Annotated in this window: 48 protein-coding genes, 1 tRNA gene, 3 pseudogenes and 1 riboswitch (1 of these 53 only partly in view); of the genes and pseudogenes, 34 read left to right on the plus strand and 18 right to left on the minus strand. The window is 41.3% G+C overall.

All coding sequences use genetic code 11. The features are described 5' to 3' along the window. Positions 1-21: the 3' end of a LysR family transcriptional regulator gene (locus ACQXR1_RS07990; protein ID WP_430771953.1), read on the plus strand. 852 nt of this gene lie to the left of the window's left edge; only the last 21 of its 873 coding nucleotides appear in the window; its start codon lies beyond the left edge, outside the window; the stop codon is at positions 19-21. A gap of 132 nt (positions 22-153) precedes the next feature. On the opposite strand, the gene ACQXR1_RS07995 is transcribed toward ACQXR1_RS07990, so the two are convergent. From ACQXR1_RS07995 to ACQXR1_RS08005, 3 genes and pseudogenes are all read right to left on the minus strand, one after another. Then, positions 154-945, minus strand: a complete 792-nt coding sequence (locus ACQXR1_RS07995) for a DUF817 domain-containing protein (RefSeq protein ID WP_069839333.1) — start codon at positions 943-945, stop codon at positions 154-156. 105 nt (positions 946-1050) lie between these two features. Further along, a pseudogene (locus ACQXR1_RS08000) lies at positions 1051-1307 on the minus strand (helix-turn-helix domain-containing protein). A 10-nt stretch (positions 1308-1317) separates the two neighbouring features. After that, a complete protein-coding gene (locus tag ACQXR1_RS08005) occupies positions 1318-1800 on the minus strand; it encodes a DUF2975 domain-containing protein (RefSeq protein WP_071582038.1) in 483 nt (160 codons plus the stop codon). A 336-nt stretch (positions 1801-2136) separates the two neighbouring features. On the opposite strand from ACQXR1_RS08005, the gene ACQXR1_RS08010 reads away from it, so the two are divergent. Both ACQXR1_RS08010 and ACQXR1_RS08015 read left to right on the plus strand, forming a co-directional pair. After that, positions 2137-3048: a VanW family protein gene (locus ACQXR1_RS08010; RefSeq protein ID WP_306644771.1), complete on the plus strand. Its 912-nt coding sequence runs from the start codon at positions 2137-2139 to the stop codon at positions 3046-3048. Positions 3049-3133: 85 nt separating this feature from the next. Beyond that, on the plus strand, positions 3134-3628 hold the full coding sequence (locus ACQXR1_RS08015; protein ID WP_069839334.1) for a hypothetical protein: 495 nt from the start codon (positions 3134-3136) through the stop codon (positions 3626-3628). Between the two features lie 388 nt (positions 3629-4016). Here the strand turns inward: ACQXR1_RS08015 and ACQXR1_RS08020 are convergent, their stop codons facing one another. Next, positions 4017-4376, minus strand: coding sequence for a hypothetical protein (locus tag ACQXR1_RS08020; protein ID WP_040082964.1), 360 nt, complete (start codon positions 4374-4376; stop codon positions 4017-4019). Between the two features lie 336 nt (positions 4377-4712). Here ACQXR1_RS08020 and ACQXR1_RS08025 point away from each other — a divergent pair, with 336 nt between their 5' ends. From ACQXR1_RS08025 to oxdD, 3 genes are all read left to right on the plus strand, one after another. Then, positions 4713-5474, plus strand: a complete 762-nt coding sequence (locus tag ACQXR1_RS08025; RefSeq protein ID WP_306644769.1) for an N-acetyltransferase — start codon at positions 4713-4715, stop codon at positions 5472-5474. Between the two features lie 162 nt (positions 5475-5636). Continuing rightward, positions 5637-6125 (plus strand): DUF4944 domain-containing protein, encoded by a 489-nt coding sequence (locus tag ACQXR1_RS08030; protein WP_103032158.1) that lies wholly within the window; start codon positions 5637-5639, stop codon positions 6123-6125. A gap of 122 nt (positions 6126-6247) precedes the next feature. Beyond that, positions 6248-7426: an oxalate decarboxylase gene (oxdD, locus tag ACQXR1_RS08035; RefSeq protein WP_430771954.1), complete on the plus strand. Its 1179-nt coding sequence runs from the start codon at positions 6248-6250 to the stop codon at positions 7424-7426. 499 nt (positions 7427-7925) lie between these two features. On the opposite strand, the gene ACQXR1_RS08040 is transcribed toward oxdD, so the two are convergent. Then, positions 7926-8606 carry an SOS response-associated peptidase gene (locus ACQXR1_RS08040; protein WP_430771955.1) on the minus strand — a complete coding sequence of 227 codons (681 nt, stop codon included), beginning with the start codon at positions 8604-8606 and terminating at the stop codon, positions 7926-7928. Between the two features lie 231 nt (positions 8607-8837). Further along, on the minus strand, positions 8838-9875 hold the full coding sequence (locus ACQXR1_RS08045; protein WP_306289728.1) for a polysaccharide lyase family 1 protein: 1038 nt from the start codon (positions 9873-9875) through the stop codon (positions 8838-8840). Positions 9876-10047: 172 nt separating this feature from the next. On the opposite strand from ACQXR1_RS08045, the gene ACQXR1_RS08050 reads away from it, so the two are divergent. Both ACQXR1_RS08050 and exlX read left to right on the plus strand, forming a co-directional pair. Continuing rightward, positions 10048-10725, plus strand: coding sequence for a YoaK family protein (locus tag ACQXR1_RS08050; protein ID WP_069839340.1), 678 nt, complete (start codon positions 10048-10050; stop codon positions 10723-10725). 270 nt (positions 10726-10995) lie between these two features. Next, positions 10996-11694 carry an expansin ExlX gene (gene exlX / locus ACQXR1_RS08055; RefSeq protein ID WP_306644764.1) on the plus strand — a complete coding sequence of 233 codons (699 nt, stop codon included), beginning with the start codon at positions 10996-10998 and terminating at the stop codon, positions 11692-11694. Positions 11695-11731: 37 nt separating this feature from the next. Here exlX and hpaB read toward each other — a convergent pair whose 3' ends face one another. Then, complete coding sequence (gene hpaB / locus ACQXR1_RS08060; protein ID WP_430771956.1) at positions 11732-13183, minus strand: 4-hydroxyphenylacetate 3-monooxygenase, oxygenase component; 1452 nt, start codon at positions 13181-13183, stop codon at positions 11732-11734. Between the two features lie 306 nt (positions 13184-13489). On the opposite strand from hpaB, the gene ACQXR1_RS08065 reads away from it, so the two are divergent. Next, positions 13490-15175 (plus strand): methyl-accepting chemotaxis protein, encoded by a 1686-nt coding sequence (locus ACQXR1_RS08065; protein ID WP_430771957.1) that lies wholly within the window; start codon positions 13490-13492, stop codon positions 15173-15175. A gap of 114 nt (positions 15176-15289) precedes the next feature. Here ACQXR1_RS08065 and ACQXR1_RS08070 read toward each other — a convergent pair whose 3' ends face one another. Further along, positions 15290-15577: a YozQ family protein gene (locus tag ACQXR1_RS08070; protein WP_040082979.1), complete on the minus strand. Its 288-nt coding sequence runs from the start codon at positions 15575-15577 to the stop codon at positions 15290-15292. A gap of 43 nt (positions 15578-15620) precedes the next feature. Further along, positions 15621-15746 carry a biofilm-forming protein gene (locus ACQXR1_RS08075; protein ID WP_430771958.1) on the minus strand — a complete coding sequence of 42 codons (126 nt, stop codon included), beginning with the start codon at positions 15744-15746 and terminating at the stop codon, positions 15621-15623. 275 nt (positions 15747-16021) lie between these two features. Here ACQXR1_RS08075 and ACQXR1_RS08080 point away from each other — a divergent pair, with 275 nt between their 5' ends. After that, positions 16022-16426: a UPF0715 family protein gene (locus tag ACQXR1_RS08080; protein ID WP_168780982.1), complete on the plus strand. Its 405-nt coding sequence runs from the start codon at positions 16022-16024 to the stop codon at positions 16424-16426. Between the two features lie 400 nt (positions 16427-16826). Here the strand turns inward: ACQXR1_RS08080 and ACQXR1_RS08085 are convergent, their stop codons facing one another. Together ACQXR1_RS08085 and ACQXR1_RS08090 are read right to left on the minus strand one after the other, a co-directional pair. Then, positions 16827-17117: a hypothetical protein gene (locus ACQXR1_RS08085; protein WP_095431623.1), complete on the minus strand. Its 291-nt coding sequence runs from the start codon at positions 17115-17117 to the stop codon at positions 16827-16829. A gap of 103 nt (positions 17118-17220) precedes the next feature. Further along, on the minus strand, positions 17221-19263 hold the full coding sequence (locus ACQXR1_RS08090; protein WP_430771959.1) for a molybdopterin oxidoreductase family protein: 2043 nt from the start codon (positions 19261-19263) through the stop codon (positions 17221-17223). A 146-nt stretch (positions 19264-19409) separates the two neighbouring features. Next, a riboswitch (SAM riboswitch) is annotated at positions 19410-19501 on the plus strand. A 95-nt stretch (positions 19502-19596) separates the two neighbouring features. On the opposite strand from ACQXR1_RS08090, the gene ACQXR1_RS08095 reads away from it, so the two are divergent. The 10 genes and pseudogenes from ACQXR1_RS08095 (at position 19597) to ACQXR1_RS08140 (ending at position 30547) form a co-directional block, all read left to right on the plus strand. Further along, complete coding sequence (locus ACQXR1_RS08095) at positions 19597-20652, plus strand: 2-hydroxyacid dehydrogenase (protein WP_430771960.1); 1056 nt, start codon at positions 19597-19599, stop codon at positions 20650-20652. Next, entirely contained in the window at positions 20649-22112 is a 1464-nt protein-coding gene (locus ACQXR1_RS08100) for an FGGY-family carbohydrate kinase (RefSeq protein WP_430771961.1), read from the plus strand. Before ACQXR1_RS08095 ends, ACQXR1_RS08100 begins: the two co-directional genes overlap by 4 nt. A 94-nt stretch (positions 22113-22206) precedes the next feature. Next, a complete protein-coding gene (locus tag ACQXR1_RS08105; protein ID WP_071580939.1) occupies positions 22207-23451 on the plus strand; it encodes an MFS transporter in 1245 nt (414 codons plus the stop codon). A gap of 158 nt (positions 23452-23609) precedes the next feature. Then, entirely contained in the window at positions 23610-24161 is a 552-nt protein-coding gene (locus tag ACQXR1_RS08110) for a MarR family winged helix-turn-helix transcriptional regulator (protein ID WP_227098634.1), read from the plus strand. 13 nt (positions 24162-24174) lie between these two features. Then, positions 24175-25113 (plus strand): ABC transporter ATP-binding protein, encoded by a 939-nt coding sequence (locus tag ACQXR1_RS08115; protein ID WP_430771962.1) that lies wholly within the window; start codon positions 24175-24177, stop codon positions 25111-25113. A gap of 14 nt (positions 25114-25127) precedes the next feature. Further along, positions 25128-25868: an ABC transporter permease gene (locus ACQXR1_RS08120; protein ID WP_430771963.1), complete on the plus strand. Its 741-nt coding sequence runs from the start codon at positions 25128-25130 to the stop codon at positions 25866-25868. Then, positions 25862-26854 carry an ABC transporter permease gene (locus ACQXR1_RS08125; protein WP_430771964.1) on the plus strand — a complete coding sequence of 331 codons (993 nt, stop codon included), beginning with the start codon at positions 25862-25864 and terminating at the stop codon, positions 26852-26854. The genes ACQXR1_RS08120 and ACQXR1_RS08125 overlap by 7 nt, the downstream gene beginning before the upstream one ends. A 516-nt stretch (positions 26855-27370) precedes the next feature. Then, the gene (locus tag ACQXR1_RS08130) at positions 27371-28201 is read left to right on the plus strand and encodes a lipase family protein (protein ID WP_040082987.1); all 831 of its coding nucleotides are present in this window, start codon (positions 27371-27373) and stop codon (positions 28199-28201) included. Between the two features lie 24 nt (positions 28202-28225). Further along, positions 28226-29053, plus strand: a pseudogene (locus tag ACQXR1_RS08135) (lipase family protein); the annotation flags it as partial. Beyond that, positions 29033-30547, plus strand: coding sequence for an arylsulfotransferase family protein (locus tag ACQXR1_RS08140; protein ID WP_341532923.1), 1515 nt, complete (start codon positions 29033-29035; stop codon positions 30545-30547). The pseudogene ACQXR1_RS08135 and the gene ACQXR1_RS08140, both read left to right, overlap by 21 nt. A 156-nt stretch (positions 30548-30703) precedes the next feature. Here ACQXR1_RS08140 and ACQXR1_RS08145 read toward each other — a convergent pair whose 3' ends face one another. The 3 genes and pseudogenes from ACQXR1_RS08145 to ACQXR1_RS08155 all read right to left on the minus strand — a co-directional run bounded on the left by ACQXR1_RS08145 (position 30704) and on the right by ACQXR1_RS08155 (position 32426). Further along, on the minus strand, positions 30704-31237 hold the full coding sequence (locus ACQXR1_RS08145; protein ID WP_069839355.1) for a GNAT family N-acetyltransferase: 534 nt from the start codon (positions 31235-31237) through the stop codon (positions 30704-30706). A 44-nt stretch (positions 31238-31281) separates the two neighbouring features. Beyond that, a pseudogene (locus tag ACQXR1_RS08150) lies at positions 31282-32051 on the minus strand (hypothetical protein); the annotation flags it as partial. 69 nt (positions 32052-32120) lie between these two features. Beyond that, entirely contained in the window at positions 32121-32426 is a 306-nt protein-coding gene (locus tag ACQXR1_RS08155) for a DUF948 domain-containing protein (RefSeq protein WP_014664180.1), read from the minus strand. Between the two features lie 152 nt (positions 32427-32578). Between ACQXR1_RS08155 and ACQXR1_RS08160 the strand changes: the two genes are divergently transcribed. From ACQXR1_RS08160 to proB, 4 genes are all read left to right on the plus strand, one after another. After that, positions 32579-33295, plus strand: coding sequence for a 3-ketoacyl-ACP reductase (locus ACQXR1_RS08160; protein ID WP_040082991.1), 717 nt, complete (start codon positions 32579-32581; stop codon positions 33293-33295). Positions 33296-33584: 289 nt separating this feature from the next. Continuing rightward, positions 33585-33953 carry a replication termination protein gene (gene rtp / locus ACQXR1_RS08165; RefSeq protein ID WP_003220337.1) on the plus strand — a complete coding sequence of 123 codons (369 nt, stop codon included), beginning with the start codon at positions 33585-33587 and terminating at the stop codon, positions 33951-33953. Between the two features lie 147 nt (positions 33954-34100). Beyond that, entirely contained in the window at positions 34101-34994 is an 894-nt protein-coding gene (gene proC, locus ACQXR1_RS08170; RefSeq protein WP_010886524.1) for a pyrroline-5-carboxylate reductase, read from the plus strand. Then, the gene (gene proB / locus ACQXR1_RS08175; protein ID WP_095431631.1) at positions 34991-36106 is read left to right on the plus strand and encodes a glutamate 5-kinase; all 1116 of its coding nucleotides are present in this window, start codon (positions 34991-34993) and stop codon (positions 36104-36106) included. Before proC ends, proB begins: the two co-directional genes overlap by 4 nt. Before the next feature lie 49 nt (positions 36107-36155). On the opposite strand, the gene gltC is transcribed toward proB, so the two are convergent. Further along, complete coding sequence (gene gltC / locus ACQXR1_RS08180) at positions 36156-37058, minus strand: glutamate biosynthesis transcriptional regulator GltC (RefSeq protein WP_014664178.1); 903 nt, start codon at positions 37056-37058, stop codon at positions 36156-36158. A 146-nt stretch (positions 37059-37204) separates the two neighbouring features. On the opposite strand from gltC, the gene gltB reads away from it, so the two are divergent. Together gltB and gltD are read left to right on the plus strand one after the other, a co-directional pair. Beyond that, complete coding sequence (gltB, locus tag ACQXR1_RS08185; RefSeq protein ID WP_430771965.1) at positions 37205-41764, plus strand: glutamate synthase large subunit; 4560 nt, start codon at positions 37205-37207, stop codon at positions 41762-41764. Positions 41765-41780: 16 nt separating this feature from the next. Further along, the gene (gene gltD, locus ACQXR1_RS08190) at positions 41781-43262 is read left to right on the plus strand and encodes a glutamate synthase small subunit (RefSeq protein ID WP_430771966.1); all 1482 of its coding nucleotides are present in this window, start codon (positions 41781-41783) and stop codon (positions 43260-43262) included. A gap of 58 nt (positions 43263-43320) precedes the next feature. On the opposite strand, the gene ACQXR1_RS08195 is transcribed toward gltD, so the two are convergent. Next, on the minus strand, positions 43321-44310 hold the full coding sequence (locus ACQXR1_RS08195; protein ID WP_430771967.1) for a zinc-binding dehydrogenase: 990 nt from the start codon (positions 44308-44310) through the stop codon (positions 43321-43323). Between the two features lie 128 nt (positions 44311-44438). Here ACQXR1_RS08195 and ACQXR1_RS08200 point away from each other — a divergent pair, with 128 nt between their 5' ends. Beyond that, positions 44439-45296, plus strand: a complete 858-nt coding sequence (locus ACQXR1_RS08200) for a LysR family transcriptional regulator (protein ID WP_430771968.1) — start codon at positions 44439-44441, stop codon at positions 45294-45296. 125 nt (positions 45297-45421) lie between these two features. On the opposite strand, the gene ggt is transcribed toward ACQXR1_RS08200, so the two are convergent. Further along, positions 45422-47185 carry a gamma-glutamyltransferase gene (gene ggt / locus ACQXR1_RS08205; RefSeq protein WP_430771969.1) on the minus strand — a complete coding sequence of 588 codons (1764 nt, stop codon included), beginning with the start codon at positions 47183-47185 and terminating at the stop codon, positions 45422-45424. Positions 47186-47369: 184 nt separating this feature from the next. Here ggt and ACQXR1_RS08210 point away from each other — a divergent pair, with 184 nt between their 5' ends. The 3 genes from ACQXR1_RS08210 (at position 47370) to ACQXR1_RS08220 (ending at position 48586) form a co-directional block, all read left to right on the plus strand. Continuing rightward, on the plus strand, positions 47370-47600 hold the full coding sequence (locus ACQXR1_RS08210) for an excisionase family DNA-binding protein (protein ID WP_003231472.1): 231 nt from the start codon (positions 47370-47372) through the stop codon (positions 47598-47600). A gap of 315 nt (positions 47601-47915) precedes the next feature. Continuing rightward, the gene (locus tag ACQXR1_RS08215) at positions 47916-48461 is read left to right on the plus strand and encodes a site-specific integrase (protein WP_014664172.1); all 546 of its coding nucleotides are present in this window, start codon (positions 47916-47918) and stop codon (positions 48459-48461) included. A gap of 52 nt (positions 48462-48513) precedes the next feature. Beyond that, a tRNA-Arg gene (locus tag ACQXR1_RS08220) sits at positions 48514-48586 on the plus strand. 90 nt (positions 48587-48676) lie between these two features. On the opposite strand, the gene iseA is transcribed toward ACQXR1_RS08220, so the two are convergent. Continuing rightward, positions 48677-49222, minus strand: a complete 546-nt coding sequence (gene iseA, locus ACQXR1_RS08225; protein WP_069839363.1) for a DL-endopeptidase inhibitor IseA — start codon at positions 49220-49222, stop codon at positions 48677-48679. 284 nt (positions 49223-49506) lie between these two features. On the opposite strand from iseA, the gene ACQXR1_RS08230 reads away from it, so the two are divergent. The 4 genes from ACQXR1_RS08230 to ACQXR1_RS08245 form a co-directional block, all read left to right on the plus strand. Then, positions 49507-50898: an MATE family efflux transporter gene (locus ACQXR1_RS08230; protein WP_014664169.1), complete on the plus strand. Its 1392-nt coding sequence runs from the start codon at positions 49507-49509 to the stop codon at positions 50896-50898. Positions 50899-51031: 133 nt separating this feature from the next. Next, positions 51032-52009 carry an aldose 1-epimerase gene (gene galM / locus ACQXR1_RS08235; protein WP_071582305.1) on the plus strand — a complete coding sequence of 326 codons (978 nt, stop codon included), beginning with the start codon at positions 51032-51034 and terminating at the stop codon, positions 52007-52009. Between the two features lie 33 nt (positions 52010-52042). Further along, the gene (gene dacB / locus ACQXR1_RS08240; protein ID WP_071582304.1) at positions 52043-53518 is read left to right on the plus strand and encodes a D-alanyl-D-alanine carboxypeptidase/D-alanyl-D-alanine endopeptidase; all 1476 of its coding nucleotides are present in this window, start codon (positions 52043-52045) and stop codon (positions 53516-53518) included. Positions 53519-53887: 369 nt separating this feature from the next. Further along, positions 53888-55420 (plus strand): condensation domain-containing protein (locus tag ACQXR1_RS08245; protein WP_416723593.1); only part of this gene is annotated, 1533 nt, incomplete at its 3' end.

Here is a 55420-nt window from a genome sequence, read left to right on the forward strand (position 1 = left end):
TTGAAAGCAGTCGTAATCTGAATCAGTTCTCGTGGTGCGACGAAGTTTGAAGAAGATGGATACCCGCAGGCAGAGTGACAAAAAAGAAAAGCAACACATTTGAACGTTGCTTTTCTTTTTAGCTGGAGTCTTGTATGCCAGCAGACTGTTAACCTAAAAAAGATTCACCCCTCTCTGCTTTGTGGGACTCTGCTCCTTAACTTGTTTTAATGATGCTACTATAAGAAAGCTAACAATCACCAGCAAGAGCCATGAACTTACCTTTCCGAGGTGTACGAGACTCCATGTCTCGATTTGGTTTGGATATTTCCAAGCCCCAAAAAACGTAGCGATATTTTCCGCTATCCATATAAAAAATCCGATGAGTACAAAAGAAAGTGCGAGCGGCATACGGTAACGAGCTCCATTCACCTCGTATGTAACCCATGTTTGCCAAAAGACAATGAGGACAAGTCCAGATAACCACCATCGAATATCAATCGAAAAATGATGGATGAAAAAATTCAAATAAATCGCAGCGGCAAGCGGAACAACCGCAAAAAAAGGCGGCCACTTAACCAATTCAACCTTAAGCCTTCTCCATGCCTGGCACAAATAACTGGCTACACTTGCGTACATAAAGCCGCTATACAAAGGTACTCCAAATATTTTGGAGTATCCTTCTTCTGGATAAGACCAAGAGCCCATATGGACTTTAAAAAGTTCCAGAGCAAGCCCGATAAGGTGGAACAATGTGATCACTTTTAATTCATCCCGAGTTTCAAGACCAGAACGCACCATCCACAATTGCATGAGGACGCAGATCATGAGAAGCCAGTCGTACCGCGGCAAGAAGGGTAGTGGGATCATTTGTGTAATAGCCAAAGAGGCAAAAATAACGACAGGAAACAAACATGAAAGCGCTTGTTCCCAGCCGAAATGAACGATTTGTTTTAAAGCTCTCATGTTATATGCGCCCTCCAAAGGAGTATTCTTCGTGTATGTAAGGGACGCTTAGTATAGGAGCTGGATGGATATAAGGTTATGTCCATAGGCTCACCGCCAATCACTTTATTTTTCTGTTGATGCCACATATTTGCTTTTTACGACTCCTTTGTGTCTTCATCACTTCGGTATTCCAATATATCTCCGGGCTGACATTCTAAAGCCTTGCAAATCGCTTCTAAAGTTGATAATCGAATGGCCTTTGCTTTTCCGTTTTTCAATATCGAAAGATTAGCCATGGTGATGCCAACTCTCTCCGAAAGCTCTGTTACGCTCATTTTTCTTTTAGCAAGCATCACATCAATGTTAATAATAATTGCCATAGTCATCACCTCAGACCGTTAAGTCATTTTCTGATTTTATATCAATCGCTTCTTTTAATAGTTTTTGCAGAACAGCAGCAAAGACCGCAATGACCATTGAAGCAAAAATAATAACCAATCCGATGACTATGATACCCGGGGCGTCGTCTATATCGGCTATCAGATAAAAGACAGGCATACCTGCTGCATAAAAGATACTGATAGTGACCGCACAGTATTTTATATTCTTCAAAGCCCTTACTGACAATCCCGAGAAAGCTTTATTCTTGTCAATATAGCTTAAAAGTTTGAACGCTTGATAAAGAGCAAAGTAAAAAGGAATCGCCGTTACATACAAATAAATGAAAACGAGATATTTTATATAAACGATATTTGGAAGTAATTCTGCTGAATAGTTGGCTATCTTAGGCACTAAAAAAATGCATAAAGCAAGAATTGGAATTCCAATAAAAATAACAGCTATCTTTAAAAAGAGTGTTGACATTCGATTCATAACGCACCTCATTTGTTTGTTGTCTATTTGAATGTAACAAAAAATTTATCGTTTCTCAATAAAAAAATATTGAAATGAACTAATTTGTTGTTGTTATGGGAAATTCTTTTTCATTTTTGAGCAAGACAAAAAAGCATTCCACATCATTGAGATGCTCTGCTATTTTAAACTTGGCGAGTGAATGAACCGTGTACTTCAGTGGGCTCAAAGGATCGGTGTGAACAATTAAAGTGATAGCTCTTTTATGAACATCTAAAGATTCAAACAAACGATGGGAAGAAATACATCAAAGGAGAAGCTGCTGTTCATACTAATGATCGGGAGGTAAAGCCACTTATGATACAAATTTTGATCACTGGTCTTTTTTTATTGGCTCAGCCGAGTGGGCCGGATGACAGCTTAACGGTTACACAGCAAGGACGGACAATTGCCACTGTTCACCGTGAAGACTTTACAATGCCTCTTCCCGGCACTCCAATGGTCGACGATGAAAAATACAGTAAATTTATCAAACAGCTTGATCAGAAAGTGTACCGGGAGCCGATAAACGCTGTCCTTAACGATCATGGAAGCATCGTCCCGGGCAGGGTTGGCTACAAACTGTATCAACAGGCTTTTAAGGAAAAGTTTTATGCGTATTTTTATGGCCATGGCCCTTCCAAGGTAGAAGTGCCGGAAATGAACATTTATCCGAAGGTTGACAGCGAGCTGCTTTCTCACATCAGTACGCAGCGGCTTGGTCAGTACGTGACTTATTTTAATTCAAGCAATAAAAGCCGCTCACACAATATTTCTCTTTCTGCAAAAGCCATTGACAATCACGTTGTTTTCCCTAATGAGACGTTTTCGTTTAACCAAGTTGTAGGCATGAGAACTCGGAACAAAGGATATAAAAGTGCGCCCATTATTGTAAAAGGGGAGTTGTCTGAAGGTGTAGGAGGCGGAATTTGCCAGGTGTCCTCAACACTTTTCAATGCAGTCGACCAGGCAGGGCTGCAGGTCGTTCAGCGCTATTCTCATACTAGAAGCGTGCCATACGTTCCACCCGGACGGGATGCTACGGTCAGTTGGGGAGGCCCTGATTTTCGTTTTCAAAACCAATATAACCAGCCAATCTTAATTCGGGCAAAAAGGTATGGGGGAAGTATGATTGTTACGCTATACTCTTCTGATGTGATCAACAACAAGTTGAGAAAAATCCCAAAAGCTCCATCTCGGATACCGAAAGAAATAAATGCTGAGCAGTAAATACACAACCATAGTTAAGGCTATGGCTTAAGAGAGCTCAATTTTTTAAGATATCGCCAGTGAAAAGAAAGGAGGGACAAATGAAATGAAAAGGGTATTCTTTTCCGTATGTGCGGTAATAGTAGTTGGATTTGTTTTTTGTCAATCAAAAGCGCATGCTCTGACTTTTACGGTGTTGCCTATTACACAAAAAACAGACCAGTGGTCAGTAAAAGTAAGTGAAGCAAAAAATGCAAAGGAATTTGCGGAATCTCAAAAAGGAGAATATCAAGTATATTCCTTGGAAGTCAAAAATGTAGGAGAAAAAGCAGCTGCTGTAGATGTGCAATTGTATAGAAATGATCCTGATTCAATCACACGGTTTTCGCTTTTTGGATGCCCTGATGAAAACTGTGACAAACCAGAAGATCATAAAATGTTAGCCAAAAGTTTAAACGATGGCTCACCGCTGAAGTTCAATCATTTTATGCTGGCAGATAAGGCCTCCGAATTAGAGGTTGTCATTATTTGGACGCAAAAGGGACAAGAAGGGAGAAATTTAAAACAGACCTTTAAATTCACTGAGGATGGCGTTAATTAGGCAAAAAACTTGTCAGTCATCGATATGAATAGTCATATCTCTTAGATAGATAAGATTAACCAGCATTGAGCATACCGCAGAGAAAGGGGAGAGGAATACGAATATGATGTGGGTTTGATGATGAAGCCAGTACATTGCCAGAGAAAAAAATGACAGTTGGAAAGCCAATCACAGATGAATCAACTGCAAAGTGACTGCAATTTATCACTATAGTGAAGAACCAGAAGAGGCTCCAATTGAAGTGAATGTTTGTTGATTGTCATAAGGTCATTGAATACGAATAAAGAAAGCATGGAAATGTACAAGCGGTTGAATCACTCCTGCTCATTTTAGCTTGAAATGTGTGGATAAAGAGTGTTACCCCTTTGAAAAACAAAAAACACCCCACTTAATCATTAAAACCGTTCACTTCAAAATTTTCTATGTCAAGATTTAGGTTTTTTAATTGTTCCAGCAAAACGTCGAATTTTAAGCAACCACCATTTTTCAATTCTTCTGGAATATCTTCCGGATGAGCAATTTCCATCCCGCTCTCAATCCATTGTTTGCGATACAATTGAAATGCTGCCTCAATTAAATGATCAGGAGTTACAATAAAACCTAATCTCACATCATGATCCTCACTGTAGCCAAATTCAAAACCGCAACATGGACAAATGTCAAACGTTTTTTGATATTCTCCTTTATACAAAGGATTTTGAATTAATCCTTTGTATCCACAAATTAAACAAGAATAACATTTTTCCACTAAGTTTAATCCTCCTTTAACTGTTATTTGCTTTTGCTGTCACATAACAAATATTACTTCAAATAAAAAACTTCTTATACTATATATTTATAGCATAATACCCGATATTTGTATTATTTTTTCCATTACGTAAAAGCAAGAGGAGTGCATCTAATCCTTGAAGATGAACACACTTGCAATTTGAAATGGGTGATAGAGGAATCAAGATAAAATCTCAATATAAGAAGGTTTTTTTTATTAATTGGCAAAATGGAAGATAAGAAAAAGTATTTGAGTTGGGACGGGTAAAATGAGTTGAATTCCAAGTAATTGTGTTAAAGGAGGGAAAAGGAGGAAATGAGCTACATTGAAATCACAAAGGACAATATTGAAGACAATCATATTTGCTGCGCATTAGGCGCGAAACAATATGAGCATGCAGTTCATGAAAAGAAGAGATGGCTCAAAGCTCGAATGGATGAAGGATTGGTGTTCTATCGCTTACATGAACGGGCAAAAGTCTTTATTGAATATCTACCTGCGAATGAGGCATGGGTGCCTATCAATGCTCCTAATTTTATGTATATTAATTGTTTGTGGGTATCTGGCACATATAAAAATAACGGCCATGCGAAACGATTGTTGGACAAATGTATAGCAGATGCGAAAGTCCGCGGCATGGATGGCATTGTCCATATTGCGGGCAAGAAAAAACGTCCCTATTTAAGTGATAAGCGTTTCTTTGAGCATATGGGGTTTACTCTACAGGATGAAGCTGACCCTTATTTTCAATTAATGGCTTTAACTTGGAATGGCCTTGCAGCTTCTCCTGCATTTAAGGACCAGGTGAAAAGTGATTCCGTCAATGAAAAGGGGATTACCATATACTATACAGCTCAGTGCCCGTTTGCAGTGGGCATGATAAATGATTTGCGGGAATTGACTGAAAAGAAAGGGGTTCAATTTCAGTCAATTCATTTATCTTCAAAAGAAGAGGCACAAAAGTCACCAGCTATTTGGACAACTTTTAGCGTTTTTTTTGATGGGAGATTTGTGACTCATGAGATTATGAGTGTAAATAAATTTGAAAAGTTACTTAATAAACTCTTGTTAGCTTGATTTTTAAGTATATAAGCCCATTCTAAAACTATGTAAGGCGTGATATACGTTTAAATTTTGTCTCTGAAAGAGCTTTAATTTAAATTCGAAGTTTTTTATTTTCTTTTCAGTAACATTTTGATCATGTTTTCCTACTAAAGAATCAGGAAAGTGGGGAAAAACATGATAAAAAAGAACAACTTTAAGAAATGGCTATTGATCATTGCTGGATTCTTGATCATCTGCGCCATCGCATTATTTGTAATGGTGTCAGGAAACAAAGTGAAATATGAGGGCAGCGGGAAAAGCGGACTGTGGATGTCTAACCTTGAAAAATCAGACAAAACTTCAATTGGACCTAATTACTTTCTGAATTTGTATTGGCAGGGGAGTAAGAAAGATGAGAAAAGAACTGTTGTTGAAAGAATTACTCTGTATGTAGATGGCGAAAAATATCAAGATGATCACATAGATGAGTACGACTTATCAGAATACACAGGTGAAGAAATGCCAGGTGGGGGACGTATGGAGGACCATATCGCCACCTTTGATTATATGCCTGAAGATGAAGTGATAGGACATGATGTATTAGTGAAGGTAGAGTGGAAGACAGGCCAGAAAAAACAGACAGAAGAAATCAAATTACATAAGAAGCCATGGTATACAAAATAGCTTATTTGATGTATTTGTGATCACATTTGTGGTCACTTTTTTATTTGCGGATTCCTAGGCACAGCAATCTAAGACTCTGCATAGGCTGAAATAAAATCTTGTTCATTTCTAAAACGAGGTGCATGCTGTTGGAACAACAACCAATCAATCATGAAGGCAGAAACGTGCCGCAGCCTATTCGAAGTGATGGAGCTGGAGCTATTGATGCAGGTCCGCGAAATATGATGCGGGATATTCAAAATCCGAATATACTTGTTCCGCCTGTTACAGATGAAGGTATGATTCCTAACTTGAGATTTTCATTCTCAGACGCTCCCATGAAATTAGATCATGGCGGCTGGTCAAGAGAAATCACCGTCAGACAGCTTCCGATTTCGACTGCGATTGCAGGGGTAAACATGAGCTTAACTGCGGGAGGTGTCCGCGAGCTTCATTGGCATAAGCAAGCGGAGTGGGCTTATATGCTTTTGGGACGGGCACGTATCACCGCTGTTGACCAAGACGGACGAAATTTCATTGCTGATGTTGGCCCTGGCGACCTTTGGTACTTCCCGGCAGGAATTCCGCATTCCATACAGGGATTAGAACACTGCGAATTTCTGCTCGTTTTCGATGATGGAAACTTTTCTGAGTTTTCAACGTTAACCATTTCTGATTGGCTTGCACACACCCCAAAAGATGTTCTCTCTGCGAATTTTGGTGTGCCGGAGAATGCTTTCAACTCTCTTCCTTCAGAGCAAGTCTATATCTACCAAGGGAATGTGCCGGGATCAGTCGAAAGTGAAGACATTCAGTCACCATATGGAAAAGTACCCATGACCTTTAAACACGAGTTGCTAAATCAACCCCCAATTCAAATGCAAGGGGGGAGCGTACGAATTGTGGATTCTTCTAACTTCCCGATTTCAAAAACGATAGCCGCTGCACTTGTTCAGATTGAGCCTGGCGCGATGAGAGAGCTTCATTGGCACCCTAATAGCGATGAGTGGCAGTATTATCTAACAGGGCAGGGACGCATGACAGTATTTATCGGGAATGGGACTGCCCGCACATTTGACTATAGAGCAGGTGACGTTGGATACGTGCCTTCTAATGCTGGACACTATATACAAAACACTGGTACAGAAACCTTATGGTTTTTAGAAATGTTCAAAAGTGACCGCTATGCAGATGTGTCACTCAATCAATGGATGGCATTGACCCCTAAAGAATTAGTGCAAAGCAACTTAAATGCTGGATCAGTCATGCTTGATTCTCTGCGTAAGAAGAAAGTGCCTGTTGTAAAATATCCAGGCACGTAAAGACTGAACCGATCACACAGTGGTCTTAAAGTAACTAGAGCTAGGTGTCGGCCTGCGTTTTTATTTAATCCCTATGTATGCGTTATGTAGGGGTTTTCTGCTTGAATCGTATTGTAATGAGCTTTAAACTGTTTAGGTATTACACTGGATAGACAAAGAAAGAAGACCTTAATGTAAGATAAAAAAATTTAATTCTTAGGAGGAAAGGATATGGATTTACCTATATGGGCGTATATCATATTTGCAATCACAGGTGCGGCAGGTTTTATCAGTTTAATGTGGTTCAGTTTTTTTGCTGACAAAATTGAAAAGTGAAATTTTATAAGCAATGTAAATTCTTTTTACATCATTGGATTAACATTAAGTTTACATAATGATATTATTTAAAACCGAAAAAGAATAACTAATTGATCTGTGTACTAAATATTCATTGCAACCAAAATAGATTGGCCCTAAGGAACAAAGCCATTTTGCAAGTTCTTACTATAGAGTGCAATCACTACAGACTCTGTACATCAAGAAGCTCAGATGAATTATTTTTAGGTGAGTTTACTAATGATGAAACCCGGTATGCTTCCATGTCATCAGCTTCATAAGGCACAAGCAAGCTTTGCAGATATTCAGGGTTTGTATTGTGAGGATTTAGCCATTCCTTTTCAAAATCACGGGCCAATATAACCGGCATCCGGTCGTGTATATCTTTCATGAGCTCATTAGGCTCAGTTGTTATGATGGTGCAGGTATAAAGAGGATCACCTTGATGTGTGTTCCACTTTTCATATAAGCCAGCAAACGCAAAAAGAGCAGATGATTTCAATTTGATCCGCAATGGGATTTTGGTCTTGGAATCAAACCGTTTCCATTCATAAAAACTGTCGGCAGGGATGATGCAGCGTTTGCTGACAAGCGGTCTTTTAAAAGCCGGTTTCTCGGTTATTGTTTCGGCTCGAGCATTGATCATTTTATAACCGATCTTTTCATCTTTTGCCCAAGGAGGAATAAGCCCCCATCTAAGCTTGCCTAAGCGATTATTTGATCCATCATTGATGATCGCAAGAATGTTTTGTGATGGTGCGATATTATAGCTCGGCTGGTATTCATCTTTAGGAAAAAATTGATTGATGTCAAACTGGTCAATAATATCATCAAATGCAGAGAATAAAGTAAACCTGCCGCACATGTCCATCATCCTTTTTAGGGGTTTTTGAATAGTGTGTGGGACGAACGTTCATTTCATACAGGACCAGACAATGATTTCTTTTTACTTGCGATAAACTGGTATAATAAGAAAGACAGTAAAGAAGTTATTGTGAAAAAGAAATAATGCTTTTTGGTTTGACCAAGGATCGTTTAAAAATCGCGTTTAAGAACAAAAAGAGGCACGGCGTTTTTTACGCAGGCCTCTTTTATATCAGTAGCCAAATACCAGAGTTGTACTTTGTGATCCGGCATATTTCGTGACAAATTCTTTTGTATACTCCGGTGTTTGAACGCGATAACTGTAATTTGTCCCCGGATTCCATGAAGTCAAAGGGGAGGTTTGCTTGTTGAGTGAAGGGTAGCTGCCTATATCCTTGAAATAACCGGTGCCCTTGTCGTCAAGGATTCCGCCTTTTTCACTGCCTTTCCCAAAGTAATTATATTCGGAATATATTTTTGCTTTTGTGGCAATCGTAATCGCCTGGTTAAAATTGTTGCTGTAATTGTTTTTAACATGAAAGTATCCGTATCTCATCAGACCCGGGCCTCTAACATACAGGTTCTCAAAATAATTATTTGCGATTGTCATGTGGGGGTAGCCGTCATATTGATGCTGAGAATCATCTGGGTATCCTAAAATCAAACCGTATTTATGATTCGCAAATTTTGAGTTGCTGATCGTGATATAATCAGCTGATTTACCGATATACAGGAGTTTGTCCAAATCACTCCCGCTTGCACTATAGCTGTGGCCTGAGAATGTGACGTGATCTATCCAATAGTTCATGCCGGAGTCTAAATAAAGCTGGATATCATTATTTCCGTTAATCTGCGGACTGTGTTCAAACGTTAAATTTTGAAAAATGACATTTCCAGAAGCTGAAGAAGTTGTTAAATAAATATTTTTCAGCGTTTTTTTCGCATAAGAGCCCACGAGTGTTTTATTTGAGCCAACGGTAACTGTTGTTTTCGCAGATGCGGAAAGATCATTTTGGAGCACTAAAATTTTTGGTGTGGATCCTCCTAGATGGGTTTTTAAATCATTTATGCTTTGAATGTAAACAATCTGCCCGTTTTTCCCACCCGTTGTGCCCGCTTTGGAAATGCCTCTTTCATTTTTAGCATTTCCGGCAAATCCTAAAAGGCCATTCGTCGAGGTATTCGGAAAATCGACTGCGCCTAACGCTTTATCAGGCAAGAGAACCAATAACAAACCAAACACGGCGAACCATAAACAAAATCGTTTCATTACAATATACTTCCTTTCAATTTTAATCATTTCCTTGCGGAGATTATTATTACAGTTAATGGAAAGGAATGATAGGTTCTATCTTCCCAATTAACGCTTGGTTACTTAAAAAATACAGATTGCGTCAAAAGACATACTAACAATTGAAATAGAAGAAAGGATTGATACAACGTTGACTGCAGCCGCTTATCGAAACACCTTGCTATCACTTTTATGTTTAACAGCTGGAATCGTGGATGTAATTGGGTATTTAAGCTTGGGACATGTGTTCACAGCTAATATGACTGGAAACATTGTATTATTGGGATTAGCTATCGGCAAATCCCTTCAGGTCACTGTTTTCAATTCCTTAACTGCGCTCATTGGATTTATATGCGGCGTGATCATTGCAACACTGATTGTCGGAAAGGCGGAAAATACCCTTTGGCCTGCTGCTGTAACAAAAGCCCTTGCACTTGAAGCATTCATTTTATTTGTCTTTGCTTGTCTTTCTTTTTACCGGGCTTTTGTTCCTGTGCACATTTTGATTATACTCATGAGCATTTCCATGGGGATTCAAACGATAGCAGCCAAAAAACTGGGGATCGCAGGTATTTCTTCAACTGTATTGACCGGAACACTCGCTTCTCTATTAGAAGATATATCCGGCCGTTTGTTTTTTAAGAAGCAAAAGAAGACTTTCTTAAGAGATACTGTGTTAAGAGCACTAGCTATTATTTTATATTGTGTGGGAGCTATTATTGTTGCTCTGAGTGAACCTAATTTTAACCGCTTCATTATTTGGGTTCCGATTGTGCTGATCTTTGGCATTATGATGACAGCTAAGTTGAAACTAAGCGGGGAAAAATAGCTTTTCCTGCATAGCTGTTATCAGGCCAACAGGCTGTCTCATTTTTTGATTGTTATGTGAATTTTGTGAGGTGAAAATAAGAAATTCGGCTGATGTGCACATTCGTTCATTCGAATTGCTTTTTTCATAAGTACGCTTCATTAGATATATGAATGATAGTGAATTCGCCTTAAAATCAACTATGAATCTATTTCCTCTTTCAAACCAGTTGGATTGAGTCTTATAATGATAATGATTCTCATTTGAAGTCTGGTTTGAGGAGGACCAAGTATGAAAAAGATCATGAGTGCATTTGTTGGTATGGTTTTATTGACGATCCTCTGTTTTTCCCCGCAAGCTTCGGCAGCATATGACGACCTGCATGAAGGATATGCAACGTATACAGGGTCAGGTTATTCAGGAGGAGCTTTCCTGTTGGATCCCATTCCTTTCGATATGGAGATTACTGCAATAAATCCAGCGGATCTCAATTACGGAGGAGTAAAAGCAGCTCTTGCCGGCTCTTATTTGGAAGTTGAAGGGCCAAAAGGGAAAACAATCGTTTATGTTACTGATCTATATCCCGAAGGTGCTCGGGGAGCTCTCGATCTGTCACCTAATGCCTTCCGTAAAATCGGGAATATGAAAGATGGAAAAATCAATATTAAATGGCGTGTTGTCAAAGCTCCAATCACCGGAAATTTCACGTACCGGGTCAAAGAAGGCAGCAGCAGGTGGTGGGCGGCAATTCAAGTCAGAAACCACAGATATCCTGTTATGAAAATGGAATATGAAAAAGATGGCAAGTGGATTAACATGGAGAAAATGGACTATAACCATTTTGTCAGTACGAATTTAGGGACAGGCTCTCTCAAAGTCAGAATAACTGACATTCGCGGGAAAGTCGTGAAAGACACCATTCCAAAGCTTCCTGAAAGCGGAACGTCCAATGCATATACAGTGCCAGGGCATGTACAGTTTCCTAAATAAAAAATACGAAACAGCGGATCTTTTTCCGCTGTTTTTTTCATTGTTCTACATCTGCTTGTAAAAATGCTTTTATGATGTTCAACTGCTCATGCTTTGGATAGCTGGTATACAGCCTGCTTGAAATCCGAATAGGATCTCCGAAAAAGTATCTTTCGTAATGGGTTTGTCTTGTTCCGAATGAACTCATTGTTAAATCCCATGCCAATCGGAAAATTTTCACCCGTTCTTCAGCATTTGTATTGGTTGCTTGAAGATATTGGTCAAGATCTTCCCGTATCTCTGAATCAAACGCATTTTCAGTAGGCAGTGTCACCATTCCGCTAGCTCCAATTAATTGTATGATTTCAGTAAATCGAGGATACAGCTTAGGAATAATGGTACTGATGACTTGAAGAGGAATTAAACTAGGGCGCATATAGCCGAATTCATCTAATTGAGCGTCATTTTCCGACTTGTCAATGAGCGCTTTGATTGTTTCAAATCCTACAATGATTTCAGAGAGCTTTTCTTGTATGTGCTGATATTCGGAAACATTAATGGTGTCAACCAGAAGCTGTGCAACGCCTAATAGAAATTCAATTTTTATCATTTGCCTAATGACAACCTGGTGAAAGGTAAAAGCATGAAATGAGCTTTTTGTCATAAATTCTTTAGCTGCTTCCACATTATCGTAAAAAAACACACGATTCCAAGGCACTAACACATGATCAAAAACTACAATTGAATCCATCTCTTCATACCTTGAGCTTAAGGGGTGATTAAAGGCAGAGTCGCTTAACACAAATGATTCTCTTGTGATGAATTTGACGCCTTTTGTATTAGAAGGGAGTGAAAAAGCATAAGCTTCATCTGTTTCAAAGAAAAGTTTAGGCGCTGAAAAAACCAATATTTCATCAGTCAACCCGCCTTGTGTTGCAAGCAGACGCGCGCCATGAATGATTAAACCTTTTTCGGTTCTATCAATGACTTTAGCAGATATCGGTTTTTCACTTAGCCCGAAATAGGACTGTGACCGGTTCACTTGCGGGGTAATGAATGTATGGGTAAAAGAAAGGTCATGCTTAGCAGCTTGTTTATACATATCTAGTATATGTTCAGGAAAGCAATTCTCTTTATCTTTTAGAAGCTCTGCTGACGAAGCAAAGCTCATCATAACCGTATTCATGTAATCCGGACTTCTCCCCATCATTCCGTGAGTGTGTCTAGCCCAATGTTCAATCATGTTTCTTCTTTTTTTCAAATCATTCTTGGTCTTAGGCTGGAGATAGGAAAGGCCGATTCGATCATGATCTCCAGGAAGGCAATAAGTCATTTCGTTTATTAACTCATCCTTTGTTTGCAGTTCATAAAGCGAGCTTTTTGTTTTGAGTATTCCTTTAAATGCCGGATGATCAGAAATGTTACCCTTTATTTTTTTGCCATCATACCATATTTCGTTTTCTAGTTTGTTCAATCGGTCAATGAATTCTTTGCCATTGATGATCCCCATTTTAGTGTATCGCTCCTTAAATGTATGCTGCGTATTGTCATTATATTTTCGAGAAAACAGCCTGTTCAGCCAATTTGAGATGGGAAAAGCCTTTTTTAGAAAAACGAATAAGAGTGACTTACATACCGTAAAGGTTTTTCTGTAAGTTCAGAGACGTCAAAACATTTGCTTATTTATGTGAAAACATCACTATAAAACTTGATAACACGTGTCGATATTATGGGCATAAGCGTAAACGAATTGGATTCATACGCTTGAATATATTTTATTTCAGCCATTACTTCGTGGAGAAAGGGAAAACGACACATGAAAGTGAAAACAAAATTGCTGGGGATTATATCAATACTAGTTGTTTCAATCATTGGAATTGGGGGCTCCTCAGTTTTTATGATTTCTTCTATTGTGAAAAAGAATGAAGAACTTAAAGACAAAATGGAATTCCAAAAAGAGATGAAACACATTCAGTATGAATTGACCGGGTTATCAAATGATGAAAGAGGCTTCTTGATTACTGGAGACAAAGAATATGACGAAGGCATGAAGGAAAAATCAGACGATGTCTTAAAGAGCCTTGATCGGGTTTATGACTTGATTGATGAAGAGAAGTATCAATCCAATATTGAAGACATTAAGACAAGTTTTACTCAGTATAGAGCTTTGAATCAGCAAGTATTAACAGCCTACTCTTCAGATCCGAAAAAAGCAGAAACCATCCATTTTGGGGAAGAAAGAACACTAAGAAAAGAAGTCGTAGATCCGGCTGTCAATAAGCTGTCTGATCGCCTGGATCAAGAGGTAGAGGATCTAAAGGATGAAATACGGGGCAATGGGAAAATGAGTCAATGGCTCATCATCTCTGTCACAGGAATATCAGTAATATTAGGCATTGTTCTAAGCATAATGCTGTTAAGGTCCATTATGGTGCCACTAAGAAGCATAAATAAGCAGCTAGAAGAAATTGCCCACGGTGAGGCTGATTTAACCAAAAAAGTCATAGTGAAAAATAAAGATGAATTTGGCCAGCTTGCCCAATCTTTTAATGCTTTTACTCATTCATTATCGCAAATTGTGAAGCAAATCAGCAGTTCATCTGAACAAGTCGCCGCTTCCTCCGAAGAATTATCCGCAAGCGCAGAAGAATCAAAATCAACATCTGAACATATTTCCCAATCCATGCAGATGGCTGCAGACAGCAATGTGAAGCAAAGCTCAATGACAGAAAAGAGCGCAGAATCCATCACTGAATTATTAGACAGTATATCATCTGTTGCTTCAAATACAGGGAACATAGCGGATCTTTCTTCTTCGATGAGAGACAAGGCTGAAATAGGATCTAAATCAGTTAACAAGATGTTAGATCAGATGAAATTTATTGATAAATCCGTAGAGTCAGCCGGGAATGGATTACAGGCATTGGTAGCGAGCACAGCAGAAATCAGTGATATTTCCTCGCTTATCACGACAATTTCCGAGCAGACCAATTTGTTGGCCCTAAACGCAGCGATCGAGGCGGCCAGAGCAGGAGAGCAAGGAAAAGGATTTGCTGTGGTGGCTGAAGAAGTTCGGAAATTAGCGGATGAAACAAATAAATCAGCAAACCACATTCAATCGGTGGTAGCGACCATCCAAAACGAATCGATAGAAACGGTAAATAATATTAAGGTTGTTCAAGAAAATGTGACCTCAGGTATTGTTCTTTCTCAAGAAACAACAGGAAATTTCAATGAAATCCTGAACCTGGTGGAACAGGTCACTTCTCAAATACAAGAAGTCGCAGCAGCAACTCAACAGCTTACTTCAGGCGTTGAAGTGATTCAGCACACAGTTCATACATTGGCCGCTGGAACAAAAGAAACGTCAGCAAATACAGAAGCGGTTGCAAAATCATCAGAGGAACAGCTACATTCAATGGAGGAAATCTCCTATGCTGCAGAATCTTTATCTCAGTTGGCGGAAGAGCTTCAATCCGTCATTAACCGTTTTAAATATTAATCAGATTACTAAAGTGCAAAACCCCATCTCATGAGGTGGGGTTTTACTGCCTTTATTGAGATTGTTTCTAAAAACGGAACCGGCTTTTTTCTCAAGCTCGTTCCGTTTGAATGACTAGTCCAAGTTTTGATCGATCGTCCCTTCAAAATAGTCATCGCTGACTTGTTCATGAGTTTCAGCCAATCCTTTTTCTAATTGTGTGGTCCCTTTATAATCTGAGGGCTCAAAGGATTTCCCGGCTACATCCGTTGTGTCATTTATGTTTTCTTTGTTATGAGTTTGTGTTTCAGTGTTTTCTGTCTCAGCATTGCTGCTTACAGATTGCTGAAAATTATATTCCTTGTCTATTGAAGAAAATCTTTTATAATCATCAGGTCTGTCGGCTCCGTTTTTTTGAGTCACTTTACTTCCTCCAGATTATTGAAATTTTAATGAGGGCAAGAACTTATTTCGTTCTTTTAGGATCAGAAGAACCATGTTTTTTAGGATCATCTGCTTTAAAAGCTGTCTCAGTCTCATGGTCATTTTTTATTTGTTCATTACTTGAATTTTGAATTCCTTTTTGGCTCATAGGTTTCACTCCTTTACGAAAAGTGTTGAAATATCAACTCTTCTTATTTTGTCTGTTGATCAGGTATTCATTCGTTTTTTTCATTCGCGATTTGGACAATCAGGAGAGGCATCTCCATGCCAATCGTATTATTTAATAAAAAGCCGGCATTTTTGAAACTTTTTATCTTCGCATTGCGTATGACAGTGGGGGAAGACATCTCGATAAAAGAAATACAAAGGTTGTAAATCTATACTAACAGCACTGTGAATAAATCAAACAAGGGGGGTGAAAAAATGAAAAAAATCGCAGCATATTATCTAATGACATTAGGGCTATCCAGCCTTACGTTTGGTTTGTTTTTCGGGCTATATTCTTTCGTTATGTATGGCGATATGATAATTGCATTGTTTACAGCAGCAATTGCTTTATTATACGCTTTTATGATGTATGGCCTTTTTGCTGTTCCGCTGCAAATGATGTTTCAGAAAAAAGCGAGAACATTCAATGTCATGTATCTATTGATTTACAGTGTGATTGCTTTTATCGCGGCTTTCCTGTTATTTTTTATTGGTGAACCTGCGTCAATAGCAAGGACATTGCAAACGTATATTTATTATGTGTTAAGTATTACAGCTGCAGTGATTTACTGGTTCTGGGATTCCCTGATCCTTTATAAACGTACAGCTTCGGGCGTATAAAGTAAATCAGAGAAACTGAAGTCGAATATGAAAAAAGTCGGGGATTCATTAAAAATTGAGGATATTGCATTTACATTGCTGCGTGAATCTAAAAGTTTTAGGTTTCATAGTTAAAAAGTAAATTCTCCGCAGATAAAGGCGCAGTATGGAAGGGCATAATGAGAGCACATATTCAATCCGAATAGGTTTTCTAAGTTTTTACGATACATACGTTCATCAAGATGATAACGTCATCAATCAAAGGGAATATAAAATCTATTGTAGTGGAACGGACATTTTGTCCTGTTTGAGGAAAGAAATTGATGGGGTTAATCGTTTTAACATCGCTTATGGCAAAGGGTCAAACCATATAGTTAAACTAAACTGAGGAGAGCATTGCGCTCTCCTCAGTTTTTCTTTATTAACCCTGCTGTTTTTCAACTAATGTAAATGTCCATTCTTTTAACATCTGTTTCTGTACATATCTTTTTCCGTTTATTTCGATGTAAGGGATGTCTTTCATATCTCCGGCTAGCTGTTTAGCCTCAGCTGTAGTAATTCCTAAAAAATGTCCGATGTAAAAGTGAATATCTCGTTCTTTTATAAGATAGGTATCACTTTTTTCATATGCTTTTGGATGGTTCATTTGCTTTAAGCCTTCACCGATAAAATAGCCAGCCAAAGCAATACCGATTCCTAAAAAAACGTCCATATGCATGCCTCCATTATGTCAATGTTATGATATACGGGCTTGGCATGCTCCGGGTTTCATTAAATTTGAAAGAAAACAGCCAAAACGAATACTGGCTGTTTTTTCAAACCTTTTCAATCTGTACACGGCCTGAAAAAAAGGTGGCGCCGCCTCCCATATCGGACAGCCGGTCTGGGGTTAGCGCGTTTACAAGCTGTTTTTTTCCTTGCTCATCTGCCCATAATCCTTGGCTGACAACGACACCTGGCAGCACTTGTTCTCCGACTGATGCGGTCAGCTCACATTCTCCCCGGCTGTTCCAAACTCGTACAGGAGCCCCATCAACGATTCCATGTTCTTCAGCATCTTTTGTGTTGATAAAGAGCTTTGGCGTCTTTTCCAGCTTGATGTGTTTTTCATTGTTTGAAAACGTTGAGTTTAAGAAATTATGGTTTGGCGCCGGAACATACATAAACGGATGTTCATCATCGGTTACAAGAGGCGTAAATGTCGGTAAAGCCGGGAAACCAGCTTGTCTCATTTGTTCTGAATATAATTCTATTTTTCCGCTTGGCGTTGGAAGTTTGCCAGGAAACAGCGGTTTATTGCGTTTCGCTTTCATAAATGAATGCTTAGTAAGTGAATCGTAATTAATCTCTGCCAAATGCGGATTATCTGGATGGTCAAGCGCTTGGCGGATTAATTCTTCATCTGAATCCTTGAGCTCCTGGTCTGTGAATCCCATTGCTTCAGCCAGTAATCGGAACACCTCAGTATTAGACTTGCTTTCTCCATAGTTCTCAATCACCGGCTGCTGAAGCTGAATGTAATGGTGCCAGTAGGAAGTATAAAAATCAGTGTTCGCAAAAGCGGATGTTGCAGGCAGTACAATGTCCGCATAGGCAGCCGTTTCCGTTAAAAACAAATCATGAACCACAGTAAACAAGTCTTCCCGCAGCAAGCCCTGTCTGACTTTGTTTGCTTCCGGCGCGACGACGGCAGGGTTCGTTCCGTAAATAAAAAGAGAGCGGATAGGCGGATCTGTTTCCAAAAGCACCTTGCCAAGCTGATTCATATTAAACGACCTCGGTGTGCGTCCTTTCAATAAGTCGGGCCGCTGCAAGGCATTTGTGTTATATTCTAAAATTCCGCTGTTATGCTTAATTGCGCCGCCCCCTTTATGCAGCCATTGGCCGATGATCGCCGGAAGACAGGCAATCGTCCTTACAATCATCCCGCCGTTATCGTGATGCTGGATTCCATTTCCGATTCTGATAAAAGAAGGAGAGATTTTACCGTACATTCTTGCCAGCTGATAAATATCTTCAGTGCTGATCCCGGTGATCATTGATACCTTTTCCGGATTATACTGTTTCACGTGTTCACGGAGCTTGTCGTAGCCGACCGTGTATTCAGACAGGAATGCTTCATCGTGAAGGTTTTCTTTAAATAGAATGTGCATAATGCCAAGAGCAAGTGCGCTGTCAGTTCCTGGCTTTATTGGAATAAACCAATCTGCAAGACGCCCTGTCTGATTTTTATGTACATCGATCACGACAATTTTGGCACCTTTTTTTCGCGCTTTTTGGGCGATCGTAATTTGGTGCATGTTTGTGCTGACAGCGTTAATTCCCCAAAAAATAAATAGTTTTGTATGAATGGTTTCCTCAGGATCGATTCCCGCGCTTATGCCCATTGTATATTTATAGCCTTCAGATCCCGCTTTGCTGCAAATCGTCCGTTCAAGCTGGCTTGATCCCATGCGGTAAAAAAAGCGGCGGTCCATTCCTTCAGCTGTCAATTTCCCCATATTTCCGTAAAAGCTGTAAGGAAGTATGCTTTCAGCTCCCTCTTCATCAATCAGCCGTTTCCAGCGAGAGGTGATGGTATTGATGGCCTCTTCCCAGGAAATCGGTTCAAATATCGCTTGGCCTTTCGCACCTGTTCGTTTGAGCGGCGTAGTCAGCCGCTTTTCATCATAGATGCGCTCCGTCATGTTTCGGACTTTGTTGCATATGTTTCCAGCCGTGACAGGATGATCGGGATCTCCCTGCACTTTCACGATTTTTCCGTCTTTTTTATGTACTAATAATCCGCACTGATCCGGGCAGTCCAGCGAGCAAACGGATTTAAAAATGCCGTTTTGTTGTGTGGCAAAAGATTTCATGGCCCAGTTCCTCTCTAGTTAGATATTTTGTAAGAATTATAACATTTCGGATGATAACGTCAATTCTGAAAAAAAGAGATTGACATCAATCTGAGACTTCTTTATGATAAACGTATTCTTTATTCTGAAAATTACATACTCAACATTTTCTATCCAGAGAGGTGGAGGGACTGGCCCTATGAAACCTCGGCAACATTATTGTGCCAATTCCAGCAAGCGTCAGCTTGAAAGATAGGAAAGCAAGGTTTATACCGGCGTCTGCCTGTAACAGAGCGCGCCTATATATGAATCTCTTTCCATCTTCGGAAAGAGATTTTTTTATGAAAAAATACGATGAAAAGGATGTTTTGCACCATGACGGTTTTGGTTACAGCGCCGTACAACGAAGAAGGGCGAAAAGAGCTAAAAAACTTGTTTGGCTCAGTTATTTATCAATCTTGGAAAGAACAAGGCCGGGCATATCGGGAGGATGAACTCATTCAGCTGCTAAAGGCAACAAATGCGACAGGTTTGATTACTGAGCTTGATCAGGTAACAGACAGCGTATTTGCTTCTGTTCCCGAACTTTCATTTGTCGGTGTTTGCAGGGGAATGCCCTCCAATGTGGATGTGGCAGCTGCCTCAAAAAGGGGTATACCTGTTTTTTATACACCAGGGCGGAATGCACAAGCCGTTGCCGAATTGTTTATTGGAAATGTGATTTCCTTTCTCCGTCATACCAGAGCCTCGAATCAGTGGCTGAAGGATGGGAAGTGGAAAAGTGATTACCTGCAGGCTTATGTCAAATTTAAAGGAAATGAGCTAACAGGAAAAACGGTTGGCATGATTGGGTTCGGCGCGGTTGGCCAAAGGATTGCAAAACTGCTGACTGCGTTTGACTGTAAGATAAAGTATTACGATCCATACATTCAAGACGATCATCTGCTGTATGAAAAAGTATCTCTTAAAACGGTATTTTCAGACAGTGATATCGTTTCTGTCCATCTGCCTCGCACTGAGGAAACACTTGGACTGATAGATCGGCAATATTTTGATTTGATGAAAGAGAGTGCGATTTTCGTCAATACTTCAAGAGCAGTTGTCGTAAACCGTGAAGATCTTTTATCTGTATTAACAGAACATAAAATCAGAGGTGCGATACTAGACGTTTTTTATCATGAACCTCCAGAGGAATCGGATTATGAATTGATCTCATTGCCTAATGTTCTGGCAACACCGCATCTCGCTGGGGCAACCTTTGAAGTAGAGGATCATCACGTGTCGATCATGAATGATGCCCTCAAAAAGTGGAAGGTTGAAAATATTCCTAATATTCCGACATTGTATAACAAAGACAAACTGAGAACAGAGGTAAAGAAAAGAGGTAAAGAAAAGAGGTTAACAGAATGAAAAAACAAAAAGGCTATCTCGTTTTCGATATCGGCACAGGCAATGCGAGGGTAGCGGTCGTGAGTGTCTCAGGCATTGTTCAAACGGTTGAACGGGAGGACATCGAGTATTCCACTGAGACGCTTTACCCGGACAGCCGTTATTTTTCTCCTCAGATACTGTGGAAGCAAGTAATGAGGTTGGCAAAACGTGCGCTATCCCGTTCGCGTGATATTGACATCATTGGGTTGACATCGACGAGTCAAAGACAGGGGATTGTTCTGATCGATCAAAACGGTGACTCTTTTCTCGGGCTGCCGAACATAGATAACCGTGGCCGAGAGTGGGAGGAGAGCATTCCCGATCGGGAAGAGATATACAGCCGTACAGGCCGTCTGCCAACTGCGCTTTTTTCTGCACTCAAGCTTTATGGTTTGAAGCAGCGCCAGCCTTCTTTATGGGAAAAGACTGCAAGCTTTACAAGCATCAGTGATTGGGTGACATACCAACTGAGCGGAATCCTAACATATGAACCATCGCAGGCAACAGAAACTCTGCTGTTTGATGTGAAGCATAACACTTGGTCAGAAGAGATGTGCGACATATTCGGCTTTTCTCCATCTCTCCTTCCGCCTCTTGTAAGAGCGGGAACAGCAATTGGAACAATAGCAAATGAATATGCAGCCGAATTATGTCTTTCAATAAATGCTAAGGTGATAACCGGGGGCGGGGATACACAGCTAGCTGTGAAAAGCACCGGAGCTGGACTTGAGGACATTGTCATCGTATCAGGGACAACAACGCCAATAACCAAAATTACTGCGGACCATGGCGACACAAAACATAAAGCCTGGCTGAACTGCCATACAGATCAAGGGCATTGGCTAGTGGAAACGAATCCGGGAATTACCGGTCTGAATTATCAAAAATTAAAACAGATTTTCTATCCGAATGAATCGTACGACGTAATGGAGGAGGAAATTTCTGCACTAGCAAAAGAAAACAATGCGTGTATAGCGGCTCTCGGCTCTTATTTATCAGCTGAAAAGAATGCATTAACGAGAGGCGGTTTTCTTTTTGACACTCCGCTTTCAGCAGATTTAAAGAGGGCACATTTTGTACGTGCAGCGCTAGAAGAGATCGCATTTTCAATCAAATGGAACTTTGACATTTTAACAGAGGTTACTCCGTTTAAACGTGACTATGTTTGGGTGTGCGGAGGGGGATTCCAAAGCAAAGCGCTCACTCAATATATCGCTGACCTTCTTCAGAAAAAAATCTATGTCAAAGAGGGATATCATCAGGCATCTGTCGTTGGTGCTGCAGTCATTTGCAATGAAAGCTTTCAATTAACGGAGGAGATGTCAGCAAATGTCCGGGTGATCGAACCGAAGAGCTGTCAGACAGAATTGGCTTTATATGAGGAATGGAAGCAAACTCAGCGCTTTTTTTCAGGGTCAGAAAGCAAAGTGTTGATATAAGGCGGCATATCCGGATGTTTTGAGGAATTGTCTAATTTTTAGCTTTAATAAGGTAATACGGTAATGTATATAAGCATCTAAGGAGGAAACAGATATGTTAGATAAAATCGGTATACCAAAGCGGCTTGCGTGGGGATTTTTAGGAGTTGTTTTGTTTATGATGGGAGACGGACTTGAACAAGGCTGGCTCAGCCCGTTTCTGACCGAAAACGGATTGACTGTTCAGCAATCTGCTTCCATTTTTAGCATTTACGGGATTGCGCTTGCCATAGCTTCCTGGTTTTCAGGTGTATGTCTCGAAGCATTTGGCGCAAAACGGACGATGTTTATGGGGCTGTTGTTTTATGTAATCGGTACAGCCGCCTTTATCGTGTTTGGGTTTGAACAGCTAAACCTCCCTGTGATGTATGTGACTTACTTCGTAAAAGGGTTAGGCTACCCGCTATTTGCTTATTCTTTCTTGACATGGGTCATTTACAGAACACCGCAAAACAGACTGAGCACTGCTGTCGGCTGGTTTTGGATTGCCTATTGCCTGGGCATGTTTGTATTCGGTGCTTGGTACTCAAGCTACGCGATCAAAGCGTTCGGTTATTTGAATACGCTTTGGAGCTCTATATTCTGGGTATGTCTAGGTGCATTCTTCGCATTGTTTATCAATAAAGACCGTTTTGAAAAGAAGAAAAGAAAACGATCAGAAACAGCCGAGGAGCTTTTAAAAGGGGTAACGATTCTATTTACAAATCCGCGCGTGCTTACAGGCGGAATCATCAGAATCATCAACAGCATTGGTACATATGGATTCCCAGTCTTTTTGCCGATGCACATGGCTCAGCACGGAATTTCAACCAATGTGTGGCTGCAAATTTGGGGAACCATTTTTCTGGGGAACATTGTGTTTAACCTTATCTTTGGAATTGTCGGCGATAAATTCGGCTGGAAAAATACTGTTATGTGGTTCGGCGGAGTCGGCTGCGGTATTTTCACCGTCTTATTATACTACGCACCGGTTTTCTCCGGCGGAAGTGTAGCGGTTGTCAGTGTGATCGGCTTTATTTGGGGAGGTTTGCTGGCAGGCTATGTGCCGATCGGTGCAATTGTGCCGACGGTGGCCGGAAAAGACAAAGGAGCAGCCATGTCTGTATTGAATTTGGCTGCAGGTTTATCAGCGTTTGTCGGTCCCGCGCTTGCTTGGTTGTTCATCGGCCTTGTCGGTGCGCAAGGCGTCGTCTGGATCTTTGCGGTTCTTTACCTTGCAAGTGCGGTCATGACGAAATGCATTCATATACCTGAAGAAAAAGCGGTAAAGGAGGAAACATCTCCTCAATATGCATCTTAATCAAAAAGCGCCCCTGCAACAGGGCGCTTTTTGTCTTTTGTATTGTCGAAGGATCTGGATCTGAAACTTTTCTAACGAAAATAGACAATATGTTGACAATTAATTAAGAAGTGTTATGATGTTATTGACAACATATTGTCTATTTAGGAGGGAATAACATGGATTATTCAAAAGAACTGAAAGATTTATTTTTAATGCAACAATCTTACGCTACTCTTTTTTCTGTTTTAAACAAAATCCAATCACGCGGGGATGATTATTATGAAAGCTTAACGTCAAGACAATTTATGACAATGGTTGCCATACTGCATTTACCGGAAGAGGAAACGACATTTAACAACATCGCAAAAAAATTAGGCACTTCAAAACAAAACATCAATAGGCTTGTCAGTAGTATTGAAAAAAGAGGTTATGTCATTACTGTTCCGAGTAAACGCGACAAGCGAGCGGTTAATGTGAAGATTACTGATTCAGGCAAGCGTGTCATGGAGGAATGCGGTGAAAAAGCGGTGTACTTTATGGCAGATCTATTTAAAGGGTTTTCTACGGAAGAGTTGGAAACATTGTGGGTTTTATTGAAGAAACTGTACAGTTTTGACGGAGAGGAACAGGATGGCTTTGAAGAAAACGCTGCTGATTTTGACATTGAACAAAATCGGGACGATTTGAAAACAAATTTATTGCAGGAATTCGCAAAACGGAGAATGTAAAAGGGAGACTAGTATGAACAACGTGGTGGCAGTTGAAGATTTGAAAATGCAGTACGGAAACAAAACAGCGGTAGATGGGATTTCGTTTGAAGTGAGAGAGGGGGAAGTTCTTGGCTTGTTAGGCCCAAATGGTGCTGGGAAAAGTACCACCATTCATATGTTATCCGGGATATTGTCGGCTAGTTCCGGAAACGTTACAATATTGGGCCATGATGTAAAAAAAGGGTCAAAGGAAATGAAGAAAGGCATCGGGATTGTACCTCAAGACCTAGCGATTTATGAGGAAATCTCCGCTGAGAAAAATGTTCGTTTTTTTGCCAGTCTTTATTCTCTTAAAGGAGAAGAACTCAAAGCCCGAGTCAAAGAGGCTTTGGAGCTCGTACAGCTATATGACCGAAAAGATGACAAGCCAAAGACGTTTTCAGGCGGGATGAAAAGAAGATTAAACATTGCGTGCGCCATTGCCCATCAGCCGAAACTGATTATCATGGATGAGCCCACGGTAGGAATCGATCCACAAACCCGTCATCACATTTTGGAATCGATAAAAGAACTGAAAACAAAAGGTGCAAGCATCATTTACTCTACACACTATATGGAAGAAGTCGAGGCTATTGCAGATCGCATTATAATCATGAATGAAGGGAGAATCATTGCCAATGGAACAAAAGAAGAGCTGTACAGAGAAGCCAATAAAGAAATAACATATGCTTTTCAACTGGCGAATGTTCAGCGATTAAATAAAAACTCGATTAGAGAAATCAAAGGAGTGACAGGAGTTGATTTTTCTGACAATCAACTAAATGTGACCGTTCAGCAGAACCAATATCACCTGAGTAAAATCATAGAAGAATTGAGTGCCCAAAGCTGCAGCCTTCTAAGCATGAACAAACAAGAGATATCGTTAGAAACAGTATTTTTAGAACTGACGGGAAGAAACTTAAGAGATTAGGAGACAAAAAGAATTTGTTAAAATTGATAGCGTTTGATTTTATGAATATTGTAAGGAATCCGGTTCTTGTGATCGCCAATTCGGCCTTTCCTTTCGTTCTCATTCTGGTCATGGGCTTTGTAACGAAAAACAGCTTTGGGGCAGTTGGGGTCAGTTCGTATGATTATTATGGAGTGAATATGATGATTTTTGCTGCAGCTCTGATCGCTATGACGGCTTCAAATACGTTTATGGAGGAAAAGGTGAAGAAAGCGAACCTCCGTATTGTATATGCGCCCGTTTCGACAACCGGTATATATCTTTCTAAATTACTATCAACCTGGATATTCAGTGTCATTATGTACAGTATGAATATGTTAGTCGCCCAGACAATGTTTCGTTTGAACTTTGGTGGACAACATCTTCCGTATTTCATGCTCTTATTATATGTATTTTTATTTTTTGGCTGCTGTTTAGGCACAATGTTCTGCTGTTTGTTCAAAAATGAAGAGCAGGCGAACGGGCTTATGCAAATTCCGATTGCTTTTTTTGTTTTCTTTGGCGGCGTATTCTTCGGGATTCATCGATTTGGAAACATCGTCAATTTCATATCAATTTTTTCTCCGGTTAAATGGGTAATAGAATGTCAGTTTCGCCTTATTTATGATCACGATTTCAGTATGCTGCTACCCGTTATGTCAGGACTATTATTTGCCTCCATCATTTGTATTGCCGTTTCACAAGTTGTATGTAAGCCGGAGGGATATATATGCTGAGTTTATTCCGAAACAGGTGGGAACGAATGCTGACCAAAAAATCCATTATGATCATTGCAGTGATTATTATGCCGCTGATGATTGGTGTTGCGATTATGTTTTCCGGAGAGCCCGTTTTCAAAGAAACGATCGCATTTGTAACAGAGAAGGACAGCGTGCAGCATGTGCCGAGTGACTCTGCATTTAGAGTGGTGGAGGTTTATCAGAAGCCGAAGTTTTCTGATCTGGTGTTAGGGAAATATGCAGCGATCGTAGAAAAAAATCAACATGATTACAAAGTGACCACTCTGAAAAGTAAAACGGATCAAAAAATGATTCTGCAATTTTTTGAAACTGGAAAAATGCCAGGCAGTTACCGTGGGGAGGATGAATTAAGGACTCAACGGGGAACAGGAACGAATATATTAGGTTTTATCGTAATGCTTGTCTTGATGCAAGGTGTGGCATTAGCTTCGTTATATCCAGAAGACCGGATGCTCAAAACCTTTAGAAGGATTTTGGTGTCTCCCGTACATGTGGGGAATTATTTGCTTGTTCAATTTATCTTTACGTTTTTATGTCTATACATACCTACATACTTGGCCATTGTGATTACAAATGTATTCTTTCATGCTGAAATTGGTTTCCGTTTGGACATTCTTGCTGGGCTACTGGGTGTTCTAATCATGCTTGCGACAGGGTTCGCTATCTTTATGGCTTCTGTGATGGATCGAAACATCAGTTTGATGTCCAGCGGTATCAGTGTTGTCACGTGTGTATTGTCAGGCTGTTTTCTTTCTTTTGCTCCGCATCATCCATTGTTGAATGCGCTTTGTGAGATACTGCCGCAAAAAGCGTATATGACTTTCATTCACGGGGTAGAAACGGGGCATACAATGTGGGAATACAAAATTCAGATTGTCTATATTTTGATGTGGTCGGCTGTGTTTTGTTTCCTTGGTGGTTTTATTACAAGAAGAAGGATTATTAAAGGGATTTATGAATAGTGAAGATGGAACATAAGATGTATAGGTTTCTGTGCATCTTTTTTGTTTATGAGTGATTATGTTGTGTCGATCAGTATGTTATAAAGAGGATTAGAGGTAGGTGAAAATCTGACCAAGAATCAAGACGCAGTCGATGAATCTGGTGCAGCTTCATCGATGTTGTTTGCTGTCGCATGCAGATGGCCATAGCCGATATCTTCTCAGGCAAACACTTCATTTTGTTGAGTTGTCAATTGGCATTGTGATCACGATTACAAATTTGTTTTGTGTAAGGCCTGTTTCTGCTTGTCCCGAACAGTGTAATGTTGTGTGCGATGACCGCTTAAATGACGAAGATTCTTGCAGTATTCCATTTGCATTTTTTACATTTTCTTTTATTCCGTCATAAAGTAACTTCCCAGTTTTTTTTTTACCAATATCCCCGTTCATTTCACCATCATTAGCAATTCCGGGTTTTCATTCATATTGTACCATTAACATCATATTTACCTGTATTAAGAAAGGAATTGCGTATATATGGTTTCTTTAGATAAAAACAGTATTTTTAATAGCAAAACTGCAATATTTCTTGCAGCAATGAGCTATCAGACATATCCATTCTTTTTAGAAGGGAAACTTACCTTACCAAAAGACTTTAAACTTCGATATACCATTCGTGCTTTTGCTGACGTAGAGAATCCTATGGAAGAGGTATTCGGTTTTATTGCCGAATCACAAGATCAAATCGTTATAGCGTTTAGAGGATACGCAGCATATCCCAAGGATCTTTTAGCATCCTATGACATATTTCAAGTTCCCTATCCCTATGTTAAAAATGGCGGGAAAACGTCTCGTGGATTCACATGTCTTTATCAATCAACAAGAAACAATTTAATCAGACAAATAAATAAACTTTCTACGTCAAAAAAGCTGTTTGTTACCGGGCACAACTACGGAGGAGCTTTGGCAACGTTAGCTGCTTTAGATATTGCTGCGAACACTGGGTTTAATCATCCTTTCTTGTATACGTATGGCAGTCCGCGTATCGGTGACCCTGTCTTTGCTTCCCAATTTAACAAAGTGGTGAAAAATAGTATACGAATTGTAAATATTCATGACTCTTTTCCAACTTTCCCAGCAAAAAAGTATCCACCACCTTTTACGGAGGAAGGATTATACTATCACCATGTAAAAACAAAGTATCCAATCTCTTTTCAATTGAATAATACGCCGCGCAATGATGCGATTGCTTGTTATTTTAAATACCTTAGTAAAATGAATCCTGATTTCTCCGAAATATTATGCGATAAAAATCCAGGGTTTTGTCCCGATCCTGACATGTGTACTCCGTTTCGAGGAACATGCTAGGAATAAAAGAAAGGAGCTGCTCGGATGAATCACTCAAGCTTATATTATATGTTTAACCGTGAGGATTCGATATTGCTATCGGCCATGATCTATCAGTCATATCAACTCTTTGAAAAGGAACCGCTTGTCTTGCCAAAAGGATATAGCCTTCGATATACCATACGAGCTCTTGCTGGTGTTGAGGATCCGGAATCTGAAGTATTTGGTTTTATTGCCGAGTCACAAGATCAGATCATTGTAATTTTTAGAGGAACCCGAACATTTAAGGACAATGAGTCGGATCAAGACTTATATCAAGTACCATATCCGTTTGTCAGAAATGCAGGAAAAACCCATCGTGGATTTACATGTCTTTATCAATCGACAAGAAATGAGCTGATCGGGGAATTAACCAAGCTTTATGCAGCAAAAAGAATATTAGTCGCAGGCCATAGTTTAGGAGGAGCTTTAGCCGTGTTAGCCGCTTTTGATATTGCGGTGAATACCCGATTTAAAAATCCTTTTGTGTATACTTATGGCAGCCCTCGAGTCGCTGACCCTGTCTTTGCGTCCCGGTTCAACCAAACGGTAAAGAATAGTATTCGTATTTTCAATATCCATGACATTATTCCCACCTTGCCGGATCAAGCATATCCGCCTCCATTTACAAAGCAAGGATTATTCTATCAGCATGTAGACAAGAAGGTAACGCTCTCTTTTCAGCTGAACAGTTTACCTGTTCGCAATCATGAGATTGTCTGTTATTTTAAAAACCTCAGCCAACAAAATCCTGCCTTTGCCAAATCATTATGTGATGAAAACCCGGGATTCTGTCCCGATACGGAATTATGCGTGCCATTTATGGGGGGATGCGGTGATAAGGCATCCGCAAATCATTCAAGCTCACAAGAATGGAACTTTGTTTCGGCTCCTGCCCTGCATCCCATGAAGGTTTCTATAAATGTCAACAAGCCAGGGGCAGCACCCGGCTTAATATTCGTTGCACCCTATACTGTGTTCGGCGCGACTATGATCGGGCAAACAGGTGCACTGATCATAGATCAAGCTGGTAACCCAGTATGGTTTAGACCTCTTGATAGTAGATTTACACAAAATACGGACTTTAGGGTACAATCCTACAAAGGGGAACCCGTTCTTACCATGTGGCAAGGAACAATATCTGGAACTCAGTCTGAAGATCCTAATCTCCCGGCGGGGGATCCGGAACCTGGAGCTTTTTTTCAAATCATCAATCAGAATTATAAAGTGATTAAGAAACTCACCGCCAAAAAAGGATTTACCTCTGATGTTCACGAGTTTACGATTACAAAGCAAGATACGGCTTTGTTTACTGCTGTGAAACAAGTGCCAGCGGATCTCACAATGTATGGAGGTCCGGCAGATGGGTACTTTGACAATTATTCCATTCAAGAAGTAGATCTTGAGACAGGAGAGCTTCTTTTCTTCTGGGATGTGCTTGCTCATGTTAATCCGGATGACTCGATGTTACCTGCGTCATCCGCCACAAGCGCTAACAATATTTGGGACTGTTTTCACGTGAATTCAGTTGAGGAAGGGCCGAACAATACTCTTCTAATAAGCATGCGTAACATGTGGGCGATTTATTTGGTTGATAAAACAACAGGAAAGATTGTCTGGCAGCTTGGTGGCAAAAAAAGCGATTTTACTTTTGAGCCAAATGCAACATTTTCTTGGCAACATGATGCACGTTTTAGGTCTAGAACACGGATAAGTCTATTTGATGATGCTTGTTGTGCTTCTTCAAGCTCTCCGCCTGAGGGAGAGGCTCGTGGTTTAATCCTTCAACTTGATTTCCATAACATGACTGCAAAAGCAGATCGAACTTATTATCATGATCCAGCGCTGTATGTTCCAAGTCAAGGAAATGTTCAGAAACTATCAAATGGAAATCAATTCGTTGGATGGGGACAGGAACCGTATCTTTCTGAATATAGGAGTGCTGGTAATAATAAAAAAGATCCTTCGTTGAATTTGTTATATGATATGCAGTTTCCTGGTCAAAATCTTTCTTATAGGGCGTTTAAGGATAAATGGGTAGGCTTGCCGTTTTATCCACCCAGTATTGCTGTAAATCCATTATGTGAAGATGCAGCCATTGTTTATGCATCATGGAACGGTTCAACTGAAACTGTAGCCTGGAAAGTGTTAGCTGGTCCAGCACCTAACAAATTGTCTGAGGTGGGAACGGATGCTCCCCGAACCGGATTTGAAACAGATATACTTGTTCATTCGATTGGGCCATATTTTCAGGTGAAAGCATTGAATTCTTCTGGCCAAACCATTGGTACATCACAGATCATTCATGCGGGGCAAGAAAAAGAATAAGCCTCTTCACTATATTTTGTGATGTGTTCTATCAGGCTATTTAGCATTTACTGTCCTATACTGGAGTCAGTGCAGAGGCTGGCTGCCCCTTCTATTTTGGGCAGTCACCAAGAAGATGAAGGGAGTGTGCATACAGATTGAGAGAATGTCGTCCGTTCATTTGCTTGATTTTAAAATAGAATATACATTTGTATCATAGGGAATTCCATTTTGATACATGTACTGTCTTAAAACACCTTCTTTTTGAAATCCCATTTTTATAAGCAGCCGATTTGATGCTTCATTTTGGGTAAATACAACTGCGCCAATACGCGTCAGGCCAAAGGAAGTAAACCCGTAGGAGACAGCCTCTGAAATGGCTTCTGATGCAAAGCCGTTTCGCCAATGCGCCGGGGTGATTTCATAACCGATCTCTGCACGCCTATGCTTTTGGGCCAGAGCGTGAAAGCCGATTGTTCCGATCAAATCTTTCGTATCCCGTCTTTCTATTCCCCACCTTATACCACGTTTTTCTTGATAGAGGGCGGCAAAGGTTTGAATCATTGAAGTGGCCTGTTCTATAGATTCCATGTTTTCAAGTCCGTAATAGCGTGTCACTTCATGGTTTGAGAAACAAGCAAAAATGGCTTCCGCGTCCTGATCTGTCATTTGCCTAAGTGTAAGCCGCTCCGTTTCTAATACAGGAAACATTCAACCACTCCCCACGTTTGTTTCTGTTTATCATATCCCTTTAATTTCCTCTTTTCTATAGAAAATTCAAAACTGAGGAAGCAAAAGAATGAATTTGTCTTTCTAGTAGCTCTTTGTTTTTGGCGAATTGTTTTAAACGGTGGCCGTTTGCGCCTGATGGATGGGGAAAGCCGCTAAGGCAAATCAAATTCTGGAGTCTGTGTTGTCTGATCAATGTTTCACATACTGTTTCGGCGGCTTTTCCTAACGGAATCAGAAGAACTGGTCCCGCCACATGATTGAGCTCCGCAGGGAAGTGATCAAAAGCATAGGTGCTTAGGATAGGAGAACGAGTGATGGCCGGTTTGTATCCGGTATAGTTTTTTTGCTGGATAAAGACAGGATATTTAATAACGGAAGTTGTATGGAGCAAATGCCGTAAGTCACCAAAAAGCTGCGCGGCGCTTTGAATGCCGAAAGCCTGTGGCAGCCCGCATAAATCCAGCATGGTAATAAGGTTATGCCTCATCGATCCGGAGAAACCCGCTGCTATTTTTGTGTCTACTGCCATTTGCTCAAGAGTCCCGCCTTGCAAAAGGCTTTCGGCGGCTGTTTCGTACGCTGTCTTCATCTGGGAAAAACCCGGCGTGATCCCGGCAATCACAAGTGAGGCATCCCGATTGATAAATTCATTATGAGGTGAATAGTAGATGGCAAGTTCGTTTTCTTGATGGAGACGAAATGGATCAGTAAGTAAATCGGACTTTGTAAGTGAAGAGGGAAGAAAATGTAGTTTTTCTGCGAACTCCTTTAAGCAGCTGCGGTTTATAATCATATGTAAGCCTCCTCGAAAAATGAGATCCCATTGTCCATTCTGATCGTAACAACGGGATCTCATTCATCTTTATCTGCTATTAAAATGTCCTGCCTGCCACACCTCTTTGACTGCTTGGGGAACTTCTTTCACTTCAGCTGCTGTCTGCTGAAACGCGTATTTTTTCATCTGGACATCATGCTGAATCTTCTTTTGTTTTTGCGTCAGCAGCTCTGCTTCTGTTTTTAATCCCTCGACTTGTTTTTGCATAGCCTGTGTAACAGAAGTGAGCTCCTTTAGTGCGGGGTCTATTTTTTTCTTGTTTTGGATCACATTAAACCCTAAAAATATGATAGAAATAGCCAATACTGCCAGACTGATATAAACAATAACCATATGTTCACTCCTTTTTTCTTTTGTCATTACCCTGTTTCCGCTTTTTTAATCCAAAGAAATGATGATTGCACAGTTCGTTTGATTTGCGTATTGGATTTATTCTACTTATAATGTGATATCGTACATAGGTAAACAAAGAAAGGGTGCTTCAATTGCAAAGTTTACAAAATAAAACCGCTTTAATCACAGGCGGAGGCAGAGGGATCGGCCGCGCTACAGCTCTTGCTCTTGCGAAAGAAGGCGTAAATATTGGGTTAATCGGCCGGACTGCCGCTAATGTTGAAAAAGTGGCAGAAGAAGTCAAAGCGCTTGGTGTAAAAACTGCATTTGCTGCTGCAGATGTAAAAGATGCCGAGCAGGTTAACCAAGCCGTAGCTCAAGTGAAGGAACAGCTTGGTGATATCGATATTCTCATTAACAACGCCGGAATCAGCAAATTTGGCGGTTTTTTAGATCTATCAGCCGATGAATGGGAAAATATAATACAAGTCAACCTAATGGGTGTGTATCATGTGACTCGCGCGGTGCTTCCGGAAATGATCGAACGCAAAGCCGGAGACATCATTAATATTTCGTCTACAGCGGGTCAAAGAGGAGCTGCTGTAACAAGTGCTTATAGCGCTTCTAAATTTGCCGTTCTCGGATTAACAGAGTCTCTTATGCAAGAAGTGAGAAAACATAATATCAGAGTCAGCGCGTTAACGCCGAGCACTGTCGCTAGTGATATGTCTATCGAATTGAACTTGACAGACGGTAATCCTGAAAAAGTGATGCAGCCTGAAGATCTTGCTGAATACATGGTGGCGCAATTGAAATTAGATCCTCGTATTTTCATCAAAACAGCGGGATTATGGTCAACAAATCCGTAAAAATGAGAACCTGTCTTTCGACAGGTTTTTTTATTTGAGTGAAATTCATACCGACATATGCAAATCTGAAAATCGTTTTAAATTGAAGCTGGCAGTGAATGTAGGCTATAATAGAACTAAGAAAACTATGTGCCAAATGTTCAACGACCTATTTATTTTCCGCTTCACCTATAATCAGTAACCATGAGATAACTCGACGATCAGTCTTTAATATAAGGAGGAAAACAATAAAAGAAAATTGAAAATTTAGTACATAGTGTTGTCAGTGACAGAAGAAGGAGTGCATATCATGAAAGAAGAAAAAAGGAGTTCAACCGGCTTTTTAGTGAAACAGCGTGCATTTTTGAAGCTTTATATGATAACAATGACAGAGCAAGAGAGACTCTATGGATTAAAGCTGCTTGAAGTACTTCGGTCTGAATTTAAAGAGATTGGTTTTAAACCAAATCATACTGAAGTATACCGGTCTTTACATGAGCTTCTTGATGACGGGATACTAAAACAAATTAAAGTAAAAAAAGAAGGGGCTAAGCTTCAGGAAGTCGTCCTCTATCAATTTAAAGATTACGAAGCTGCCAAACTATATAAAAAACAGCTGAAAGTTGAGCTGGACCGCTGTAAAAAACTGATTGAAAAAGCTCTCTCAGATAATTTTTAATAGAAACAAACACCCGGTACACACTGCTGCACCGGGTGTTTTCTGCTTTACATTATACATATTTGTCGAAAAGAAACAATACAAATCAATGATGACCTTCAAACTTGACATCATTTCCTCACGTGGTAACATTTAAAACGTGTGAAAATGCGAACAAAAAAGCGAACAAAGGAGATGTTACCGATCTTTGATCAAAAGAAAGTAGCCTTTATAGGAGCAGGATCTATGGCGGAAGGAATGATATCAGGTATCGTTCGTGCCAACAAAATCCCGAAACAAAACATCTGCGTTACAAACCGCAGCAATACAGAGCGATTAACTGAACTTGAACTTCAATATGGAATCAAAGGCGCCTTGCCGAACCAACTATGTATTGAAGACATGGATGTGCTCATTTTGGCAATGAAGCCAAAAGATGCCGAAAACGCTCTGTCATCACTAAAATCACGTATCCAACCCCATCAATTAATATTGTCGGTCCTTGCCGGCATAACCACCTCTTTTATTGAACAATCATTGCTTAATGAACAGCCGGTTGTCAGAGTGATGCCCAATACTTCCAGTATGATCGGCGCTTCTGCAACAGCGATTGCCCTTGGCAAGTATGTGTCAGAAGACTTGAAGAAACTGGCCGAAGCATTGCTCGGATGCATGGGCGAAGTCTATACAATCCAAGAAAATCAAATGGACATATTCACTGGAATTGCCGGCAGCGGTCCCGCGTACTTTTATTATTTAATGGAATTCATTGAAAAGACAGGTGAGGAAGCGGGTCTTGATAAACAGTTATCTCGAAGCATCGGCGCACAGACGCTATTAGGCGCAGCAAAAATGCTCATGGAGACAGGAGAACATCCCGAGATCTTGAGAGACAATATCACGTCACCGAACGGAACGACAGCGGCGGGGCTGCAAGCCTTGAAAAAGAGCGGCGGCGGAGAAGCGATTTCTCAAGCGATAAAGCATGCGGCTAAGCGTTCAAAGGAAATCAGCGAAGATATTGAAAAAACAGCAGCGCCGCTATCAGGAGTGATAAAGTGACGCCTGATACAAGCATAAAAAGAGTTGTTGTGAAGATTGGAAGCAGTTCATTAACAAGCCTCCATGGAGAAATCAGCCTTCGAAAATTAGAAGCGTTGGTCGATCAGGTCGTCAAACTCAAAGACGCCGGATATGAAGTGATTTTGGTTTCCTCAGGCGCAGTGGCGGCTGGATATCGGAAGCTCGGATTTATCCAAAGACCCGAGAAGCTTCCAGAAAAACAAGCGTCAGCTTCAATCGGCCAGGGATTGCTGATGGAAGCTTATTCAAAACTGTTTTTGGCACACGGCTATGTCGCATCCCAAATTTTAATTACGAGAAGCGATTTTTCTGATGAATATCGGTATAACAATGTCAGGAATACAATGAATGTGCTGCTCGAGCGCGGCATCATCCCGATCATAAACGAAAACGATACAGTTACAGTCAATCGCCTCAAGTTTGGCGACAATGATACGCTCGCAGCAAAAGTCGCTGGATTGATTGATGCAGATATGCTTGTTATTTTATCTGATATCGACGGATTATATGACGGCAATCCGCGCACAAATCCAAAAGCGAAAAGAATACAGCGAGTGAGTGAAATAACACCTGACATCGAAGCGTGCGCAGGTGACAGTGGGAGCGTTGTCGGAACCGGCGGCATGCGCTCTAAGCTTGATGCATTTAAAATCGTCATGGCTTCTGGCATTAAAGGTTTTCTTGGTCAGGCAGATGCCGGCGATATTTTATACCATGCTGTTCGTGAAGAGGCGGCAGGCACCTATTTTGAAGCAAAAGGAACGCTTCCGTTGAATCGAAAGGAACAATGGATCGCTTTTAATTCCGGTCCGGAAGGTGAAATGATTTTATCAGATGATTATTCACGAAAAATAACAAATGGGCAATCGAGCTTATACCTGGACGGTGTACAGAAGATTAAAGGAAAATTCAAAAGCGGTTCAGTTGTTCGGCTAATGGATTCACAAGGAACAGAAATCGGGCTTGGAATCGTTAATTATTCTTCTGTACAGCTTCAAGAACCAGAAAAGAAGAAAGAACTGATCAACAAAGCGCTAATTGATCAAGAAGCATTTGTTTGCCATGTGGATTTTACTTTGCCTGTTAATTAATTTGCAGCAAAAAACCCGAGCTTCTATAAAGAAGATCGGGTTCATTTTTTTATTGATACTGCTCCAGCTTAGAGAAGAATTGAATGACAAACTCATAAAAATCATTCGCAGAAGGCGCCAGCTCTCTATTTTTCGGTTTAATGATTCCGACAGTCCGTTTCACTTGAGGGAACTCAATTGGAATTTTCACAGTAAAACGAGGTGTTGTTTCAGCAAACGTACTTTCAGGCAGAAGGGTAACGCCCATTCCTGCGGACACTAATCCTTTGATAGCATCCAAATCCTCACCCTCCGTTGAAACGAGAGGAGCAAAGCCGGCTTGTTTGCAGGAATCGATTGCCATTTTTCTGAGTACAAATCCTTCCGGGAACAATACAAATTGATCGTTGCGCAAATCGATTAAATGAACCGTTTTTTGTTGAGCGAGCGGATGATTTAATGGAACAAGCGCGTAAATTTTTTCAGTGAATAAAATTTTTCCCGCTATATCAGAGAAATTCGTCGGCACCGGCCCTAATAAGGCTAGATCAATATCGCGGTTTCTGACAGCTTCAATCAGAAACTTATAGGAGCCTTGGCGCAGCAAAAATTCGACGTGCGGATATTCTTCCTTAAACGCTGAAATGACAGTCGGCAAAAGCTGGCTGGCGAGGCTCGTAGGAAAGCCGATCTTTACCGTTCCGCGGTGCGGGTCAAGATACTCATCAATTTGTTCTTTTGCATAATCAATTGCTTTCATTGCGGTCTTCACATGAATCAAAAATTCTTTCCCAATTGGCGTGAGTTTGATATTTCTCCCTTCACGCTCAAATAAGGTCACATTTAATTCCTCTTCAAGATTGGCAATTTGTCTGCTGATTGCTGATTGGGCCACATGCAAATGATCAGCAGCTTCTGAAACGTGTTCTCTTTCAGCCACCTCCATAAAATAACGCAGTTGGCGCAACTCCATGTTTGTCTCACATCCATCTATCTCATTTTGAGATTCTTTTGATCTAAATTATATATTGTTTATATCGTTTTGAAAACCTACAATGATTATAGAGTTGTTAGATTTTATGACCGGTATTATCGGAAATTGATCGGGGGAGAGGAATTATGACGTACAATCAAATGCCAAAAGCTCAAGGTCTCTACCATCCTGAATTTGAACATGATGCATGCGGAATCGGCCTATACGCACACTTAAAGGGCAAGCAGACTCATGACATTGTCAAACAAGGACTTAAGATGCTTTGCCAGCTGGACCACAGAGGAGGGCAAGGCAGTGATCCGGATACAGGAGACGGAGCCGGCTTACTGGTTCAAATCCCTGATGCTTTCTTTAGAAAAGAGTGCAAAGACATCAATCTGCCGGAAAAAGAACGTTATGGGGTAGGAATGGTCTTTTTCTCACAGAAAGAAGATGAAAGAAAAAAAATTGAAAAGCAAATCAATGCACTGATCGAACAAGAAGGCCAAGTCGTTCTTGGATGGAGAACTGTACCTGTAAATGTCGGAAAAATCGGAACAGTGGCACAAAAAAGCTGTCCGTTTGTCCGTCAGGTATTTATCGGCGCAAGCTCTGACCTAAAGGACAATTTATCTTTTGAACGAAAGTTGTATGTCATTCGTAAACAGGCTGAAAACTGGGGTGTAACGGAAGGTTTTGATTTTTATTTTGCCAGTCTTTCAAGCCAGACCATTGTTTACAAAGGCCTTTTAACACCTGAACAGGTTGATGCGTTTTATTCTGATTTACAAGATGAAGCATTCGTTTCAGCTTTTGCGCTTGTTCATTCGCGCTTCAGCACCAACACATTCCCTACCTGGGAAAGAGCGCATCCTAACCGCTATTTGGTTCACAACGGTGAAATTAACACCCTTCGCGGAAATATCAATTGGATGAGAGCACGTGAGCAGCAATTTGTATCTGAAAGCTTCGGCGAGGACTTAAATAAGATTTTGCCGATTCTCAATGCTGACGGCAGTGACTCTTCCATTTTAGATAACGCATTTGAGTTTTTTGTGATGGCTGGGCGCAAACCGGCACATACAGCAATGATGCTCATTCCTGAACCTTGGACGGAAAATACGCATATGTCTAAGGAAAAAAGAGCGTTCTACGAGTACCATAGCTCTCTGATGGAGCCTTGGGACGGACCGACAGCCATTTCATTTACTGATGGAAAACAAATCGGCGCAATTCTTGACCGGAATGGTCTCCGTCCGGCCCGTTATTATGTCACAAAAGATGATTATATTATTTTCTCATCTGAAGTAGGCGTTATTGACGTTGAACAGGAGAACGTTTTATATAAAAACCGTCTTGAGCCTGGGAAAATGCTTTTAATTGACCTGGAAGAAGGCCGGATTATCTCCGATGAAGAAGTCAAAACACAAATTGCAACTGAATACCCGTACCAAAAATGGCTAGAAGAAGAGCTTGTCCAAGTGAATCCTGATCCGGAATCAAGAGAGGAAGAACAATTTACTGATCTTCTAACTCGCCAGAAGGCATTCGGATACACATATGAGGATATCCAAAAATATCTCATTCCTGTTATTAAAGAAGGCAAAGACCCCCTTGGTTCAATGGGGAATGACGCGCCGCTTGCTGTACTTTCCGATCGCGCGCAATCACTGTTTAACTACTTTAAGCAGCTGTTTGCACAAGTAACGAACCCGCCAATCGACGCGATTCGTGAGCAGCTTGTCACTTCAACGATGACATGGCTTGGTGCGGAAGGCGATCTTCTTCACCCAAGTGAACGAAACGTTCGCCGGATAAAACTGTATACACCTGTTTTATCCAATGAACAGTTTTACGCATTGAAAACGATTGTTCATCCTGATTTAAAAAGCCAAAAAATCGATGTGCTGTTTTCAGAGGATCTTGAACGCGGATTAAAGGACATGTTCACACAGGCAGAGAAAGCCATCAGTCAAGGCGTAAGCCTGTTAATTTTATCAGACAAAAAGATGAATGAGAGCTTGACACCAATTCCGCCGCTTCTGGCAGTAAGCGCGCTGCATCAGCACTTAATCCGCAAAGGGCTGCGTACGAAAGTCAGCATTATTGTGGAGTCGGGAGAAGCACGTGAAGTGCATCACTTTGCAGCATTAATCGGTTATGGCGCAGATGCGATTAACCCTTATCTCGCTTATGCGACCTACAAGCAGGAAATTGATGAAGGCCGTTTGGATATCAGCTATGAAGAAGCGGTCAGCAAATATGGAAAAAGCATTACTGAAGGCGTTGTAAAAGTCATGTCCAAAATGGGGATTTCAACCGTACAAAGCTACAGAGGCGCCCAAATTTTTGAAGCGGTAGGAATCAGCCGTGATGTGATCGACCGCTATTTCACAGGTACTGCATCACAGCTCGGAGGCATCGATATACAAACAATTGCAGAAGAGGCGCAGCGCCGTCACCGAGAAGCGTATCAGGATGATTACAGCAAAACGCTTGAACCGGGAAGCGACTTCCAATGGAGAAATGGCGGAGAGCATCATGCGTTTAACCCGAAAACGATTCATACCTTGCAATGGGCTTGCCGCAGAAATGATTACACTCTGTTTAAACAGTATACAAAAGCGGCAGATGAAGAACGCATCGGATTTTTGCGGAACTTGTTCGCATTTGACGGAAACCGCAAGCCTTTGAAGCTGGAAGAGGTTGAATCCGCTGAATCGATTGTCAAACGCTTTAAAACGGGTGCGATGTCATTTGGGTCCTTGAGTAAGGAAGCACACGAAGCTTTAGCCATCGCAATGAACCGTCTTGGAGGAAAAAGCAACAGCGGTGAAGGCGGAGAAGATCCAAAACGTTTTGTTCCAGATGTGAACGGCGATGATAGAAGAAGTGCGATCAAACAAATTGCATCGGGACGTTTCGGTGTCAAAAGCCATTACCTTGTTAATGCTGATGAGCTGCAGATTAAAATGGCTCAAGGCGCTAAGCCGGGTGAAGGCGGTCAGCTGCCTGGAAACAAAGTATATCCATGGGTTGCTAATGTCCGAGGGTCAACACCAGGTGTCGGTTTAATCTCACCTCCTCCTCACCATGACATTTATTCAATTGAGGATTTAGCCCAGCTGATCCACGATTTGAAAAATGCCAACCGTGACGCAAGAATCAGCGTAAAGCTGGTGTCAAAAGCAGGCGTAGGCACAATTGCTGCAGGTGTTGCCAAAGCGACTGCAGATGTCATTGTGATCAGCGGCTACGATGGAGGTACAGGCGCTTCACCGAAAACCAGTATTAAACATACAGGGCTGCCATGGGAACTTGGTCTTGCAGAAGCACATCAAACATTAATGCTTAACGGCCTTCGTGACCGTGTTGTATTAGAAACGGATGGAAAGCTCATGACGGGCCGCGACGTTGTGATGGCTGCCTTGCTCGGTGCAGAAGAATTTGGTTTCGCAACGGCTCCGTTAGTTGTACTCGGCTGTGTCATGATGCGTGCCTGCCATTTGGATACATGCCCTGTCGGTGTAGCCACACAAAACCCAGAGCTTCGCAAAAAGTTCATGGGGGATCCCGACCATATTGTGAACTATATGCTGTTCATTGCTGAAGAAGTTCGTGAGTACATGGCCGCGTTAGGCTTCAAGACATTTGATGAAATGATCGGCCGCACTGATGCACTTCATGTAAGTGAACGGGCGAAGGGGCACTGGAAAGCAAGCCAGCTAGATTTGTCTACACTTCTTTATCAGCCTGAGGGCGTACGGACGTTCCAATCACCTCAAAATCATAAAATTGATCAATCGCTTGATATCACAACGATTCTCCCGGCTGTACAAGAAGCCATCGAATCTGGAAAAGAAGCTGATATATCGATTGAAATCAATAATACAAACCGTGTAGCCGGAACGATAACCGGCAGTGAGATCTCTAAGCGCTACGGAGAAGAAGGGCTTCCTGAAGATACGATCAAGCTGCACTTTACTGGATCAGCCGGCCAAAGCTTTGGAGCTTTCGTTCCTAAAGGAATGACACTTTATTTGGACGGAGACTCAAATGATTACGTCGGAAAAGGGCTTTCTGGCGGAAAAATCATCGTCAAGTCACCAGAAGAATTCAAATCTGCTTCGGATGACAATGTCATTATCGGCAACGTTGCTTTTTACGGTGCGACAAGCGGAGAAGCATATATTAACGGACGTGCTGGTGAACGCTTTGCCGTTCGGAACAGCGGTGTGAACGTAGTTGTAGAAGGCATCGGCGACCACGGCTGTGAATACATGACTGGCGGCAGCGTTGTCGTTCTCGGTGATGTAGGCAAAAACTTTGCGGCAGGTATGTCCGGCGGAATCGCTTATGTATTGGCTGAAGATGCCAAAGCCTTTAAACGCAAATGCAACCTTGAGATGATTTTATTTGAATCATTAGAGGATGAGAAAGAAATCCAGCAAATCAAAGCAATGCTTAAAAGACATGCTGCGTATACAAACAGCCAAAAAGCACAAGATCTGCTTGCTCAATGGGAAGACAGCGTGAAAAAATTCGTTAAAGTCATTCCGAAAAACTATAAACAAATGCTTGCGAGCATCGAAGAGCAAAAAGCTGCAGGTTTATCAGAAGAAGAAGCCATCATGTTCGCTTTTGAGGCCAACACGAAGCCAAAGCAGAATACAGCAGCTGGACAAAAACAAGCGGTAGTACAGTAAGGAAGGGGAGAGGAACATGGGGAAACCAACTGGATTTATGGAGATCAAACGAGAAAAACCTGCTGAGCGGGACCCTCTCACTCGCTTAAAGGATTGGAAAGAATATTCTGCTCCTTTTTCAGAAGAAGCATCGAAACGGCAGGGGGCGCGGTGTATGGATTGCGGTACACCGTTTTGCCAGATCGGTGCGGACATTAACGGATTTACATCCGGCTGTCCGATTTACAACTTAATTCCTGAATGGAATGATCTTGTCTACCGGGGCAGATGGAAAGAAGCATTGGAACGTCTGTTGAAAACAAACAACTTTCCTGAATTCACAGGGCGGGTATGTCCTGCCCCTTGTGAAGGATCATGCACTTTAGCGATTTCAGACCCGGCCGTTTCAATTAAAAATATCGAGCGAACCATTATCGACAAAGGATTTGAGAACGGCTGGATTCAACCTAGAATTCCTAAAAAACGAACAGGCAAAAAAGTGGCCATTGTCGGGTCAGGCCCAGCCGGACTGGCGAGTGCTGACCAGCTAAACCAAGCGGGACATTCCGTCACTGTTTTTGAGCGCTCAGACAGAGCGGGCGGCCTTTTAACATACGGCATTCCAAACATGAAGCTTGAGAAGGGCATTGTAGAACGCCGAATTAAATTGCTGACGCAAGAAGGAATTGATTTTGTCACGAACACAGAAATCGGTGTTGACATTACAGCTGATGAGCTAAAGGAGCAATTTGATGCTGTGATCCTATGCACAGGCGCTCAAAAACAGCGGGACCTCTTAATTGAAGGGCGCGACTCAAAAGGAGTCCATTACGCGATGGATTACCTGACGCTCGCAACGAAAAGCTATTTAGATTCTAATTTTAAAGACAAGCAATTCATTGACGCCAAAGGGAAAGATGTCATCGTTATCGGAGGCGGAGATACAGGAGCTGACTGTGTAGCTACTGCTCTGCGACAAAAAGCCAAAAGCGTGCATCAATTCGGCAAACATCCAAAACTTCCGCCAGCCCGCACGAATGACAATATGTGGCCTGAACAGCCGCACGTCTTTACGCTTGAATATGCGTATGAAGAAGCGGAAGCAAAATTCGGAAGAGATCCGAGGGAATACTCCATTCAAACGAAAAAACTGGTCGCGGATAAAAATGGCCAGCTGAAGGAGCTCCATACCATCCAAATGGAAAAAGTGAAAAATGAGCATGGAAAATACGAGTTCCGCGAGCTGCCTGGAACTGAAAAAGTATGGCCTGCTCAGCTTGTCTTTATCGCTATCGGCTTTGAAGGCACAGAACAGCCGCTGTTGAAACAGTTCGGTGTGGATTCTGTAAACAACAAAATCAGTGCAGCATATGGGGATTATCAAACAAATATCGATGGCGTATTCGCCGCAGGGGATGCAAGAAGAGGCCAAAGCTTAATCGTATGGGCGATTAATGAAGGCCGTGAAGTAGCGCGCGAAGTGGATCGGTATTTGATGGGGAGTTCAGTTCTTCCGTAAATAAAGGGGATTATCATATAAAAAAAGAAACCGGTCTGGTTGCCAGCCGGTTTCTTTTTTATTCCATTACGACCCCAATGTTTCCAAACTGCCTGCCTTCCTGCATTCTTTTATATGCATCACATGTTTTTTCTAAAGGATATGTGCGGTCGATTACAGGTCTCAGCTTATGTTTTTCAATGAAAGCGAGCATATCGCGAAATTCCTCACCGCTTCCCATCGAGGTTCCCAAAACATTGATCTGCGGAAAGAATAGAGAACGCACCGGAAAACTGAGATCGTCCCCTGAGCTTGCCCCAAAGCTGACAATGCGGCCATTCGGCTTTACATGACGGAAGTATTCCGAAAAGAAGGCAGGGCCTATGCTGTCAAGAACAACATCAGCCTTATTTCCCTGCATCTGTTCATCCCAATTGCTGTAACTGTCAAATGCGTAATCAGCACCTAATTGTAGCGCCCTTTTTCTTTTCTCCTCACTGCGGGAGGTCACGCTTACTGTTACCCCAATCGCCTTCGCCATCAATAAAGCGTAGGTTGCAACTCCGCTTCCGATGCCGGGTATCAATAGATGCTCGTCTTTTTTCAATTGTCCCTTCGTAAACAGGGCCCGATATGCAGTTAAAGCGGATAAAGGTAAAACGCCCGCTTCTTCCCAAGATAAATAAGGAGGTTTTTTGATTGCATTTTGTGAAGGAATGATCACATATTCTGCAAGTGTTCCGTCAGAAGGACCTCCCAGAATCTCAGGTACAGGCGGAACATTCTCTGTTAATTCCCAGTTTAATGTCGGGAAAATGATGACTTCTGTTTCAACAGTAACATTTTTCACGCCTTCACCAATCTCTTCAATGAGACCGGCGCCGTCAGAACCGAGTATCACGTGAGGATCTTGTTCAGATTTGTTTTTCATGAGAAACAGGTCACGATGATTCAGACCCGCGGATTTTAATTTTACCTTTACCTCTCCATATCCAGGCTTTTTCGTAGGGACGTTTTGAAATGATAATCCCTGCAGTCCGGTTGTTCCATTGTGAATTACAGCTTTCATGTTGTCTTCCTCCTCATTGAATTGTATTTTCATATCTTTACATATTTTACTTAGCCGTTTTCTTCGAGTAAAATGAACAAATATGATAGCCGATATCACTTTTAATCATAGCAAGAAGGTGAGAGCCCGTGGAAAGCGGAGATTTAAAGATTTTTCAGGCTGTGGCCCGTGAAGGAAGCATAACGAAAGCAGCGCAAATGCTGAATTATGTTCAATCGAATGTGACAGCCAGAATACATAACCTTGAGGAAGATTTGAATATCAGGCTTTTTCATCGAACGAATCGCGGGATGAAGCTGACTGCTGCGGGAGAAAATCTTTTGCAATATGCTGATCAAGTATTATTGCTGTTAGACGAAGCTGAAAAATCGGCACAGATGAGCCGGCATCCGAAAGGGCCTTTGCGGATCGGCTCACTAGAAACGACGGCGGTAACGCATCTGCCTGAACATGCCGCCTCCTTCCTCAGACGTTTTCCTGATGTGGATTTATCGGTGAACACTGCTAATACACATCATCTGATTCAACAGGTTCTTGATCATAAAGTTGATGGCGCTTTTGTATATGGACCGGTTGAGCACACTGCTGTCAGACAAATCCATGTTTCCCATGATGAATTAGTTTTGATTTCATCACGAGAAGGGTCGGCCGAGGTTATGCTTCAGCAGCCGATGCTCTTTTTTGGAGCAGGCTGTTCTCATCGTGACAGGGTCAAAAGATTACTGGAGGAAGCAGGCATACCCAACCAAAAAATCATAGAGTTTGGCACATTGGAGGCAATTATAAAAGGAGTTTCCGCCGGGATGGGTACGGCGCTGCTCCCAAGGTCCGCTATTGATTGCTCCGAGCATCGAACGAATGTATGGATTCATCAGCTGCCAGCAGCATATCAAGACGTAGAGATCGTATTTATATACAGGAAAGACTTTTTTATTACGAGTGCGTTCCAGACATTTCTTGATGAGATACACGAAATGAAAAGATGAAGATAGACGTGTTGGATTTCTTGTCTGATACACTGCTTGGCAGAATAAAACCGTTTATCAGTTTTTATTTTAAAGATGGGCATAAAAAAACTGTACTCATTTGAAGCGAGTACAGTTTTTTCTTTTTATTTGCGTTTTAAATTAATGCCGATCGCTGCGCCGTTTCTGCTTGAATCAGCTACGCCTTTAAAGGTGCCGTTTTCATGGTCGATCGATATGCTTTGCACGTTTCCGATTTCCACCGGACTTGTGCCAAATTTGTGGCCCATGCCGTTCAGCTTGCTGAGGACATCTTTAGGAACTCCGTCTTCGTAACGGTAAGAGCTCATGCTGTTTGTGTAAATTCTCGGCTCTTCAACAGCCGCTTTTAATTCCATACCATATTCTATATGGTAGAGAATGGTTTGCAAAACGGATGAAATAATTGTGGCCCCGCCAGGAGATCCAACAGTGAGGACAGGCTTGTCATCCTTAAATAAAATCGTTGGGGTCATGCTGCTTAAAGGCCGTTTGTTTGGCTGTACTTCATTAGCTCCGCCTGGTATCGCATCAAAATCCGTTAATTCATTGTTTAAAATAACACCGTAATCAGGGACCATAATACCCGTTCCGAATAGCTGTTCGATTGTTGTTGTATAGGAAACAACATTTCCCCATCGATCAGCAACTGTAAAGTGGGTTGTTTCGCCTTCGACTTTGTCTTTCGGCTGTTCGACTTGTTTATAGTTTGCTGATCCTTCTTGATATTTCCAAGGATCACCGGCTTTCGGTTTTTTATTCAATTGATCTAGGTTGATTAATTGCTGGCGTTCTTTAATATAATCGGGGTGAAGCAGGCCTTTGAGAGGAACATTTACAAATTCGGGATCACCAGCGTATGACGCACGGTCGGCATAAGACAAATGCATCGTTTCGGCAAGCAGCTGATATTTCTCCCATGAGCGGACATCGTATTGTGAAAGGTTAAAGTCATCAAGTATTTTCAGCATTTGCAATAAGAAAATACCACCGGAGCTCGGAGGAGGAGTGGTAGCGATTCGATAGCCTTGATAGTCTCCCCAAATCGGTTCATCAATTGTAATGTCGTAATTTTCTAAATCTTCTTTCGTCATTGATCCGCCGAAATCCTGGACAGTGTCAGAAAGCGCCTTGGCGAATTTTCCTTTATAAAAAGCGTCAGTGCCTTTGGAGCGAATAAGTTTAAACGTTTTGGCCAAATCTTTTTGAATAAGGGTATCGCCTTCTTTCAGCGGCTCGCCATTTGGCAAAAATACATCTTTTGCGGCTGTCTGTGACAGTTTTTCCTGGTAATTAGAAATGGCATCTGCCAACACTGAATCAATCGGGAAGCCTTTGTCAGCGAGTTTAATAGAAGGGGTAATTAATTGCTTCATTGAACGGGTTCCCCATTTATCCAAGGCTTCTTCCAGCCCTTTCAGCGTGCCTGGAACACCAACGGCAGTACCTTTTGTCACACGCTCAGAGAAAGGAATGGCTTTGCCGTTTTCATCCAAAAACATGTCAGGGGTTGCGCCTGCTGGAGCACGCTCACGGCTGTCGATTATCGTTGTATCCTTCGTTTTTCCGTCATACACCATCATAAAACCGCCGCCGCCAATGCCTGACATCATCGGCTCCGTTACATTGAGTGCGAATTGAATAGCGACCGCTGCATCAATGGCATTTCCTCCTTTTTTCAGCACATCAGCACCAATTTCTGAAGCGAGAGGATGTGCGGTCGCAACCATGCCGTCTTTTCCAACATCTACTTGTTTGTACTCATCGTAGCTTTTGGGCGGTTTTTTAGCTTCCGCGTGAAAAGGGACACTTCCAGCGACTAACAGAACACTAAGCAGAGCTGTTAAACAGACGTTCCACGTTCTTTTCATGTTCTCCCTCCTATATGAAGCTGTATTGTTACAATCTTAGCGTAAAAAAATTACAGCGTTTTCACAAGTGACAAATGGTATATTATATAGTACATAAAGCCGTTTTTCTGTGCAAAATTGATTATATTGATATGAGCCATGTGCTATATTAGAATCAGCATACAGATTAAGAAGGGACTGCTATATGTATTTAACGATCGAAGAAACAGCAGAATATACAAATCTTTCAGAGGATTATATTAAAAGCTTGGTGCTCGAAGGAAAAATCAGGGCCGTTCATGACGGGGAGCAATTTTTGATTTATAAGGAGCAGTTCAAAACGCATCTCGAACAGCTGGAGAATTACAAAGCACTTGTGCAGGAAATATTAAATGAACCAATCCCGGAAGATATTGATGTAAAGGATGAAGATTAGGACACAATTTGAAATTGTGTCTTTTTTTGCATGTTTTTGCAGAAGCGCCGAAAAATCAGGAGCGTCAGATTTCGTTTTAAGAGGCTTTTTGACTATAAGTAGGGTGATGAGTATCTGAGAGATTAAAAGCTTTATAATAGGCTTTAAAGCTCATTTAAAAGGAAGAAGGTTTACAGAAGCTTACTCACACGCTTATGTAACACTATGTATATTATGTTACATAAATACCGTCACGCTTTGACATTCAAGGTTTTTCAGCTATAATAGTAACATAAGCCTCAAAACGTTACATAAAGGTTTTTAAGGAGTTTTTTGATGCATATTGTACAGCCGATTCGCAGTTTAGAGAAAATCCAAGAAGTCAAACAGTATTTGCTTAACAAAAACAAGCGGGATTATTTTCTGTTTATTTTCGGCATCAACAGCGCGCTCCGCATTTCTGATATTCTGCCGCTGCAAGTGAAGGACGTTAAACATAAAGATCATTTATGGGCGACTGAAAGCAAAACAAAAAAGAAAAGAAAGATTCTTATTTTAGAGTCACTGAAACAGGAAATATACGAGTATACGAAAGATATGAAGGAAAATGAATATCTTTTTAAATCTGTGCGGACCAGAAAGCCGATTTCCCGCATTCAGGCCTACAGAATTTTAAGAGAGGCAGCTGCGGCGTGTGGACTTGAGGAGATAGGGACACATACACTCCGGAAAACGTTTGGCTATCATTTTTATCAGCGGACAAAAGACATCGCCGAGCTGCAGAGAATACTGAATCATTCATCACCCTCAATTACAATGCGGTATATCGGTATTGATGAAGATACGACAAGAGCCGCGTATAAGGTTTTTGGAGGGCTTTAATACAAATCGCTTGAAAATATTGATTATCAGAGCTACTATATAAATACCAAAAGCTCTAGTAGCACAGCGGATAGTGCAGCAGTTTCCTAAACTGCAGGTCGGGAGTTCGAATCTCTCCTAGAGCGTTATATTCACAGAAAGACAACAGGCACTTTTCGCCTGTTGTCTTTCTTTTTTCACAAGTAAAAAACGCCCGCTTGTGCAGGGCGTTTTTCTTATATAACTGCGTCAAATTGATTAACTTTCCACTTTTTATTTTCTTTCACATATGTCACTTTCCGTTTTGCAGAAGGGGAACCGTCTAAAGTAGGAACGGTAAATTCATAAGTGATTGTGCCGCCTTTTTTAGAGATCAGTTTAGCGGTTGATTTTTTCCAATTTAAAAGGTTGTCTCCGTCACCGATCGGAACAGCGAGTTTTCCTTTTGAAACAGTGAAATGATAATCTTTAAAGCCTTTTTCGATTGCTGTTTTTGTAAAAATAGGAGTTAGGTAATTCACCGCTTTTGCTTTAGTGCCTAGATCACTGCACATGTATACATATTGAAGATTTTGATACTCAAATGTGCCTGACGGGCAAACTGCTTTTTTCACCTTTGGATTGTGGCCGCTCATTGTGTTCCAAAAATGTTCTCTTGCGGATAACGCCAGCTGCAGTGCTTGTTTTTGTGATAAATCGCCTGATGTATTTTTCGCAAATGCATTTGTGCTTAATGACAGAATAAGTGCAATGGTTGTTAGAAATAGAAGACATTTTTTCATTATCGCTCTCTCCTTCAAAATCTCTTTCTCTTATGTTACAAATGTTACAATAATTACGTTCAGATTACAATAGTTTTGCATAAATTATTTTTTATTCTTTTACTCGCAAAAAATACGCCATTACTTGCTAGCTTATTCTTCATAAGCTAAAAAGATGTGTAAAATGAGAAGAATCGGGAAGGGTTTCATATATACAGTGATGAATAATAACATGTTGCATCTCCTGTTTTTGTCAAAAAATGAGGGCATGTTCAAAACGAATTCAAATAAAGGAGTCCTTCAATATGGAAACATCACAAGAACCTCATGTAACTCAAGAGAAAAGCAAACCATCAGTCTGGCGGTCTATGTCACTCTTTTTGGTGCCTCTTCTGCTGAGCAATGTGCTGCAATCAGTCGGCCAGCTTGTCGGGATGATGGCTGTAGGCAGATGGCTCGGTGTTGACGCAGTGGCAGCTGTATCATCCTTTTTCCCGTTATTTTTTCTTTTAATCTCATTTACGATTGGGATTGGTTCAGGAAGCTCGATTCTGATCGGACAAGCCTATGGGGCGAAAAATGAAGAACGGCTAAAGGCTGTTGTCGGGACGACGCTCACGTTTACATTTTTATTAGGCGTTGTGTTAGCCGTCATCGGCAGTATTTTTACCCTGGATATCCTTCGTTTAATGGGCACGCCTGAAAATGTCATTCATGTCAGCGCTAACTATGCACGTATTTTATTTTACGCTATGCCGTTTATGTTTTTATATTTTGCATATACTACCTTTTTGCGGGGAACAGGAGATTCCAAGACACCGTTTTATACACTGATTGTGAGTACGGTTATCAACATCTCCCTTTTGCCTGTCTTAATCCTTGGCATGTTTGGTCTTCCGAAACTGGGCATATACGGCTCGGCATATGCAACGGTCATTTCCACGATTGCGACTTTTCTCGTGTTAATGGTGTATTTACGAAAACGAAAACACCCGCTGCAATTTGATAAAACAGTGCGGCGTTATTTGAAAATGGATAAGGAGCTGCTGGCTCTCCTGCTGCGTCTTGGGATTCCAGCAAGCATCAATATGATTCTTGTCTCATTATCAGAGATAGCGGTTATTTCATTCGTCAATCATTACGGCTCTAATGCAACAGCTGCATACGGAGTGGTCAACCAGGTGGCCAGCTATGTACAGATGCCAGCCGTCAGCCTTGGTATCGCGGTTTCTATTTTCGCTGCGCAATCGATTGGCGCGAACGAATTTGACCGCTTAAAGCAGGTCATTCGCGTGGGGATTTGGCTGAATTATATCATTGGCGGCGTACTGATCATTTTGATCTATGTTTTTTCACACCAGATTTTAGCGTTATTTTTAACCGAGCAAGAGACGCTTTACATTGCGCACCGTCTCTTGATGATTACATTGTGGAGCTATTTGCTGTTTGGAAATGCCCAAATTATTTCTGCAACGATGCGGGCAAGCGGAACGGTTTTATGGCCGACCGTTATCAGTATATTTTCGATCTGGGGAGTTGAGGTGCCTGTCGCCTTCGTCCTTTCTCACTACACAAAGCTTGAAATACTCGGCGTCTGGGTTGGCTATCCGGCTGCGTTTGCCGTCAGCCTGCTGTTGATTTATGGATATTATCAATTCGTGTGGAAAAAGAAACAGATCACACGTCTCATCCAATAGTCTCCCGAATCACACCGTTCATGAGTTTGAACGGTGTTTTTTTATTTGATAGGGGGAACATAAAATGGAGGAAATATGGCACAGTACATTGAATTCTTATACTAGCAATGAATCAAGGAGAGGTTGAGTATACATGGCAAACTTTATTGAAAACATCACGTATTTGGGAACGCCGGCCATCAAAGCAGGCAACGAACATCTAGAAATGATTGTTGTCCCCGAGTGGGGGAGCAACGTCATTTCGCTCGTGGACAAAACAACAAAAGTCCAGCTTTTGCGTGAACCGGAGACAGCAGAAAGCTTTCACGATACACCAACATTGTATGGCATTCCAATCCTGTTTCCGCCTAACCGCATAAGTGACGGTACATTCAGTTTCCGGGGCAGAACGTATCATTTTGATATCAACGAAAAGGATAAACACAACCATCTTCACGGGTTTCTTTACCATGAAAAGTGGAATGTCGTGACCACGAAGCAAACTGATGAAGAAGTGATTGTTGAAACAGAAATTGATCTTTCTGAGTTCCCACATGTGTATAAGCAATTTCCTCATCATGCCGTCGTTCGAATGACATACACGATCAAGGGGAATACCCTATTTAAACATGCGACGGTTATGAACAAAGGAAAGGAAGCGTTTCCTTGGGGAATTGGTTATCATACTACATTTGTATTTCCAGCAGAAAGCTCGTTATTCTCCCTGACAGCAGATCAGCAATGGGAATTGGATGAACGCTTGCTGCCGACCGGGAAACTGATGGATGTACCGTATAAAGAAGCTTTGCATGAAGGAATAGATTTGCGCCACAAGCAGCTGGATGATGTCTTTTTATCTTCTTATCAGAAGAGAGGCGGAGAAAATCAGGCAGTCATTTATCATCAGCATGCACATATAAGCATTATTTATAAGGCAGATGCACAGTTTAAACAATGGGTTGTATACAATGCGGACGGAAAACAAGGGTATTTGTGCCCTGAACCTTACACATGGGTAACAAACGCCGTGAACCTTGATTTACCTTCATCACTCACCGGTTTACAAGTGCTGGAGCCGGGAGAAGAAACGACAGCCAAAAGCAGTATCACCATTGAACTGAATCATCAATAGCCAATGATGAAGCGCAGAGAGGCGGGGAAATGAATGAAAAAAAGCATAAAGCTTTATGTTGCTGTTTTACTGCTTTTCGTCGTTGCTTCGGTACCTTATATGCATCAGGCTGCGCTTGCCGCTGAAAAACAAGGCGCACTTTCCGGGCAGATCGATAAGATTTTAGCTGATCATCCTGCACTCGAAGGCGCAATGGCCGGCATCACCGTTCGCTCTGCGGAAACAGGTGCTGTTCTATATGAACATTCAGGAGACACCCGAATGAGGCCCGCTTCTTCTTTAAAGCTATTGACAGCGGCTGCGGCACTTTCTGTCCTTGGCGAGAACTATTCTTTTACAACCGAGGTCCGGACGGACGGCGCACTGAAAGGGAAAAGGCTGAATGGTAACCTTTATTTGAAAGGGAAAGGAGATCCGACACTTTTACCATCTGATTTTGACAAAATGGCTGAGAAATTAAAAGAATCCGGCGTAAAAGTAATTAAAGGCAATCTGATCGGTGATGATACGTGGTATGATGACATGCGATTATCACCTGATATGCCTTGGAGCGATGAATACACATATTACGGCGCGCCAATCTCTGCTCTAACAGCGTCTCCGAATGAAGACTATGATGCAGGCACTGTGATTGTTGAGGTCACCCCAAATAAAAAAGAAGGGGAAAAGCCTGCTGTTTCTGTCTCTCCGAATACCGATTATATAACGATTAAGAATGATACCGAAACGACGGCGGCCGGTTCAAAGAAAGACCTCACGATCGAAAGAGAGCATGGAACAAACACGATTACAATTGAAGGGAGCGTACCGGTTGACGCAAACAAGACAAAGGAATGGATTTCTGTCTGGGAGCCTGCCGGATATGCCTTAGATTTATTTAAGCAGGCACTTAAAAAACAAGGGATTACTGTGAAAGGGAACGTCAAAACGGGTGCAGCACCTGGTTCTTCAGACGTGCTGCTCGCTCATCGCTCAATGCCTTTATCGAAACTCTTTGTGCCGTTCATGAAATTAAGTAATAACGGACATGCCGAAGTACTCGTAAAAGAGATGGGGAAAGTGAAAAAAGGAGAGGGAAGCTGGGAGAAGGGGCTCGAAGTGTTAAACAGTACGCTTCCGGAATTTGGTGTTGATTCCAAATCACTCATCTTAAGGGATGGATCAGGAATCTCACATATTGATGCTGTATCCTCAGATCAACTCTCACAGCTGTTATACGAGATTCAAGATCAGAGTTGGTTCTCGGCCTATCTAAATTCTTTACCTGTTGCAGGCAATCCTGACAGAATGGTAGGCGGAACGCTGAGAAACCGCCTGAAAGATACTCCTGCACAAGGAAAAGTAAGAGCAAAAACCGGATCGCTAAGTACGGTCAGCTCTCTATCCGGTTACGCAGAAACAAAGAGCGGAAAAAAGCTTGTTTTCTCTATTCTGCTAAACGGATTGATTGATGAAGAGGATGGAAAAGATATTGAGGATCAAATTGCTGTCGTTTTAGCAAATCAATAATAGTATCAGGCCTGTTTTCCAAATGAAAACAGGTTTTTTTCTGTCTGTAACAACGCCCTGTCGAACCTTAGAAAAATTATCACAAAAGCAAATTAGTTTGATCAAAAAATAGTGTGTAAGACCTTACGTGAAACCATACTTTTATCACTTTATATCCGAAAATTAGATAAAAAAGGAAACTAAAAATAAAGAAATAATACTATATTCAAAAAAATGTTATAAAAATTTAATATTTTTTATTGTACTTTAAAAAATATCCGTTAATATAGTGCATATATGGATTATACAGGCATATAATTTCTTTTATTGTCATTTTTCTGCTTTTTTCTACTTTTTTATCCTCTTATTATGAGAACTGGAGGGAATCCATTGAACGTACATACTTATTCTTTAACCCATGCCCAAAGGAGAGTGTGGTTTACCGAACTGCTGGAGCCAGGTACCAGCATTTGCAATCTCACCGCCTGCGTGAAATTCAGGGGCGATATTGATCTTGAGGCCCTAGAGGAAGCACTGAATCATTCCGTCGCCCGCAACGACGCCATTAGGTTTCAGCTGCTAGAAGGAGAAGAGCCTGAACCGCGACTGTACCTTACTGAATATAAATACGCTTCACTTGAAATAATAGATTTTTCAAATGTTGAAATGATAGAAATGGAGCAATGGATACAAGATCAAGCGAGAATCCCATTTAAACTGTTCAACTCACCTCTTTATCAATTTTACCTCCTCAGAATTGACTCTCATGAAGTTTGGCTGTTCGCGAAATTCCATCACATCATAATGGATGGAATCTCTTTAAATGTGATGGGAAATCAAATTATAGATCTTTATCAAAAAATAAAGAAGAAAGATCCTTTACCTGATCAGCCGGAGCCTTCTTACTTGAGCTATATTGAAAAAGAGAGTCAATATCTACAATCTTCACGTTTTGCAAAGGATCGTTTATTTTGGACGCAAACCTTTCAGCACCCGTTGGAATATCACTCGTTAGCCGGCCAGACGTCCTTACAAAAACAGAGCACAGCCGCATCCAGAGACACCATTATTCTTTCACCTGATCTAGAGCAAACGATTCGAATCTTCTGTAAAGAACACAAGATCAATATCATTTCCTTATTTATGGCTTCATTTTACATATGCATCAGCCGAATCACTTCTAAAAAAGATCTTGCCATTGGCACCTATTATGGCAACAGAGGGTCAAAGGCTGAAAAAGAAATGCTCGGCATGTTCGTCAGTTCTCTTCCAATCAGAATAACGGTTGATCCTGGCACAGACTTTCTTTCCTTTGTCCGCAGAATAGGCAGGGAACAGCTTTCCGTTATGCGTCATCAACGGTTTCCTTATAATTTGCTTGTGAATGAATTAAGAAATGAACAGAAGGATTTACACAACCTTATCGGTATATCTATGCAGTATCAGCCACTTCAGTGGCACAATGCAGATGGTTTTGACTATGAAACAGCGCTGTATTTCAGCGGATACACCGCGAATGAGCTTTCTGTTCAGATACAGGAACGTGTAGACACCGGAACCATACAATTAAATTTCGACTATCAAAATACCTTGTTTTCTCTTGAGGATATTAAACGTATTCAACACCATCTGCTTACCTTACTGGAAAGCGCCCTTCAACAACCGTACAGCTTTATAAGAGAATTAGATATGACGAATACAAGAGAAAAGCAAAAATTGTTGTATGAGTATAACAAGACAGAAGCTGTTTCGCCTGAAGCCCCAACTTTGCACGGTCTGTTTGAACGACAGGCGGCTTTCACACCGGAACGGACAGCCATTCGATTTTCAGGCGGTTCGCTGACGTACGCTGAGCTTGACATGTATGCCAGCCGGCTGGCCGCCCGCCTTTCGGCACGCGGCGTCTCGAAGGAAAGCATCATC

This window comes from Bacillus sp. ATD, assembly GCF_050585765.1.
Taxonomy (GTDB): domain Bacteria; phylum Bacillota; class Bacilli; order Bacillales; family Bacillaceae; genus Bacillus; species Bacillus stercoris.

Bases quoted from the DNA above. Each gene is read 5' to 3' on its own strand.
- ACQXR1_RS08065 (WP_430771957.1), top strand. From the start codon at position 13,490: ATGAAAGTGAAAACAAAATTGCTGGGGATTATATCAATACTAGTTGTT.
- dacB (WP_071582304.1), top strand. From the start codon at position 52,043: ATGAAAAAAAGCATAAAGCTTTATGTTGCTGTTTTACTGCTTTTCGTC.
- gltC (WP_014664178.1), bottom strand. From the start codon at position 37,058: ATGGAGTTGCGCCAACTGCGTTATTTTATGGAGGTGGCTGAAAGAGAA.
- proC (WP_010886524.1), top strand. From the start codon at position 34,101: ATGCGAACAAAAAAGCGAACAAAGGAGATGTTACCGATCTTTGATCAA.
- galM (WP_071582305.1), top strand. From the start codon at position 51,032: ATGGCAAACTTTATTGAAAACATCACGTATTTGGGAACGCCGGCCATC.
- ACQXR1_RS08045 (WP_306289728.1), bottom strand. From the start codon at position 9,875: ATGAAACGATTTTGTTTATGGTTCGCCGTGTTTGGTTTGTTATTGGTT.
- ACQXR1_RS08085 (WP_095431623.1), bottom strand. From the start codon at position 17,117: ATGGACGTTTTTTTAGGAATCGGTATTGCTTTGGCTGGCTATTTTATC.
- ACQXR1_RS08040 (WP_430771955.1), bottom strand. From the start codon at position 8,606: ATGTGCGGCAGGTTTACTTTATTCTCTGCATTTGATGATATTATTGAC.
- ACQXR1_RS08130 (WP_040082987.1), top strand. From the start codon at position 27,371: ATGGTTTCTTTAGATAAAAACAGTATTTTTAATAGCAAAACTGCAATA.
- exlX (WP_306644764.1), top strand. From the start codon at position 10,996: ATGAAAAAGATCATGAGTGCATTTGTTGGTATGGTTTTATTGACGATC.
- ACQXR1_RS08015 (WP_069839334.1), top strand. From the start codon at position 3,134: ATGAAAAGGGTATTCTTTTCCGTATGTGCGGTAATAGTAGTTGGATTT.
- rtp (WP_003220337.1), top strand. From the start codon at position 33,585: ATGAAAGAAGAAAAAAGGAGTTCAACCGGCTTTTTAGTGAAACAGCGT.
- ACQXR1_RS08080 (WP_168780982.1), top strand. From the start codon at position 16,022: ATGAAAAAAATCGCAGCATATTATCTAATGACATTAGGGCTATCCAGC.
- ACQXR1_RS08105 (WP_071580939.1), top strand. From the start codon at position 22,207: ATGTTAGATAAAATCGGTATACCAAAGCGGCTTGCGTGGGGATTTTTA.
- ACQXR1_RS08100 (WP_430771961.1), top strand. From the start codon at position 20,649: ATGAAAAAACAAAAAGGCTATCTCGTTTTCGATATCGGCACAGGCAAT.
- hpaB (WP_430771956.1), bottom strand. From the start codon at position 13,183: ATGGGGATCATCAATGGCAAAGAATTCATTGACCGATTGAACAAACTA.
- ACQXR1_RS08230 (WP_014664169.1), top strand. From the start codon at position 49,507: ATGGAAACATCACAAGAACCTCATGTAACTCAAGAGAAAAGCAAACCA.
- ACQXR1_RS08115 (WP_430771962.1), top strand. From the start codon at position 24,175: ATGAACAACGTGGTGGCAGTTGAAGATTTGAAAATGCAGTACGGAAAC.
- ACQXR1_RS08005 (WP_071582038.1), bottom strand. From the start codon at position 1,800: ATGAATCGAATGTCAACACTCTTTTTAAAGATAGCTGTTATTTTTATT.
- ACQXR1_RS08145 (WP_069839355.1), bottom strand. From the start codon at position 31,237: ATGTTTCCTGTATTAGAAACGGAGCGGCTTACACTTAGGCAAATGACA.
- ACQXR1_RS08030 (WP_103032158.1), top strand. From the start codon at position 5,637: ATGATAAAAAAGAACAACTTTAAGAAATGGCTATTGATCATTGCTGGA.
- ACQXR1_RS08025 (WP_306644769.1), top strand. From the start codon at position 4,713: ATGAGCTACATTGAAATCACAAAGGACAATATTGAAGACAATCATATT.
- oxdD (WP_430771954.1), top strand. From the start codon at position 6,248: ATGCTGTTGGAACAACAACCAATCAATCATGAAGGCAGAAACGTGCCG.
- iseA (WP_069839363.1), bottom strand. From the start codon at position 49,222: ATGAAAAAATGTCTTCTATTTCTAACAACCATTGCACTTATTCTGTCA.
- ACQXR1_RS08095 (WP_430771960.1), top strand. From the start codon at position 19,597: ATGAAAAGGATGTTTTGCACCATGACGGTTTTGGTTACAGCGCCGTAC.
- ACQXR1_RS08155 (WP_014664180.1), bottom strand. From the start codon at position 32,426: ATGGTTATTGTTTATATCAGTCTGGCAGTATTGGCTATTTCTATCATA.
- ACQXR1_RS08075 (WP_430771958.1), bottom strand. From the start codon at position 15,746: ATGAGCCAAAAAGGAATTCAAAATTCAAGTAATGAACAAATAAAAAAT.
- ACQXR1_RS08110 (WP_227098634.1), top strand. From the start codon at position 23,610: ATGGATTATTCAAAAGAACTGAAAGATTTATTTTTAATGCAACAATCT.
- ACQXR1_RS08210 (WP_003231472.1), top strand. From the start codon at position 47,370: ATGTATTTAACGATCGAAGAAACAGCAGAATATACAAATCTTTCAGAG.
- ACQXR1_RS07995 (WP_069839333.1), bottom strand. From the start codon at position 945: ATGAGAGCTTTAAAACAAATCGTTCATTTCGGCTGGGAACAAGCGCTT.
- gltB (WP_430771965.1), top strand. From the start codon at position 37,205: ATGACGTACAATCAAATGCCAAAAGCTCAAGGTCTCTACCATCCTGAA.
- ACQXR1_RS08090 (WP_430771959.1), bottom strand. From the start codon at position 19,263: ATGAAATCTTTTGCCACACAACAAAACGGCATTTTTAAATCCGTTTGC.
- ACQXR1_RS08195 (WP_430771967.1), bottom strand. From the start codon at position 44,310: ATGAAAGCTGTAATTCACAATGGAACAACCGGACTGCAGGGATTATCA.
- gltD (WP_430771966.1), top strand. From the start codon at position 41,781: ATGGGGAAACCAACTGGATTTATGGAGATCAAACGAGAAAAACCTGCT.
- ACQXR1_RS08010 (WP_306644771.1), top strand. From the start codon at position 2,137: ATGATACAAATTTTGATCACTGGTCTTTTTTTATTGGCTCAGCCGAGT.
- ACQXR1_RS08125 (WP_430771964.1), top strand. From the start codon at position 25,862: ATGCTGAGTTTATTCCGAAACAGGTGGGAACGAATGCTGACCAAAAAA.
- ACQXR1_RS08215 (WP_014664172.1), top strand. From the start codon at position 47,916: ATGCATATTGTACAGCCGATTCGCAGTTTAGAGAAAATCCAAGAAGTC.
- ggt (WP_430771969.1), bottom strand. From the start codon at position 47,185: ATGAAAAGAACGTGGAACGTCTGTTTAACAGCTCTGCTTAGTGTTCTG.